Source organism: Paenibacillus sp. JT22N15, from assembly GCF_059383755.1.
The window spans coordinates 1-57671 of sequence record NZ_JBXENV010000011.1 but is presented as its reverse complement, the minus strand read 5'-3'; the positions used below and the strand labels follow the sequence as shown (position 1 = coordinate 57671).

Below are 57671 nucleotides of genomic sequence, written 5' to 3'. Positions count from 1 at the left end.
ATATCGAATACACCGGAAATGATGTTTTGCAGCCGGACGCTTTCCTTATTCAAATGAATATCTCGATCCTTTAGACGCGTCACATCAAGCAAATCATTAAGCAGCAGCGACATGCGGCGTCCTACGGTAATGAGCAGCATTAAATTGTTTTTGCTTGCTTCACTAATGGAATGGGTAGTACTAGCCAATACGGTCTGTGCCATATTAATCATGCCATGCAGCGGATTCCTCAGCTCGTGAGAAGTATTAGCGAGAAATTCATCTTTCGCTTTATCGGCTTTTTGCAGTTTGAAAGCAAGCTGCTCCAAATCGGTTCTTGTTTGCAGAAATTGTTTGAACCAGAAGGAGGCAAAGCAGATAAAAGCAAAAATTAAATCAAACGGATAATAAGGCAAATCCGAGGCTATTCTTAACTTGACCGAGCCCCAAAAAATGCTGGAAGCGACGCTCATAGCTGCGAATAAGAGAAAAATCATATGCTCTTCGCCCTTAAGGGCCAGGCGCAGAATCATTATAAGAATAAAGAGAGACGGTACGGTAACCGCAGCAGCCATATATGGTGAAAGAGTAATCGCATAATTGAATGGCAATATCGCAATGGCAAGCGTATAAAGGAAGCATAGAAATAAATAGACCCGTACCGCTTTGCCTTTCTGATAAACAGCGAAGAAGTTTGCAGAAAACGTTAATAGCAACGTGGATGCGCCAATCATAGCAATCATTAGCCCTTTTATAGTCCAATGTAAAGAGATTGGAAGCCACATCGTAAGCAAGCGGTTGTCATCAAGAAGCGTGCCTGTCATCATGCAGAAAACCACAATGGCAAAATAAAAAAGCTCTTTCTTCCGAACTCCAAGCAAAGGCAGCAGACCAACATAAATAAGATGAAGCAAATAGATGACTGCGACCATAAGCTGCATAGCAATTAAAAAATTATTTTCATATTGAACGGAAGCAAGCGTCCCGAACTTAATCGGTTTGGTAATGCCGCCCCCTTTAGGGAAATCATAATTGGACACATGCAGCACAATATTCATTTCATGTGTTCCTGTAATAGATGCGATAAGGGGATACATCTTTCCCACATGCTCTTGCTTATTTTCTGAAGGTTGACCGAGCTTGGATACAGAACGCCCGTTAACGAATAGCTCATAACTGCTGGATACAACCATCATTTCCATTCCATACTGGTCAACGTTATTGTCAGGCAGCAAAAGCCTGAGACGATAAGTGCCGAATCCAAAGCCAGAACGATTCGAATTTTTGTCCGAATAACTGCCCCATGCAGCAGGAACGGCAGCCCAGCTTTTGTCTGCAGGGATGGAATTAAATTGCTCAGGTGGGAGAAAAGCATCCGGATAAAACTCCCACTGTCCATTAAGCCGAATCGTTTCCCCATCTGTAAAATGCCAGTTACGCAAATCAAGTACACCTTGTTTAGCAACAGGATGGACAGGGGGCTTATGCGCTGCGTTCCAAGCGAAATGCAGTCCAGTTAGAATACTTGCGAATAGCAAGATATAAATGAAAAGTCTGATTTTTGGATAGTTTTTGAGTATCATATTAGTTATAATTCGACAGAAATAGACAAGTTCCTTTACAGGAAAAGTCTAGGGAAAACAGAAACCTGTTTTATGAAGTGATTACTTTTTCTTTGTGCTGAAAATGCGCCGGAATTCGTTCTAGCAGACTATCAGCATAGATGCTTCCAAGCTCCAGCTTTGGTATATGGATATAGCCGATATAGCATCCGCATTTCTTCATGCCACAAGGCCGCTCTGCGGATAAGCCTTCCAGTCCGTCTCGATAGAGCTGACCAATGATACGCCGATCTTTGTAGCAATGTTTGACAACACCGCTTCCTTGAACATAAAACACCGAGGAGCCAGCGGAGCAGCGTTGCCCGAAGCTATCATAATCTCTCGTATTCCATAGAAAATAAGGATCAACGGCTTCAAGCCGTACAATTTCCGCCTCTGTGTAATAATTGGGCTTATCTTTAAAAGCATTCACCCAAACGTATACATCCTCTGGCAGGCTGCTCCGAAGCTCTTCAATTTGCTCAAAGGCGCTCCGCAGCCCTACCGTTCCAACGCTAAAATTAAGCCCTTGTTGATACAATTGCATACACTGTGACAGCATCTGGCTAAGCGTCGTCTGACCAGGGTGGTAAGTAACCCAAAAAGCAGCTTTCTCCGGGTTTAGCCGGCTTGTCCAGTCCAGCTTCGTAGAGAGATTTGTCTGAACAGCTACTTTGGAAATATGGGACATATGCGACAGCTCAATCATAGCCTCGCGATACCAGCGATGGATCAGGGCTTCGCCATAGGGGTTGAAAAAAATAGACAATTCATGGCCGGCGCGACCTTGCTCCCGAACCCAATCCATGAACGTATGCAATTGCTCCTCGTCCTTGCGAAGCGTAGCGGCACTGTCTTTATTTTTGCTAAATGGGCAATAGGGACAGTCATAGTTGCAGGAAGAAAGCGATCCCCGATAATACAGCACGGCCTTCATGACAGCTCGTATCCTTCCATCAATTCTCTTATATCACCAGAAATAAATTCATCGCCGATTGCATCGGAATAAGCCATGCCAAGCTCCGTTAAACGAAGGGTTTGCCCGGCGTCCATTATTTGCGCAAAGCCGAGTTGAATCAGCTCAGCCAATTCGGAGTGATCGGCTAGTGCTTCACTGCCGAAACGTTCTGAATAGCTTGCAAGTAACAAGCCTTCGGCGTGAAGCAGCGCTTTTAAAACAAACCGCCGCTTCTGTTCAGCTACATTTAATATAAATCCGTAATTCGCGGATTGGAAATTTTCTGTGGAAACATAATCGGCAATGATGCTTCTTGTAGCCGCCGCACTTACGCCATAACGGGATGCATAATGCACTTCACGCGTATAAGAGCGCGCACCGCAGCCGAGTCCTGCCATGCCTTCCTCTTGACAGCTAAACGGTAAAATGTTTTTGTGCGTAAACGTTATTTCTTTAGCGAACCGCCGCATGGAAAATTGCTTATAGCCTGCCGCCTTAAGTCGTTCGCATGCAATATGATAGAGTTCCAGCCGTGCATCGGTGCCTTGGCGCTGAATTTGGTCTGGCTTTAGAATAGTATGCTCTCGCGTATACAGCGGGTAAATGAAAATTTCTCCTGGAGAGAAGCTAATTGCTTTCTCTAGCGAATAAATCCATGAATCGGTCGTTTGGCCCGGCAAACCATAAATCAGATCAATGTTCAGCAATGGAAAATCAAAAGCTTGCAGCATCGTAATAGCTTGTTCAGCAAGTTTAGGCTTCTGTGGGCGATAAATCGCCGAGGCCTCTTCATCGATAAAGCTTTGCACACCAATACTAACTCGGTCAGTTCGGCGGTCTTTTAAAATTTGCAGCCGCTCTTCACTTACTGTATCGGGAGAGGTCTCCACGGAAATAGAAGCCTGCGATGTATCCAGCCCCATAATATCTTCCGCAATTGTGAACAGCCGATTTAGCTGAGTAGCTTCAAGCAGCGTAGGCGTGCCGCCGCCAATGGCGAAGCGGGAAAAAGGCTTTCCTGTAATAATAGGAGCCCACTGCAAAGCTTGGCGTTCAAGTGCGTCTACATATTGCTCATGGACATGGGTACGGCGATCAGGCAGTGTAAACAAATTGCAGAATCCGCAGCGCACGCCACAAAAAGGGATATGCATATATAAAAAATAATAATCAGCCGGTTCGTGCTTCCAGAGCTCATCAAGGGGCAACGCCGGCGTTATTGGTCGATAAGCAGTCTTATGCGGATAAGAATAAAGATAGGAGCGGTAAGGGGAGGCGAACCAGCGCTTGCCCCATTCCGGCAAATCCGCTGGTCTCGTTAGTGATGTTGGCATAGACATCCGGCATCTCTCCTCTTTCATTATAAAATAAATTCACGGTACGGTACGTTCCATACAACCTCATGTGCCAGTCGATGTCCGTCATATCCGTCTTCGCCATAGGCAGTTCCATGATCGGAGAAGGCAAGGCAAAGGGTTTTGCCGCGGCTTCGCAGCGCATCGAACAATATGCCAAGCTGGCTGTCTACGTATCTCAGTGCTGCACGCTGTGACTCAATGGAGTCTTTTCGTGATCCGCCAGGGAGAAAATAATGATTCGGCCCATGAATAGCTGAGACGTTTAGGAACAGAAACAATCTTTCATGGGGATCAGCCTTTTCCAGCAGCTTTAGAGCATGATTAACTTGATGTTCAGTAGAACGAGGGTTGGTAACCCCAAAAGTCATACGCCAGTAGCTTTCTTGAAAATATCCGGGAAGTACTTTTGCCAGCTTGTTTTTCTTAGTGAAAAAGATGACGCCTCCAATACATATCGTTCGGTAACCTGCTTCGGCAAGGCCGCTTACAAGATCAGGTGCATCAAACTGCCACGTATGGGGATGTGTTTTTAAGCCTGTATTTTTGGTATGGAATAATCGCACATGCGATGCTTTATCTGTATTGGCGGGTGTAGGGAGAAAGCCGCCAAAAAAGGCGTGATGTGCAGCATATGTAAAGCTGCCAGGCGTATGCCGTTTCTCCCATGGTCCATCTGCACATAAGTTGCGGCAGTTGGCTTCTTCGAGCTTGGCTACATCATAACGCAGCGTATCGAGCGTAATCATTACAATATCATGGGAGCCCACGATCTGGTTCATATCAATCATCCTGAGCATCCTCTCTACGTAAGCTTTTACTACTTTAAACTAGACATTTGCCATTCGTAAGTATTCATTCCCTTATGCTCGGCATGATAAAGTAAATCGCCGAAGGGATTAACATCGCATATGTAGACCCGGCCCCGTTTTTTTTGTACAAGGACATCAATTCCCGCGACCGACGAACCAGTGAAAGCGGCAAGTGCGGATACTGCGGTAGCTTCAACCTGTTCTTTCAATTCAGTTGGCAGCGTGTCATCTGTTATTAAAAGCCGCTCATTGCGCAAATGCAAATTAGTAATTGGCGTGCGGCTTAGCCTTGCCAATGCATGGCAAGGGGAACCGTTAACGACAAGCTGCCTAATATCGTAGCTGCTGCCATTGATACTGTCTTTTTCAATCCAACGCTCAATTTGAGCACCTTCACGACATACCCAGTCAATAATTAAGCGGATCGTTGAATGATCGGTGTAACGCCGCAATTTACCAGAATTGTAGTAAAGCTGTTCGCCGTTATGTTGTTCTACACCAATCGTTGTAATTGCAATTTCTGAGCCGGTTGCAGGATGCCGCTGATAAGCGATAATGCCTGAGGCTGCAGAGCCATAAGCAAGCTTAATGAACAAGCGGTTCATACGGCTTGATTGAACAGCCGCCAGCAGCGATTCATAATCTTGAATAGAGCCAGCAGGAGCCGGCAGAGCAGGTGTGGGAACACCATTTTGTGAAAGCAGCTGCTGGCAGCGACGCTTGTCGAACATAACAGCAACATCCGCCGGATCGTTGACCCAGCGGATAGGAAAATCACTTTGCTGTGCAGCTTCACGGATCTCGGCCAGCAAGCGGCAGTAGCCAAGGTACCATTGCCCTGGAAAAAGGATTCTTCCATATTGTTCGGGAAGCCGCAATGACTCGGCCGCAGTAACGGATAAACCGCTGCTTAAATCTTTCCTGCTGCTCTCGAATTCTGCTCCCCAAGCAATTAATTCACGCTCCACAAGTGGATTTTCCCCGGGAGCATCCAGCCGGATAATAATAGGCTTGCCCTCAAGGGGTTGTGAGTTTGCTGCCATCTGCTGAATCAATTCACCTAAATGAATAGAACGTTTCAGCAAATCCGAATAAGGAAGCACGACAGCGGGGGGAAGCCCAAGCTTGTGTCTGGCAGCTTGTAGGCCAAGTGTACGTTTGTTGCCCGGGTTCCCAATTATCAAATAGGGCTGTACTGAAGCGGAAGCGGCCATTATTCCGTAATGCAGGGATAGCGCCAGTCATCCTCATCAGCATCTTGTTCATCGCTAAGATCAACAGAAAGACCAGTAGCTTTCCAGCGCTCAATCATTTTTTCGCTCATATAGTGGTAATTAAGATCTAAATGTTTAAGCTTCTTCACCCGCTCGCTCGTTATGAGAGCTTCTGCGCCTACGTCGGTTAGTGTACCGTAAGACAAATCAAGCGTGTCCAATTGGTCAACAATTGGGGAGTCAGCAATCGCAATGGCTATCTCATCCTGAATCTCGCTATTTTTCAAACCCAAATAGGTGAGCTTAGGAAATAGCTCTGGTTTTGCGACTGCCAAAACCTCTTGCAGCGATGCATCAAACCCATAATTATCTACACCGAGATAAAGCTCGAGTCTGCGAAGCTCAGGAAGCTGGGAGCCAGCAATTTGTTTAATTACACTTTTCGGCAATCCGCCGCAAATAATTTTCAGTTCCTGAAGCGCTGCATGCTGGAGGGGCTCAAAGCTTAAATTGGTGCTTCCTTTAACTGTCAGGGAACGGAGATTAGGGTAGGCCTCAAGTAGTGGAGCGATGTTTGTCTGATTAATCCAGGATACTTCGCATTCCTCTGATTCCATATCTCCAAGAAATACGCTGCTTAGTCCTGTGAAAATATGTTTGTGTTTAATGAGTGACTCGATGGCATCTTCAGGGCCGTTCTCATAGGCTTGTCCCCAATCGCCGATCGTAAGGACGGAAATATTAGCTGCGTTCGGTTTTTCAGTGAGCTGTTCAATAAGCTGGGAAATGCGAACACCATTTTCATATTCATCGTAATCAACGGATAAGCGAATCTCAATCATTCATAATCCCTCCAAAAGTTTCCATGTCAAAATTAAAAATAACACGCTCTGCTCAGCAGCGTCAATCCAGCTGCTTTCCTGAAAATGATAAAAAAACAATCGAGCATAAAGGCAAAGTTTCCAATAGAGGGTTATACCCAAACTAAGAGAGGCTCAAACATTCTTTTTTTAATGAATTAACAAATCCAAATAATCAAAAGCAGAAGGAAGACGCTGGAATTTTATTGACTAAGAACGTATGTTCCTGTAATATGAATTATAGAACCTATGTTCTCTTTTGGCAAGCCGTAAATATTAAAGGGCAATTAAATATACATGATATCGAAATATTAAAAGTTTATGCATCGTGTTCTCTAGCTGCGATATGTGTAAATAGTCTATGTCACGTATTTTTAAGTGTAATTGGTCCTAGCTGTTTAGAGAAAATTTCATTATTTCCTCCTAACGGCATGAAGGGCGTCCTTTCCTTATTATGGTACTATTATGGTAGTCAGGGAACATTATAAGTATCCGGAGGTAGTCAGTCATGATTGTGTACATAACGGTTAAGAGCCTTGGTAAGAAGAAAAGCTATTTAGATCGTCTCGAGTGGACATTTGCAAATAAACCGGATACGTTGAAAGCGCTAATTACGGACCTGATTACTGTAAATGTTCAGAAATTCAATCAGAAGGAGACGGACGTTCCGCTTGTGCCATATTTGACGCAAAGTGATGTAGAGCTGCAAGCCGAGACGGGAAAAGTCGGTTTTGGCTCTATATATAATGAGCAAAGGGCGAGCTTAGATGAAGCGCTTTGCACCGCATTGCTGGCGTTTGAAGATGGACTATACAAGGTATTCATTAATGGCGATGAAGTCGAACAAATGGATAGTCCTTTAAATATACAGGATGGAGACGATCTCGCATTGATTCGATTTACAATGTTGGCAGGTAGAATGTGGTAGCCAAATTGATTCATAATTCATTTTAGATATACAGGAGGCTGTTACAATATGGAGTTGGAAGCGGGTAAGGAATATTTTAAAGAGATGCTGGATAAAGCGGGTACCTTATATAAGGATGAATCTTATCGAAAGCTTGCCGTTCTAGTAATTGAATCTGCTAAAAATAGATATATGGACAGCGACATGAAGAAAGAATTGAAGCAGCTGTTGACGCAAATAGCAGCAGATGATAATAGCAGTTGGTTTGAGCCACTCGTTATTATTATGGACAAGCTGTTTGATGATCCTTATGCAGCCGTATTCTGTTATATTGTTAACTATTGCGTGGAGTATCCGCACAGCAATGGTTATTTGCGTCGTCCATTCCGCACGTCAAATTTAGAAATACATACAGAAAGAGTGATGGAGAAATGCATCTCACTCTTTTATATGCAGGCGGCGAAATTCAATGTAAAAGATTATTTAACAAAAGTGGATTATTCTTCTCTTTCGAATTACAACCATCTTATGCTTGCCGCAGCAGATATGATTGCCTATGAGATCGACAGAGGCAACGAAGAAACATTTGAATATTTAAGAGAAATTATATATGGGGACAATAACACCGCACTGCTTTCCCGTTCTATGATTTCCGGTATATTTTTGAGCCACAGTAAGCGGGCTTATCATATGATAGGCGAGCTTCTTGTTGCTGCCCGACTGCAAGAAGGCCTCAGACAAAGTATTGTCGAGCAAATGGACTCGGGTACGATTGAGGCTATGATATTTATGCTGAAAATTGTGGAGGACAATAATTTAATCCGCTTTAGTTCAGTTGTTCGTGCGCTGGACGTGTGGACAGGCATGAATTTGGAGGCTGCTAATGCGCGTGTAGCGAAGCAATGTCTAAGCTATGCAACCCAGTCTCTTAGTAATAAGGCACTATGTGAGCAGTGGCTGCAAAGCAGCAACGTAAATGAAGTATTTATGGCTTTGTGGGCGACAGCTGTTCATGAGGAAGATGATTTGAAAGACAAGATCGCGTATTTAATGGCAAGTCAAGAAACGTACCGTAAAGTGGTTGCCCAGTATGTTCTTGCACAGAGCACCAATACAGCGATGCGTTTTGCCATTGCTAGAAATTGGCTTGATGAGACAGATTTTGAACTACAGTATTGGCTTCTTGATAATTATGCCTATGGATACAGCTATGAATGGCATATGGATCGAGACAATACGTTGACCTATACAAGTACGCCTTTGCTTGAAGAGAAATCGGAGCGACAAAGTCATTTCCTGAAATTTTCCACGATGCTGTCCGGGATGAATGAAAAGGAAATTACGAGAAACTCCCGTGTATTTGATTGGAGAAGTTATACGCTACGTGCCGATGATATAGTAAGTAAAATGCTTTATCTTATTGCTTACGATATGGACAATGAAATGATTGCTGAAATGATAGCTATTAAAGATACATTGAGCCCTAGCATGCGGGGCGAGCTGTTAAAGTATTTCCTTCCCGATCTAAAAAATAGAGCACAGCGAGGCTTTTTGTTTGCAAGCCTTTCAGATAAAAGTACAAGCAATCGTGAAATCGCGATTAGTAAAGCTGCCAAGCTTCAACTTAATGAGGAGGAGCTGTCCTCCATTTCCGCTCTTCTAAAGCTTAAGAAGGGAGCGCTTCGCCAAGGTGCCATTGAGCTCCTTCTTAATCAGCCAGCGTCCAGTCTTAAGGCTGTAACAAAGGAACTGCTGCAAAGTAGGGTGGAGCTGCAGCGTCTGGCTGCGTTGGAATTGCTGACTGAGTTGAAGGAAGACGAGCAGCACGCAAAGCTGTTTGCGGAGCTACAGGATCAGGTAGAAGTCCTTACTGAGCCAACGGATAAGGAACGGCTATTACTAGCGAAGCTGAAGCAAGAGACCACCTATTCTTTAACAAATGGTTTCGGCTTGTACAACCTTCCGGAGAAAGTGGATCGGCTTTTGCAAATAGAACCATTGTCGTTGTCAGCGTTGGATGAAGTTAAGCAATATTTTACGTTGCCGGTGGACAAAATGCAGCGTTTTCTGGAAGGGTTATCTGAGCTTGTGCACGAGTATCGGGAGCATGAGTATGAAATTCAAGATTATTATGAGGCTAAACAGTCTGTACTACTCGGGACAAGGCTGTCCACCACTAGCTGGCGCTATGATCCCGAAGATCCAACACCCGTATTGGATCGGTACCCCCTTGCTGAAGTATGGAGAAGTTATTTGGATTCGAGCGGCTTTGGCCCGCTTGAGCTAATGCAGCTGGAGTTTTATCGTCTGGCCAATTTCTTGCATCGCTGCTGCACGGGAGAATTGAACAGCTGGGAAATGTACAGGTCCAACGTTAAGGTGATAGAGAACTGGGGCAAGGAACTGATTGAAGCCATTTATCCAATGAATAAGGTGGCGGAAATGCAAGCGATTTATAAGCAATTGAATTATGAGAATCAGGTCAATGAAATTATTGGCGCTTATATTTCAGATAGTGATAAGCGGGAGCGTTTTGACAAGTCGAATCATGCGCTGCGTTTAATTATTAGCTGCTTTCCGTATGACAAAGAGGATGAATACCAAGGCATTTTAAATGCATTGACGAGTTTCTGGCGAAGCTGGCAAAAGTCTGAATTGCATAGCGATGATGCATTCAAAACGTATTTTGAAGTTTATTACTGGTTATTTGCGCTTCAGGAATACGATGGTTATTTGCTTGGAATTGAGGATTTTGCAAGGGCGTACAGCTTGGAAATACTGACCGAACATGAACTTATTCGATTATTAATGTCCAGACCAAGAAGCGATAATTATATTAGGGAAATGACTAGCCCGAAAAATCATGTTTTAGACTCATATCCAGCAATTGAAGCTATTAAAAATCGGATTATCGAGCGGATTTTGGAAATTGAACTTAATCGCGGTGATCTTCCGACAGATGTCACCAAGCTCGCAACAAGCATTTCACATATTCAGGGGACTTCTTATTTCCTTCGTATTTTGACAGGATTGGATAAAGAATCATTCGTTCGGGGCTACATTTATAGCTATGGCAAAGATACGACGAAGAAAGAATCGTTCAGCCAAATGCTTAAAGTATGCCACCCTGCTGCGGGGGAAAACGAGGAGACATTGAAAGAGCTGCTTAAAGGTAGCAAAATAAGCGAGGTCAGACTGCTTGAAGCAGCGATGTATGCACCGCAATGGGTTGATATTATAGCAAAATATTTGGGCTGGGATGGTCTGCGAAGTGCAGCCTGGTATTTTCACGCTCATATTAATGAGACGTTTTCAGGGGAGAAAGAAACGATTGTAGCACATTATTCTCCGATTTTGCCGGAGGACTTCAACGATGGCGCATTCGATGTGAACTGGTTCCATTCGGCCTATAAAGAACTGGGAGAGACACGGTTTGATCAACTCTATCAGTCTGCAAAATACATTTCGGCTGGTTCCAATCACAGACGCTCTCAATTATTTGCCGATGCGGTTCTGGGCAAGCTTAAGATTGCAGATTTGAAAAAATCAGTAGCAGATAAGCGCAATAAAGATCATTTGCTGTGCTATAGCCTAGTTCCATTGGAGCAAGACAAGCAGCGTGATGTACTGGAGCGTTATGAATTTATTCAGCAATTTCTTAAAGAAAGCAAAACATTCGGAGCCCAGCGCCGAGCTACAGAGTCAAAAACAAGCTCTATTGCATTGGATAATTTAGCCCGAAATGCAGGGTATATAGATGTTGTTCGTTTAACCTGGGATATGGAAGGGCGGAAAATAGACGAGCTTCTGCATTACTTTGATCCAGTCGCTTTGGACGAGGATGTGACGGTACAGCTTATTATTGATGAAGAAGGAAAAGCAGAAATCCGTTTGCTCCGCAAAGACAAGGAGCTTAAGTCGGTTCCGGCCGCTTTTAAAAAGCATGAATACATGGAGACGTTAAAACAAATTAAATCGGAGCTTTCCGATCAATACAAGCGGGCGCGCAAGGAGCTTGAACGCTCCATGGAAACAGGAAGTCTCTTCACTAAGGAAGAGATTAACAAGCTCGCGAAAAATCCGGTTATTGCACCTTTAATTAGAACATTGGTATTTGGTGCCAATGGGAAGCTCGGTTATTTTGAAAATGGGGCGCTGCTGGGAGCAGATGAGGGGTCATATGAAGTTGGCGAAGGCGAGGAGCTGTTTATTGCCCATCCTCTGCATTTGCTAAATAGCGGGCAGTGGAGTTTGTACCAGAAGGATATGTTTGATAGGCAGTTGAAGCAGCCGTTCAAACAAGTATTCAGGGAGCTGTATATACCGAATGCTGATGAACTGGCTAGTGGTGCGATATCCCGCAGATATGATGGACACCAGGTACAGCCTCGTAAAACCGTTAGCTTGCTGAAAAGCCGTTTATGGACGGTAAGCTATGAGGAGGGGCTGCAGAAGGTTTATTACAAGGAAAATATCATTGCGAGCATTTATGCGCTTGCTGATTGGTTCTCGCCATCGGATGTCGAATGCCCGACGATCGAGACCGTCCGTTTCTTTGACCGCCATACGTATAAACCGATTGATATTGAAAATGTGCCGCCGCTCGTCTTCTCTGAAGTGATGCGTGATGTGGATTTAGTCGTCAGTGTGGCGCATGTGGGCGGAGTAGATCCTGAGGCCAGTCTAACAACGATTGAAATTCGCCAAGCTATCGTTCGTGAATCGTTGCGCTTGCTCAAAATTGACAATGTAAGATTGGAAGGCAATCATGCTTTAATTGCAGGTCAATTAGGTGAATACAGCGTTCATCTGGGCAGCGGTATCGTATATAAACAGGCTTCTGGTGCCATTGCCATTATTCCGGTTCATTCCCAGCATCGCGGCAAGCTGTTTCTGCCGTTTATAGATGAAGATCCAAAGACAGCAGAGATTTTATCCAAAATTGTTCTGCTTGCACAAGATACAAAAATTAAAGATCCGCAAATTCTTGAGCAGATTAAACGGTAAAAAAATCAGGCATTTTATAAAGGAAAAAGAGGAGCAGATTTTAAAATTCTGCTCCTCTTTTTTAAAAAAGTGGATTTACCTATTAGGACTAAAAAATAGCAGCTTATTGTTTAGCAACAAGCAGAACCCGGCTGATCGATTGCTCGCTAAGCTTGGATGCTGTTTTGCCATTGCTGCTCAGTTGGAATAACTGCCCGTAGCCAGCATCCTTAGAGTCGTCATTGATGTAGTAAATGCCATCAACGTCTTCACTAAGCTGCATATAGTCCCAGTTCAATCCAGGTATTTTTTGAACCGACAAATCCGAGTTCAGCAAATAGCTGGCATTGTCACCGAAAAAGATTGTAGAAGCGATTTTTCCGCCTGACATAATGTTGTATACGGAATGAAGCTTAGAAATGTTAAGATTTTTTTTGCTGGTAACTTTATTGTTTTTTATCGTGGCAACATAACCTTTGTCTGCTGAATCAATAAAAGCCACTTTGTCTGTGCCTACATTTGCAATATCATAGACGCCTGTGCTGTGCAGGGAGAAGGTTTTGCCGCTTGTGTTCAAGAGGTAGCCTTTACCGGTGTTATAGTTGAAATGCCCTTCGGAATCAAGGCGAATGCCTTTGTTGAAGAGGTAGTACGTATTTGTTGCCCAAATACCGGAATATGCAGCATTTGCATCAATTGGAGCATTTAAGTTAAGGGCTTTAGCTGCGCCGCCTTTTTTAGGAACGCTATAAAGCACGATGCAATCAAGCGAATACATTTGTTCTTCCGGCTTGGTATTGACAATAATATTGACGGAATTAGCAGTTGTTTGGATATGGTGATCCTGCTCAATCGCACCCGCTGCAATGTATTGCACTTGTCCTGTGCCTGTAACTGCTTTGGAGGCTACCCATGTGGAACGACCATTACGCACGGTATTGTAATAGATTTTTCCATCAATGATTTTGAATTCTTCAAAGTCTGTATCAGCTTTATCAGCGATTTGTTTTGCTTCCGATACAGCAGCAGCATTAGCAGGAACAGAATAGATTTTCCCAGCGCTTGTCATGTAGTAAAGCGTTCCATTTACAATGGAATAGTGCAGCACATCGTTATAAAATACTTCATCTTCGGTTGCTGTGCCGTCGATCGGCAAACGCAGCAGCGTAGTTGATCCGCTGTAGGACAAATAATACAAATAGTTGCCACCGCGATTCAGTGCAGTACCAGGAACGTCAAAATCCTCCATTATGAGAGCGGCACCAGTGCCATCTGTTTTAATACGGAACAGGTCTTGGTCAGATGTGTAATAAACATAACCGCTGGCGTTTGCTGCTGCCTCGGCTGTCGGTACTGTTACTGTGCCGAAGCTAGTAAACAGCAGGGTGAGAATAAAAAGCATGCAAACATTCTTTTTTGTAAAAAGGTGAAGCTTATTCATTACTTAATCTTCCTTTCTAGTGCTGTGGGATAGTATTTGCTGTAAACAACTCTCTTTTAGTGAAAAAAAGGAAGCTGCTTGAATACTTATCGGTTTATAGGGCGAAAAACATTATACTAATAATATAATTATTTATACAAATTTTATTGAATAAACATGGGAGATGCTGGTGCGAGTTGTGTTATTTGGCGGTTGATGAGGCAAGATTAGCGAGAAACTGCAGGACAGCAGCACTTAATTGTTCAAGTCCTGGCTGTTCAATCGGAAAATGTCCGGCTCCTTCCAGCAACACCAGCTTTTTCGGACAAGCCAATCTATTATAGAAGCTTTCACTAAAAGCATACGGGGTCATGGGATCGGCTTCTGGGTGAACCAGCAGTACAGGACAGGAATTAAAGTTTTCTGGCTGCACTTCCGGTGTCATGTTCAGAAAAGTTCTTAGCAATTTAAGAGGCACACGGGTTGCTGCTGCACGGGGATCCTCCATAATAAGCTGGGCTAATTCAGGATGGTTGGCTATTAGATTCATGCGCGATACTTTGGAAACAGGCAGCCGAAATGAATCTAGTAAAATTGGGCATGCATCCATTAGCCATTTGCCATACACCGCTACATATTTATTAGGGGCAAGCTGGAGGCGCATAGCAGCGTCACTAGTATCTACGAAGGTTGTAGCAATTAGACCTTGCACATATGGACTACGGGCAGCAACATGATAGGCGAGCATGCCCCCAATGCTGGCGCCGAGCAGTACGATAGGTTTGCCATCACGTTTATATTCGCTTTCCACTAAATCAACTAAAAGCTGAATCCAGTCTTCATAACGAATCGATTTGGAGGGAGGGCTTAATTGGCTGAGCCCATAGGGAGGAAGGTCCGGAGCAAGCATTTCATAGCCGTGCTTTTGCAGCAGCTTGCCATAAGGGGCGAATAAACGGCCATTGCCTCCAGCACCATGCACGAGTACAATTTTGAGCGGACTTTCGGGTGCGAGCAAACGATCTAAGTGAATTTCACCATTATTCCATTGCCACCATTCTTCAGTAGGCAGGTTGTTTTCTTTTAGCTGTATTTCTGCAGGGAAAAATCGTTGATAGCTCTCCCAGTAGCTGCTGTTATTATTGTAATTCCTTGGATTGTTCATCGTTGATCGCTCCTATTCTGCTATCTATTATGAATGGATGAATTCATAAATAGCAATGCAGGCTTATAGGTCGAAACGGCTAATTTGCGTAATCCGATGCCATTTTATTTCGGAGGCGACGACAGCAAGCAGCACGAGCGCAGCTCCGACATAGCCCTGCGGCGGCAAAATTTCATGAGCAAACCAAAAGCCTACGGCTGCCGCAAACACAGGCTCCAAGGCGAAAATAAGCCCCGTTCGCGTTGGTGTCGTGTATTTTTGGGCAATGGGCTGAATAATGAAGCCAAAGCCGCTGCATAAAAGGCTTAGCGCAAGCACAGCGCCCCAACTGGCAGGCGTTTGCGGCAAAGTCGGGGTCTCAAACAGCAGCATGCCGATTAAGCCAAAACCGCCCGCAAAGCCTAGCTGTAAAATGCCCAGATTCAGCGTGTTTGAAGCTTTCGCCGCCGAGTTCGTTAATATAATATAAAGGGCATAAAAAGCAGCTGACAGCATGCAAAGGATATCTCCACCCCCGATGCTGAATGGCAGTTTTAGCGTCAGCAGCGCGATGCCGGTAAGGGCCAGCACAACACTGAGCCGCATGGATGGAGCAAGCTTCTGCTTGAACAGCAGAACCGACAGCAGCGGAACGAAGATGACGGTCATGCTAACGAGGAAGCCGGCATTAGACGTCGTAGTCGTCTTAAGTCCGAACATGATGCAGGCAAAAACGGCGAATAGCAGGAAGCCGAGCATCGCACTATATTTAATCGTGCGCCAATCTACCTTGCGCAGCGATTTCCAGAAGAGAAGAGACGTCAGCAGAAAGGCGAGTCCGAAGCGCAGGGCAATTAAATTAAATGCAGCAATGGATTCAAGCCCTATTTTCATAAATAAGTAAGAACAGCCCCAAAATACGGTTGCGAGCACGATGAGTAATTCGGCGTTTCTAGATTTCATGAGATTTATCTTCTCCGACTTTAATAGAATAGGCTTATGGGCCGAAACCTAGTATACTGGGGTTTGATATATAAGTATAACGAGGATTTCTTATTTTAAGCATGAGAAATGCTCATGTAAATAGAGGAGACGCAGGATGAGCATTAATAAATATGAAATATTCGTACAGGTTGCGCGGCTTGGCAGTTTAACGAAGGCGGCGGAAACGCTCGGTTTTACCCAATCGGGCGTTAGCCACGCGATCAACAGCTTGGAGAGTGAAATCGGCTTTAGGCTGCTGCAGCGCAGCCGTGCGGGCATTCAATTGACAGCGGAAGGCGAGCGGCTGCTGCAGCCGATGCGCGAGGTGCTGCAAGCCAATGTTCGATTACAAGAAGAGATCGCTGCAATCAGGGGGCTGGAGGCTGGTACGATTCGTATCGGCACGTTCACAAGCGTATCCGTCCACTGGCTGCCGCGGATGGTGAAAGCTTTCCTGAACGATTATCCGCAAATTGAATTTAAGCTGATGGAGGGAGATTATCAGGAGGTTGAGGAATGGCTGGAGGAGGGGCAAATCGACTGCGGTTTCTTCTCTTTGCCCACGAGTGACAAGCTGGAGGTGTTCCCACTAAAAGAAGATCGGATGCTGTGCATATTGCCCCAGGATCATCCGATGTGCGGAGCCGCTTTTTTTCCGCTTGCACGGCTTGCAGAGGAACCCTTCATTATTCCTAAAGCGGGCTCGGATCATGACGTTCGGCGTGTGCTTAAGAAGGCGGCGATTACGCCAAACGTCAGATTTGAGGCGGGTGATGATGCGGCTATTATTGCCATGGTTGAACAGGGACTGGGCATTAGCATATTGCCCGAGCTCGTAATTGAAGGGCGCAAGCATCATGTCCACGTCATGGAGCTGGAAGAACCAAGCTTTCGGTCGCTTGGCATCGCCGTCCATTCTATGAAGTTTTGCTCGCCTGCTACGAGGCGATTCCTTGCCCATGTACAATCATGGCTGGACAAGCAGCAGCTATTGCAGGCCATTAACGCATAACTAAGGTGTGGAATCCATTAGCGCTGTGAAGTCTATCAAAAATTCAATTACAGGGTAAGATATTGGATAGGTGCAAGATTGATAAGATTGGCACAAAGTGGAATACTGGTACATAAGGAGCGTGAAGCAGATGGCAAAAAACCATGAGCAGATGGCGAATAAAAAGGTTGTTTTGAGCAGCATCAATCCAAAGGATAAAGGTTCCTTTAACCATAAGGAAGAGGTGGAGAAGGAAGCGCTGAAGCTGAAGGAGGAATTGGAGCAGCTTCAGGAGAAGCTCGCGGCTGCGAAGGAGCAGGCGGTGCTGTTCGTCATTCAAGGGATGGATTGCAGCGGGAAGGATGGCGTAACGAAGCATGTGTTTGCCGGGCTGAACCCGCAGGGCGTGTCCGCTCACAGCTTCAAGGCGCCGACGGATGTGGAGAAGCGGCATGATTTTATTTGGCGGGCGCACAACAACGTGCCGGAGCTGGGCCAAATCGCGATTTTCAACCGTTCTTATTATGAGGATGTTTTGATTACAAGGGTACATGGTGCAGTGTCCGACCAAGAGGCAAAGCGGCGCTTTAAGCATATTAACCATTTTGAGTCGCTGCTTGCGGATAGCGGGGTTAAGGTTGTCAAAATCTTTTTGCACATTTCCAAGGAGTTTCAGCTGGAGAAGCTGAAAAGCCGAATCGAGGATTCTTCGAAAAATTGGAAGTTTGACCCGTCGGACCTCCAGGAGCGGAAATACTGGGAACAATATCAGGGCTATTACGAGCAGCTGTTTGAAAAATGCAGCAAGCACGCGCCTTGGCATATCGTACCATCCGACCATCGCTGGTACCGCAATTATGCCGTGCTGCGCATTGCTGTGGACGCCTTGAGAAGCATGGAGCTACAGGACCCACCAGCGAATCCGGAGCTGAAAGCTTTTCTGAAGGAAATCAAGGAGCAGGAGCGGTCATAACGGATGCGTCTTTAGTGAATGCGTTCAGAATGAATAATAAACGAAAATAACCGGCTATGGTGCATCGCAAATCACAACGCGGTACATGGCCAGTTATTTTTTTACAAGCCGAATCAATCGCTAGCTAAAGAAAAAATCCAAATATTGCTGTCCATGCTCGCGTCCTATAATCGCCGGGGCAAGCTCCATTGCGCGTTCAATAAACTCGCTCTTTACTTCGGAATCCTCGTCTGTAGCATCGAGCTCAAATTCCTCTTCCTCGACCTTCATCAATGCAGTGGTCATGGCGAAAAAGTCGGACAGTGAGGCAGCGATTTGCGAATGCCGCTTCTGAATGCTGCCGTATACCGGCCCTTGCGGATCGGCCGAATCAACGATAAGCGCATCGCCATTGTAATCGGCGAAGACGATCCAGCCAGCTGGCCATTTTGGATCAGGAGCGAGTCCGGAAGCCGTCATAATCCAGCGCCAGCCCTGCTGCGCCCGTTCCAGCTCCGGCAAACGGAAAAATTGCACGGCCAGAACACCGCCAATCATCGGATGCTCCTGCAATTCTATACAGCTGTAAAAGGTTCGCAGCGCTTCTCCAAGTGGAAGCGGCTCCTGAACGGGCAGCGGCTCATCATGATAATAAACCTCGCCAAGGTCAATGTCATGCCTTCCAAATACGGAAGCGAATTGCTGTAGTTGCGTCATTAATGTACGGTTTACGCTCATGTAGCGTTCCCCCTCGTCGTCCATTTTTCCAAAATATCAATTAAATCTTCCTTTAATAAATCTACACGGTAGCTCAGCTTTTTCTTGCGCAGCTTCTCTTCCAGCAGGTCCACAATAACGAGCAGATCCGCTTTAAACAGCTGCTGCTGCTCCTGTAAAGGCAGCTCTCCCTCCGCTCTCGTAAAATGCCTGGTCACCTCTAGTTTAAGCTCGCCCTTGCGGGAAGCCAGCTTGCCGACAGCGAATTTCGGCTTTATGTAATACCCTTGCTCGAACCCGTCCGGAACATCGTTTTGCTCGTGAAAATATTCATACTGCAGCGTACGCTCGGCATCATCATGATGGCTAAAGAAGCAATAAATACCGATGTAGCTAAAAGAATCGCCGTAAAGCTGCTGACGCATATGTTCATCCAGTGCGCTCCGCAGCTCGCTCAGGCTGTTTATGAAAGGCTTGGCTGACAGCTGATAGTTGCCGGAGCGGACGAGGCGCAGCGGATTTTTCGGCAGCAGATTGCGCTGGGAAGCAAAGGCGGCAATGCCATAATCGTTGTTGTCGCTGCCTTCATGGATGACGAAGCTGTCTTGCCGCTTGCTCCAGCCTTTGCAGGAGCCTTCGATCTGCTTGAAGGTGCGGGTGCGCAGCTCGGTGTAGAAGGAGCCGTTGATCCATTTTTCCGCAACTGCCTCTACGGGTGTCAAAGAAGCTCCCCAGCCAGTAATAGCAAGCGCCTCGCATACACGTACAAGCTCATTCCACTGCTTGATGTTGGCATAATGAAAAAGCCGATGATATTCGGCAATGAGCAGCTCGCGAAGCTCGTCCATAACCGGAGCCGCTTGAATGACTTCGTTCAGCTGCTCTAGCGTTTCTGTTTCAAAGATGGATCTAAGCATCGTAAATTCCCCCTGTAGAAAAATAGTAATCAGAGGCACCAGGTTATCTCTTATTATGCCATACCATTCCTTGAATTTCCTGTTTAACGGATGTATGAAAAAACCTTCGAGGTCCGCAAGCAGCACAAGCGGAGTCGAAGGTTCATCTGTGCTGATATCAGCAAATTGAAATCAGTAAACGGAAATCAGCATACCGAAATTAGGTCGTAGCTTTCTGGAGCAGCGCTACTTCCAGCTCATAGTTGCAGCGCTCGATCGGCTCGTTGTTGATTAGGCGAATTAAATAGTTCATAGCGGTGCTGCCGAGCGTATAAATTTGCTGGGAAACGGTGGTCAGCTCAGGATATACCATATCCATTCGAACACCGTCGAAGCCAATTAGCTTCACTTGGGAGGGGACGGATACGCCGAGCTCATGCAGCGCCTTAAGCGCTCCCGCGGCCATAAGGTCATTGCCGGCGAATACGCCGTCCACATCGGGATGCTGGCGAAAAATATTTTTCATTGCCTCGTAGCCTCCTGCAACGCTGAAGTGGCCGAATGCGGTTAGGCTAGGCGTAAACCACGGCAGTTCAGAGCACATTTCCTCATAAGCAAGCGTCCGCTCACGTGCGGAATGCACATGCGATGGCCCGCATATATGGGCGATTTTGCCGCAGCCCGCGTCCAGCAAATGCTGTACGGCGAGCTGTCCGCCATAGCGGTTAGCTGCTGTAATCGTAACAATTGGATGGTCAGGAAAGCTTTTATCAATGACGACGATCGGAATCGACCGTTTTTGCAAGGCAATAATCTGCTCGGGTGAAATCGTATAAGAGGAAACGATAATGCCATCAATTTGTTTATTGATTAACGCTTCAATATACCTTTTTTCCTTGTCGGGATTATTGTCTGTATTGCAAAGGACGAGCGTATAGCCTTGGGATGCGGCTGCATCCTCAGCAGCACGGGCAATTTCCGGGAAAAAAGGGTTCAAAATGTCGGGTACCATTAAGGCGACTGCAGCTGTTTTTTTGCCCGCAAGGCTTCTGGCAATCGTATTAGGCTTGTAGTTCAGCTTCTCGGCAGCGGCTTGAATGGCGGCTTCCGCTTCCTTGCTTACATATCCGCTTTTATTGTACAGCCGAGAGACAGTGGCAACCGATACGCCAGCCAGCTTGCTGACATCTCTGATCGTGGTCATAGGGGCTAGATCCTTTCAATTGTGAGCTTTAGTGTGACGCTTGCTGGATGAAAGCTTCGACATCCTTGCGGAGCGGCATTCCGCTTTGGGCACCTAGCTTGGTGACGGATAGTGCGCTTGCGGCAACGGCGAACTGGACAGCTTCCTCTAGAGCGGCTCCTTCGCTTAGCTTCACAGCTAATGCACCGTTAAACGTATCGCCTGCACCAGTCGTATCTACAACTTCGACCTTATGTCCCGTTACATGTCCTTGCGTCCCATCCGCCGATTTGTAATAAGCGCCGTTGCTGCCTGCTGTCATTACGATTGGATGCGGATACTGCTCCAGTAAAGATTCCGGCGTAGTCTGGCGCTCTAAACCTGTCACAATAGCCAGCTCAGATTCATTTGGCGTAATGAGATGCAGCTGGGCTAGCAATTCCTCCGGCAATCTCACAGCAGGCGCCGGGTTCAAAATAACCGGTACGCCGAGTGAATGCGCGAGCTTAATGGAAGCTTCGACCGTTTCAAGCGGGATTTCATGCTGCAGCATGACCATATCTGAGGCAGCGATGACATCCTTCAGTGCAAGGACATCTTCTGGAAGCAAGCAGTGGTTTGCTCCTGGAATAACGATAATGCGATTGTCTCCTTCGGTGACGGTAATGGCAGCGATGCCGGTAGCTTGATGAGGAACCGTTTTCACATATTGCATATCGATCCCCTCAGCTCCAAGCGCGTCCCTTAGCTGCTGCGCCATCGTATCCTCGCCGACACAGCCGATCATTGTAACTGCAGCGCCAAGTCTTGCGCAGGCGACTGCCTGATTAGCACCTTTTCCGCCTGTAAAGCTGGAAAAAGCGTTGCCAATCAACGTCTCCCCTTGATTCGGCATCACATCCGTTTCTGTAACCATATCAATATTCAAACTGCCAATAACGGTAATTTTTGCTTGAGACATAGGAACACCTCTTGTTTTTGATTATGTGATGTGTAATCGGTTACACATGGTTGCTTCTCATTTTAAATAGCCCGTGTGCCATTGTCAACTATCAAACCTTACGATGAAGCTAGTTCTATTGGCATAGCTGAGGCAAATAATCAGTCGGCAGACTGATATTATCGGATTATAGCCGTATGATACAATTGTGAAATCATGTTTTTTGAGTTCAGGGGCATAATGGCCTTGGCTGGGAGGTGCTTTTATGGGGAATGCAGGACTTACATATAAGCTGATGACGGATCATGGGGATTTTAAGAAAGAAGAGATTAATATGTCGCTTATCACGGATATCATATATGGATTTGAACCGGATTATGAGGATTTTATCGTGCTCGAGCCGAGCTTGCCGCTGGACAACAGCATCTATTTGCAGGCCGCAACCGAAGGGAAAGGCATGAGCGGCTTCGTTGTGGAAATCCGGTTCGTATATGCCGATGATTCATTCAAACACTATGAATACAAAACGACGGATAAAGGCGAGATTGTTCGAATGTTTCTTGAATATTGGGGAGCACAGAAGCTGCCTGACCACTCGCAATGGAATGATGTTACAAGCATGTTCACGTAATTGTTACATAAGCTTAAGCGGAGGAGTAACATGCAGTACAAGCGTTTTATTCTTTTTTCAATCGTCATAATGGCCTTGCTTATTTTACTCGTTAATACGAGCTTGTTTCAGGAAAATGCGGCTAAGGCAGCTTCCCATTACTATGTTCGCTCACATTACGCGAGCAGCGAGTTTACTTTTCTAAAAATTGTTTATGATACTGGCCACGGTAATTACACGGTTACATATAAGGACAATACAGAGCAGCAGTTTAGCTTTACGATGGCTCCGCGCTATTTTCCTGTTTTTGTGCGTTATGATCCGCTGGAGAGTCGCCTCTAAATAACAAAAGTTCCGACCCCTATCAGTGGAGGTTCGGAACTTTTTTATTTAGTCATTTTTAATGAGCAGGCTCATATAGCCGATAATATGCAACTATGATGATAAGTTTCAACTTTACGTATATTAGGAAGATAGACCGTTCTGAAGCGCAAAGCAGTGGCTCGGGCTGTCTATTTTTGTTTAATGATTTAACATCATTTAGGTATAAAAATATATGTCTAACCTTAATGCTTAGATTGATCTCGGTTATTTTACAATAATTAAAATTGAATTTCAAAAAAATACTATACTAAAATATCTGTTTGGTGTAATATCATCCTGTTACTAAAACAAGGGAGATGACACAATGCGAGGTTTTAAACCTGTATTAATGAAATTTGTATTAGCATTGAGTTTAGTAGTATCATTTTTCACTTTTGAAGCAAGTACGTTTGCAGCGACTATCGGTAGTCAATTAACCGCACCGGAAGAGGGCTGGAAAAGATATAGCCATACTGAACCATTAATTAAATATACGGGCACTTGGAACGTTAGTGGAACTGCGAAATTTAATTCATCGGGTAATGGGACAGATAATATTTCTTTTAAATTTTACGGAACTAAGTTGAGAATTATATCTACAAATTGGACTAGTCCTTACTCTAACGATATTCAAATTAGTATTGATGGGGTGAAAGGAAGCTATTCTCAATTAGGGGATAAAAAAAATAATTTACTTCTATACGAAAAAACAGGTCTTAAAGATGGAATCCACTTTGTAGAAATAAAACGTATATCCGGCGGTAACTATTTCTCGCTGGAGGCTATAGATATTAATGATACAGGTTATTTGACCAATGATAATATACCTGATGCAGGCTGGAGAAGGTATGACAATGAATTTAATACGATTAAATATACCGGTCAATGGACTAATTCTTTTTCAAATGCAAATCATGCCACCACATCTAAGGGGAGCGAATCGGGTAACGGAACAGATAAAATTGAATTCCAATTTTATGGTTCTCAATTAAGAATATATGCTCACTCATGGAATAACGGTTATTCAGATAACATCGAAATTAAAATTGATGGGGAAAGCGAATATTATTCTCAGAAAGGAACTGGAACTAAAAATCAGGTACTTGTGTATGAAAAAACAGGTCTTGTATACGGTTATCATTCGGTCATTATCAAGCGTATATCAGGGGATAAGCAGTTTTCTCTTGATGCTGTAGATATTGATGAAACAGGCTATTTAACGGATGAAGAGGCTCCTGCACTTCCTGATGCTCCGACCAATCTGATGGCAGTGGCCAACAATACGAATAAGCAAATCGAACTTAATTGGGGTACCGTTACGGGATCTACATACTACAAAGTAGCGAGATCAGAGACATTAGGCGGCCCATACCTTGTAATTGGCTCAGTAGAGAAAGAGTCCTATATTGATAAAGAGGCTGCGCCGGGTATTAATTATTATTATGTGGTGAAGTCGGTAGCGGCAAATGGCGAAAGCGCAAATTCTAATGAGGTATCAGCAAAGCTCGATGTGCCAGCGACGCAATTAGATATTGCATCCCAATTTGATAAAGTTTATTTGAATGACATTTTCACCATCCAAGTCGATTTGAAAAATGCATCCAATATTTATGCGGAAGATTTCAGTGTCCAATATGATACAACTAGATTCCAGTTCGTGGGCATTGAAGAGGTTGGACATATAGCCGTTTTATCGAACACAAGCACTGCTAATGACACGATTAGATTGATTACTGTAAGCAAAGGTAAAGATTACGGTGTTAATGGCGATGCTACCCTTGTAAATCTGAAATTTAAAGCAATTGGGTTAGGTAAAGGCAAGGTAGATGCAACTAAAGGGAAAATTGCTGATAACGGGAATATGGAATTGACCCTTGCTGAGGATAAAGTTGGCGAGAAAATAATTGAGGTTATTGCTAGAACTGAATTTACTCTTAAAGATATTGGTTCGTTAGGCTATAACTATACAGACAGCAAATCTAATCTAAACAGCGATTTGAAAGGTCTTCTTGGGGAAACAGGAAATGTTGAAAAGGTAGATCTATTAACATTAGTAGATGCCGTTTTAGCAAATCCTAATTATGATTTTAATCATTAATCGTATACCATTTAGCCTGCCGAGTGGTTACAACACAAAATCCCGAACACTCCATATACATGGGATGCTCGGGATTTTTTTATAGCTTGCTGGCTCAACTATTTAATTAGAAGAACCGAGCTCCGCCACAACATCATCCATTTTCATGCTGCTTGCTAGAGGGCCGGAGCTAATCCAATGTCTTGCATTTACGAAAATGACATGGCCCGCTTTAACGGCCGGTACCGATTTCCACACGGCGGATTGCTCAATCGCGCTGAAGCTTTCCTTCGCCTGTTTAATTTCCTCGTCCGTGCTGCCGGCTCCACCGAGCGTAACGAATAAATAGTCAGCCTGCAATTCGGGCAGCATCTCCAGCGAAATCGTCGCATTTTGAAAATTAGGCTGCTCCTGATGCCACTTCTCAACGGTTGGATCCAGCTTTATTCCAAGCTCGTTATATAGAACGCCGGGATAGGTTGGCCATTCGATTTGCGTTTTTTCATCGATATAATTAGGGAAATAGACTCGGAAATCTTTGGCGGTCATGCGGATGAAAGCTGCACTTTTGCCTTCCGATAGAATAGGGTTCAGAGCTGTTCTCGCATCCGCAGCCTGCTTATCATAAGCGCTGATGACCGATTGTGCTTGATCCTCCATACCCAACGCTTGTCCAATAGCTGCAAGCGAATTTCTCCAATCCTCACGATCGTATACGATGGTTGGCGCGATTTTGGAAAGATTATCATAACCTTCTTGCATAATCGCGGTGCTCGCAATAATCAAATCCGGCTGAGCTGCAACGATCGCTTCGAGATTCAGGTTATCGCCCCAAATTTCCAAAGTGGCACCTTGCTCTTTAAGTTTGTCGTTTAAATAATAGCCTTCGCCAATCGACATTCCGAATACCATCGGTACATTTAAAGCGAGCAGCATATCCTCCAAATTAATGGAAGCAATCCGCTCAGGGCCCGCTGGAAGCTCAGTTGTGCCGAAGGGATGTGTAACCTTGAGCGGCTGTTGATCGGAAGAAGTCTCCGGTGAAGAAGCGGAAGGTGAAGCGGTCGAGACAGGGTTAGAAGCCGAACTAGACGGCTGCCCGCTTCCTGAGTTGTTCCCACACGCTGACAACAGCAAAATAGCGGCAGCAAGAGCAATATACAGGAAGGAATGACGGTACAAATACATGATGAAACCTCCGTTTTGACAATAATGGTCAGGCTTATAATGATCAAAACGTATTATACGCTCCCGCCGCTTTGCAAAACATGGACATTCGTGTTTAGTTCGTTCTAAATAATTCTTCTACCTGTTCTACCATTAGATTGTGGGCAAAAGGGGAGTAGTCCAGCCAGGGGCATTCCTGTATTTGCCGCACATTTCCCGCTTTTACAGCTTTAAGCTTTGTCCATACGCTGCTATGCTGAAGCTGCCGCCACATTTGCTGAGAGGCTTGGTCAGAATCAATAATAAGCAGCAGACGATCTCCCGTAAAAAGAGGCAGCTCCTGCTCCTTAATCTCACGTAAAATCGATATGTTTTCTAAGTCATAAGGGCAGTTTAATTTCAAATCCTCATATAAGACAGCCCCTCCGTTACGTCGTCCGTATACAACGATATGTCCCTGCATGAGATGAACAATTGAAATCGTATCCCCTTGAAAAAGCTTCCTGACCCGCTCCCCGGCATAAGCCGCCTTCTGATCATAATTCGCGAGCCAGCATGCAGCGTCCTCTCCTTTGCCAAGCAGGGCTGCAATTTGCCTAAACTGCTGCCGCCAGTCTAGCTCAAGCCAAGGAATGACGACGGTGCGGGCGATTTTGCCGATGGAGCCTATAATCTGTTCATTCACCATATCGTCGCATAAAATGAGCTCGGGCCTAGCCTGCTGAAGCGCACTGCGATTGTAGTCAACTAAATCCGGCTCCATTCGTTTGGATCGTCGAAGCGGATAGGGAATATGCTGAAAAAAAGCATGGCGGTGCACGTCCCTTTGCGGATCGACCTGTGCGGCACACGGAATAATGCCTAAAGCGAGCAAATGTCCGGCATAGGGAAATGAAAAGGAAGCAATTCGTGTATTCGTCCACGCTGCATATTGTTTTGGCGTTATGCCTGCCGCTTTCTTAAACTTACGGCTGAAATAAAATTCATCCTCAAAGCCGACCTTTTCGGCAATTTCCTTAATCCGCAAATTAGAATGCAGCAGCTGCTCCTTCGCTTTGTTGATCCGGATGCTGTTCAAATAATCAATGGGGCTTTGCCCGATCCAATGCTTGAATTGATGAGAGTAATGCCATAGGCTCATGCCTGCGATGGAGGACAGCTTCTGCCGGGTCATGCCTTCTGCATATTTTTCATTCATATAATGGATGGTTCGGTCGATCATGGCTTTCGCTTCCGAAGGCCAGTTTTCGTTTTCGCTCAAAGCAGCGGCCTGCTGCTCGAACTCTGCTTCGGTGGTCTGTTTCTTCCAATAACTGTAACCGCCGTCCGCTTGCAGGACGGAAGCTGGTTTTCTCATTTTCGCGTCCTCCTTTTTAAAGAAGCTTCTTCATTTATATTTTTCAACAGCTTAGCGCTAGCGTTCACTTTTCTGCTTGCTATTCATTTAATGAGAATTGTTATCAATTGTAGTTTATACGAAATCAATAGTCTGTACAACCTCTTTTCCCGTTTTACAACCGCATAGCTTGTCCCATTAGATTTAAATAATAGCTGGACATATATTATTTGTTTGGTAAGCTTGTTATAAGGCCTCTGACGCAGAGGCCTTATATTATTTTAGGAGGAGAACAGCATGGAAAAAGCGGTTTATTGTTTATGCAAAATCAGTAATGTACGCATAGGGAGTGAGGTCTACTATGAACCATAGTATCGGTTTGTCCTATGCCCAAGAACAGCTTGTGTCGCAGCTTGCCGTGTTAGGTGTCGAGAGGAAACGCTTCCTCGACGCCTATTTTGTTATGCCGGGGAAAGAGCGTATGGAGATGGAACAATTTCTATTCTTGTATACGGAGGCCGTGCAAGAGCTTCTCTCGGAAACGGACGTGCTAATGGAAGAAAAACTTCAATCCATGGTGCTTATTGGCAGCCATATTACGATTGAATATCCTGATTATGAAGCGTTGGATTCCTTTACCATCGTGCTGCCTGAGCAGGCCAATCCAGACGAAAACCTCATTTCCTTTCTGTCGCCTGTTGGCAGGCAATTGCTTTTGGCACGTCTAGGCGAGTCTATCACTGTAGCGACACCATCGGGCCCCATGCGTGTCATTCTCGCTTCAATTAAGTTCACTGCTAACCAATTATCCAGGGAAGGAGGAGCTGTAAGTGGATCTTAGAGAATCCGAATTGCCCGGTATTGGCCGAAAATACAGCCTGCGAACCCGCAACGGGGAGCAGCTGGTTATCGTCGTTCATAATGATGAACGAAGGGATATTTTTCATATGGACACAGATGAGCCTGATGAGATGCGGTCAATGGTCACACTTGATGACGAGGAAGCCAGAGTTGTATCGGCTATCATTGCAGGCATCACCTATAAGCCTAAATTTCTGGAAAATCAGGAAATAGCGCTAGATAGCTTAGTTATCGAATGGATTCGGCTGGAGCCTTTATCTAAATGCGTTGGCAAACGGATTGGGGAGCTGGATATCCGCAAAACGACGGGTGCGACCATTTTGGCCATAGTAGAGAAGGATAAGACGAAGCATATTAATCCTGGAGCGGAATACGCGTTTACGTCAGGCGTAACATTAGTCGTGGCAGGTGAACGCATTCAACTGAACCAATTAAAAAAACTTTTGCTGAATGGGGCACTTTAGCCCATGGAGACGCTCATATTTGAAGTCGGGATGGCACTGGCGCTCATTACGCTGACAGGCTTGCTTTCAGCGAAGCTTCGCTTCTCGGTTATTCCTTTTTATATTTTGATCGGGATGGCTGTGGGACCGCATGCGCCGCATTTTTGGATTATTGATTTGCGGTTTATTGAGAGCTCCTCCTTTATCGAATTTATGGGACGTTTAGGCATTTTATTTTTGCTGTTTTATTTAGGGCTGGAGTTTTCGGTAGCGCGGCTGTTGAAATCAGGTAAAGCGATAATCGTAGGCGGCTCCTTCTATGTCGCACTGAATTTTCTATCAGGGCTGCTGCTTGGCTGGATTACGGACTTGCCCATCAAAGAAACGCTAGTCGTTTGCGGCATTATGACCAGTTCCTCCACTGCTATTGTGGCAAAGGTGCTGGTCGACTTAAAGAGAACCGCCAACCCGGAAACAGAAATCATTATGGGTATGATCATGTTTGACGATTTGTTTATTGCGGTACACATATCGATTTTGACGGGGCTCATCTTGAGCGGCGCATCTTCCTTTTGGAGCGTTTTGCTAATCTCTTTGACTGCGCTTGCCTTTATCGTTGTATTTTTATTTGTGGGCAGGAAAATTATTAAATATATTGATTTTGCGCTTAATATTAAATCGTCAGAGCTGTTTCTGCTGATGATTATGACGCTGCTGTTTCTTGTTGCCGGCTTCTCGGAAACGCTTCATGTAGCAGAAGCAATCGGAGCGCTGATGATCGGGCTTGTACTTGGCGAATCCAGGCATGTGAAGCGGATCGAGCAGCAGGTGTTACCCTTCCGCGATTTTTTCGGGGCGCTGTTTTTCTTTAGCTTCGGTCTAACCATTGAGCCCGCCTCTTTGGGCGGCGCGGTAGGGATGACGCTGATCGCGGTACTGTTGACGCTGGTTGGCAATTTGGGAGCAGGCATGCTGGCGGGCCGTATTTCAGGCATTTCGCCAAAGGCATCGCTTAATGTAGGCTTTACGCTCGTTTCCCGAGGCGAGTTCTCCATCATTATGGCGAACATCGGCAAAGCGGGCGGTTTAATGGCCTCCATTCAATCCTTTGCGGTGCTGTACGTCTTAATTCTTGCTGTGCTCGGCCCTTTGCTTACGAAGGAGTCCAAGTGGATCTATCAAAGCTATGAGCAGTTGCGGAAGAGACTGAGGCGCTCAAGAGGATAACGGACGGTGTGCGAAAAAAAGAACAGGAGCTACTCAGAAAGCAGTATTGCTGCTAAATGAGTGGCTCCTGTTCTTATATTTCATCCTCGAAACGATAGCTTAGCCGCCAGAGGACGGCGACAGCCGTTTACGCTTAGCTGACGGATTTCTTCTGCAATAACCGTTGCAGCTCTTCCTCTACTCTTGCGCTTTGCTGCGCATTTTGCTCTGCATTTCCCGTTGGGGCACTATCCAGGCCATATGAAGCTTTGGACAATTCCTGCTGAGCTTCCCGTTCCATCAGCTTCTGTTCAATACGGTCAAAACCTCTGGAAGCGAAGCTTCCATGCAAGGAATCCGCTGATGAATAGCCAGCGGCTCCATCTGTTTTTTTCATGCGCAGCACGAGCTCCTTGCGTTTTTCATGCAGCCGAATTTTCTCTTCCTTCAGCGACTCCAGACGAAGACCGAGCTCAAACGCGCTCTGCTTGGCCAACTGAAGCAGCTTTGTAGTTTCTTCTTTCTGATCGGCATAAGCCAGTTTTGCTTCAAGTGCAGCACGGGCTTCTTCCTCGCGTTCACCTGCGACCGCTTGCTCTGCTTTGCTTTCATAGTAGTCGGCTTGTTGCTGCAGCTCCGAAAGCTTTGCCAGAAAAGCACGCTCTTGCGCCTGCTGATGCAAGCTCTCTCGTTCAGTATTTGCAATGTCCTCGTCCAGATCCCTCAAATACTGGTTAAGCATCGTCACCGGGTTTTCCATTTTATCTAACATTTCATTGGCCGCTGCCTTCGTCATACTAAATACACGTTGTAAAATTCCCATTCTATCATCTCTCCTCAAAATTAATTTTTAGTAGTTATCAGAAAATCCGAAATTGCCATGTGGAGCCTTTGGAACAACCAACGTCGCAATGAAGTAGGCAAGAATGACTGCACCGCAGCTGAAAAGGGAGGCAAAAACAACAAGCAATCTTATAATAGTAGGATCAATGCCGAGCCAGTGTCCAATTCCTCCGCAGAGACCGGTTAGCTTGCTATCCGTCGTTGATCGAAATAATTTTTTCATAACGTTCATCCTTTCCCGTGTTCGTCTATGTCCTTATTGTAATGCGCTCCGCGAGATTGCGTAACGGACCGCAGTCCGTTCAGCATACTAGCCTTTAGGCGGGCATCAACGCGACAAATGGCGGGGGAAACATAGATTGCTTTTCTCAGTGAGCTTGTCAAACTAGTCCGCATAAATGTCCAAGTTCCCTCATACACATGAATCAGATGGCAAAACATTGTGAAGAGGGGTTGATTTTAATGCGTCGCATGACATGGGCCGCGGCAATGATATTATGTTTTTCACTCGTATTGGCTGCCTGCGGGACGAAGGATGCCGAGTCCGTGGTGAAGGATCTGGACAAGGTAGTAAATGGGCTTGAGAGCTATCAAGGAAGCGGGACAATGACACTTCATACGGGCCAACAGCCGCTTACCTACAAGGTTGAAGTATCCTACCAGAAGCCGCAATATTACCGCATCAAGCTGACTAATGAAGAAAAAGACATTACTCAAATTGTACTGCGCAATGACGATGGCGTTTTCGTCCTGACGCCACGCCTCAATAAAGTGTTCCGTTTCCAAAGCGATTGGCCGCAAAATCAAGGTCAGGTTTATTTGTACCAGACGCTCGTGCAGAGCATTTTGCTGGATAACTCGCGCCAATTTGCTTCTGAAGAAAGTGCCTACGTCTTCGACGTTATGGCAAATTACAATAATGGATCTTTGGCGCGGCAAAAGATTTGGCTCGACAAGTCAAGCTATAAGCCAGTCCATGTTGAGGTCAGCGATGCCAATGCTGCGCTAATGGTCGAGGTGCAGTTCAATACATTCGAATTTGGCTCCAAATTTGATAAGAGTGTATTTGAAACAGAGGCTAATATGAAGTCGACCCCATCGAGCAGCGGCACAGGTGAGCAAGCAACTTCGGCAATTCCAGAGGATAATGTCAATATCAATGGCACGGACAATAATCAGGCATCTGGCTCAGACAATAATGCAGGCGGGCAGAACGAAGTGGACAGCAGTACAGGCATCTCTGGCAATGCCAATACAGATGGCAATTCGGAGCAAAACAATGGCACTGATCAAAATGCGAGTACAGATCAAAATACAGACGGCAGCTCGAATGCAAATGAGGAAGCCAATGAGACAAGCGCGCTGCCGGATGATGGCGTGTTCCTGACAATGGCTCCGACGTATTTGCCGGATGGTGTCGTTTGGAAAGACAGCAGTGATGTGGAGTTCGCTGGAAATCCTGGCCAACTGACTCGTTACACAGGCGTTTACGACTTCTCGCTCATTCAGACTCAGCCTCACGATCAAGCAGCCTCGCTTGTCCCAGGCACCTTGGTGGATCTTGGCTTTACGTGGGGAGAGCTCACCTCGGGAACCGAGCAGCAAACGCTCAGCTGGACTTATGAAGGCGATCAGTTCAGGCTGACAAGCGCCACGCTGCCAGAAACCGAAATGATCAAAATTGCCCAATCCGTGCAATCGGGCGTCGATAAATAGGAAGAACCCTGAATTTCCAAGACGTGCTAATCAAATCCGGCAGTCATTTCATTGACAGTCCTGACGGCAACGTATAACATTAATACTATTGATGTTTACTGGCCTTCGTGTATGGGGCTGCCGGATGAGGAGAAGGTGAACGACTTGGAGGGGTATTATCGCCCAACACGGGTAGAAATTTCTTTGGATGCGCTGCGCCGCAATTTGAGCGTGTTTCGAGCGCATATGGGCGAGGACGTACGCCTGATGGCTTCTGTGAAAGCCAATGCTTATGGCCATGGAGCGGTGGAAATCGCACGGGAAGCTGCGAGCTGCGGAGTAGATTATTTAGGGGTCGCTTTTCTGGATGAGGCATTGGAGCTGAGACGGGCAGGCATTTCCATCCCTATATTGGTGCTTGGCTATGTTGCTGCAGATGCGCTGTGGCTTGCAAGAAAACATGATATAACGATAGCCTTGTTTCGCGAGGATGTATTAGAGGCAGCGTCCAAGCTGCCAGCTCCGGATGAGGATCATTTTAATAATAAGCTAAAGGTTCATATTAAAGTAGATTCCGGCATGGGACGGCTTGGGCTCATTGGAGCGGATGCGGCTATCCCTTTTATTGAAAAGGCGCTTTCCGTTCCCCAGCTTGAGGTCGAAGGGTTATTTACCCACTACGCCCGTGCGGATGAGCATGACAAAAGCTATACGATTTTGCAGCATGAGCGTTTTCAGGAAGTCGTTCGTTATGTGTTGCAGCAGAAGCTGCCGATTCCGATCATTCATGCGGCTAACAGCGCTGCAGGCATGGATACGCCGGAGCTTGCGGGCAATATGCTGCGGCTTGGCATTAGTATGTATGGCCTTTACCCTTCGGATGAGGTGCGCCATGATGAGCTGCAGTTGGAGCCGGTATTGTCGCTTAAGACAGAGATCGTCATGGTGAAGAATGCACCTTCTGGCTGGGGCATCAGCTACGGCGCTCGTTATGTGACGCAGGGCGAGGAGCGGATTGGAACGCTCCCGATTGGCTATGCCGATGGCTTTAGCCGGATGCTGACAGGCAAAGCGCAAGCGCTTGTTCGTGGCGTAAAGGTTCCTGTCCGCGGGACGATCTGTATGGATCAGTGCATGATTGCGCTTGATGCGGCGGCGACGGAAGCTGGAGAACCCGTTGAGCAAGGCGAAGAGGTTGTACTCATTGGCGATCAGGGCAATGCGCGGATTTCTGCAGAAGAGGTTGCGAAGCAGCTCGATACGATTAATTATGAGGTCACCTGCATGCTGGCCGCTCGTGTACCGCGTGTCTATTTTAAGGATGGAAAGGCGCTATCCGTCGTAAATCCTTTAATTTGACAGCATGAGCGTTCGGGAAAAATTTCAAATGCCATTTTTACGCAAAAAAAGAGGGATTTCACCATTTGTCTCGAATTAATGCTAGGTCGGGTTTAAAGACGCTAAAGTACGTCATGTTCGTACAGCATATTTGATATATCGCTGACATAGATATGTTGAAGTATAGAGGGGCCTTATTATTGCAATAATGTGTATTAAAGGTTGTGGAAAAGTTTTGGAGGTGCTTGTTCGGTGGCCAATGTGCAGAACACCAAGAGGATCATGATTAGCTTGCCGGATCATTTACTGGAGGAGGTTGACGGTATCGTAGCTAAGGAGAACTCTAACCGCAGTGAATTTATTAGGCAGGCTATGAAGCTGTACCTTGTGGAAAGAAAGAAACGGCAAATCCGCGAGTCCATGCAGCGTGGGTATCTGGAGATGGCGAAAATCAACTTGAACATGGCCTCGGAAGCTTTTCAAGCGGAGGTAGAGGCTGATCACACGCTCGGCCGTCTTGTAAGCGGGGTGTAGAGCTTGATCGTAAAACGTGGAGACGTGTTCTTTGCTGATCTGTCACCTGTCGTCGGATCGGAGCAGGGAGGAGTGCGGCCTGTTCTTGTCATTCAGAATGATATCGGCAACCGGTTTAGTCCGACCGTCATTGTGGCGGCCATTACCGCGCAGATTCAGAAGGCGAAGCTCCCTACACATGTAGAAATGAACGCGGCTGCACATGGCTTTGACCGGGATTCCGTCGTTCTGCTTGAGCAGATTCGAACGATCGACAAACAGCGGCTGACCGACAAAATTACGCATTTGGACGATGAAACGATGCGTAAGGTCGATGACGCGCTATTGATTAGTGTGGGCCTGATTGATTTTTAAAAATATAAGCATTTATAAGTTTCACACTTATAATGGGCTTATATTTCTCGGGATGAAACGCGCCGCGCCGCCAGAGGATGGCGACAGCCGTTTCACCTTAACGGGCTAAATCCTGTGTAAATGCGCTTTTTTATAGCATCCGTTGATGCTGTAGGGGAGCGCATTTGTGCATGAACGGCGTTTGAAAATTTATTATAAAAAAAGATGGACAAGAAATGTTTCCTTTGCTATTATGTGGTTAATCAAGAAACACACCAATTACATATGAGCAATATTTAGCGAAGAACGCTAGTAGTTAAGCCTTTTACAGGCTGCTGCTGCGTTCTTTTTTTGTTGTCTGCTAATGGCTCGGAAGGGGGAAGGAATGAATAGAAAAAGGAATATTTGGATCAGTGTGCTGGCTGCGCTGTTGTCGGGTGCGCTTGTATACGGTCTGTTCCAGATTCAGCAGCTGCAATTGCAGCGTCAAGAAATGGTTGCTGTCGTCGTGCCCAAGCGTTTTATTATGGCTGGCGCAACTTTGATGGCAGAGGATCTCGCCTACCGGTATGTACCGAAAGCCGCTTACGACAATGGAATGTTGCTGGATGCTGCGACTGCTGCCGGAATGGAGACGATTGTACCGCTCGGCAAGCAGGAACCGATTCTCGGTTGGAAAATCGACCGCTTTCACCTGCTGCCGGGCAGCGGCGAATCGACCTTCCAAATTCCGCGCGATTATGTACGCTCCATCTCTAACGGCATTCGCGCCGGGGATAAGGTGGTGCTGTATTTATCCGGTGAAGGAGAAGGTACCGGGCGCCTGTTTGATCAGGCAATTACAGTAGCGTCAGTCAAATCCTCAGGCAATGTTGAAATCGATAATATGGACGATCCGAATCTGCTCTCCTTAGCGGATGGGGATAAGGAAAAGATGTATGCCTCCCGGCGTGAGGCCAATGGCATGATCGATTACATAAACCTCAATCTGACCGAGAGGCAGTGGCTTGCAATCGATGGCTATTGCAAGGATGGAAGCTATAAGCTTGTCGTTGCTTTCAGCCCCGAATCGCTAAATGTTGTGGATGAGATGAAGGAGGAGCAGCCTTGATGGAGCAGCGAATACCGCTCATTGCCTTTGTGGGAACGACGCCTAATATTGGGACGACGACAGCGGCTTTTGCGGCGGCATACCGAATGGCCGAAGCCAGCGGCCTGCATGTCGGCTATTTATGCCTGCATCTTAAGAGCGCGAAGCTCCATCGCTACCTTGGCATCAAGGAGCCGCAAAGCACGCTCGACAAGCTGCGGCCTGAGCTGCAATCAGGCTCGCTGACACCGGGAAAATTGATTAGTGCTATGCATGTGGTTGAAGGAAGAGAGAATTTGCGAGTGCTGTTCGGCAATGTTGTGCGTGATCAGGCCGAATTTTTTACCCCTGAGGAGGCCGAGCATTTGATCCATATTGCGGGGCAAACCTTTGAGGTGCTTTTTATGGATGTCAGCGCTTATTGGGATAATGCAGCTACCGTGTGTGCATTGCGGCTGGCGAGTACGCGAATTGTAGTCACGACCGGTGCGCTTTCCCATTTTCAGGAGGATGGAAGACGCTGGATCACACAAATTTCTCCGTTATTCGGCCTGACAGCTGATCAATACAATACCGTTATTATAGAGCCCCCATGGGGCAGAGGAGGCTATCGAATGAAAGATATTTGCAAGGAAATGGGTACGGTGAAGCTAGGTGTAATGCAAATGACGAAGGATACATTTATCCATTTGGACAGCGGCAAGCTTGGTCAATGGCTGGGGGAAGATCAGGCGGGCAGGACAGCAATGAAAAAACCATCGCAGCAGTTAATGGAGCGATATGGCATTCGGACTATAGCTCCTGCTTTTAAGCTGCAGCCTTGGTATCGCAAGCTGCTCTCGCATCGCAATGAGGCCCGCTCTTGAAGGCGGGAGACAGCCGATTTTCTCCTTTTGATTATTCAGCCCAGTTGAGAGTCGGGGCGACTGGAAGCAAGGAAGGAGAGGGCGGAGACGTGCACCTGCCAGATCCGTCACATGAAGCGGATTTTGACAGGCTCGCTGATGAGATGAAAGCTTTTTTGGCAGCGCCGCGTGGGCTGAATGATGAGGAGCGAAGGCAGTACAATGAGACGCTGAACCGTGCTGTACTTGGGTTTATGCCAGAGCGGGAACAGATTTATGCAGTTATTAATGATCGGTTGCGGCGACTGCGCATTCATAATCAAGATGGTAATCATCATCCCTATCAAACGCTTGCTGAGGCCTTGTTCGCCGAGGTTATTGGGCTGAATGTGCTTGAACTCGTTTTGCAGCATAAAGATGGGCTGGAGGAGGTGCAGGTCGTAGGCACGCAAATTTATGAGGTTCGCAGTGGCGAGGCTGTTATGTCGAAGCATCAATTTGCAAGTGTTCGCGATGTTGAGCGTATTCAGAGCAACTTGGTGCTGTATAACAATGATCGGTTTACCCCGCGCAAGCGCTGGGCGGAGGTGATGCTGAGCGACGGCTCGCGCGTCACGATGACAGGATTCGGCTTCACCTCGAAGCCGACGCTGACAATTCGCTTTTTTACAGTTAAAAGCTTTGGCCTGCCTGTACTTAGCGAGCCGGAATACGCAACGATAAGTCATGCGATGCTTGCCATGCTGCAAGCTGTGCTGCATGCGAGATTCAATCTTATTATTATTGGGCCGACGAATTCCGGCAAAACCCATTTCATGAAGGCGCTAATTGCAAGCCTGCCTGATGAGGAGCGGATCATTACCATTGAAGGGCGCTTCGAAATGATGCTCGGAAGAGATTTTCCAGCAAAAAATATCGTCGAATATGAAGCCGACGAGGACGATCCCCAGCACCAGGCTAGCCGGGCGTTTAAATTGGCCCTTAGGCAATCTCCTCAGCGCATCGTGCATGCGGAGATTCGGGACAGCGATGCTAACATTTATGTGAGAGCCTGCACTAGAGGGCATTCCGGCAGCATGACAACCGTGCATGCGAATGCGCTGGAGGATGTGCCAGAGACGATCACCGATATGTGTATGCTGGATGGGCGCGGCATGAACCCGGAACGACTGACGAAACGGATAGCCGAATATGTGGTGGAGATTGGAATTGAAATGCGCAACATCAGAGGGCGGCGCGTCGTATCGCGCCTTGCTGAAATAGGCTGGGCGGACAACGAGGTGAAAGTACGGGATTGGGCCGTTTATGATGAAGCGCTGGAGCAGTGGCAATATCCGCAGCGGCCTTCGCAGCGAGCTATGAAGAAGCTGGCGAGGGGAGGTTTGTTTTTTGACTAGGCTGTATGTGCTTGGAGGCGGTGCACTGCTATTTTTGTTCCTGTTTATTATGGTTGCTGCTTTGCTTATCTTGTGGATGGAGAGGCATGAGCGGTTAGCTAGACTAGCCTATCGGCAGCGAGGGCGCTTCCGCCACCTTCTGGAGCAGCGACTGCAGCGGATGGACAAGCTCTATCGTCCGCTTGCCGATTTATTAGAGGCGCTCCAGATCAAGCTGCAGCCATTGGCATTTTTATGCTTATCGGGCCTGCTGCTGCTGATTGGGCTGGCCGCTGGCGGATTGTTTTTTCAGACGATAAAAGGCACCCTGCTGTTCGGGGTTGTACTGGGCTGTTTGCCATATACGGTGCTGCGGGCGCTGCTCGTCCAGCGTCAAATGCAGACACAGGTCGAATTTTTACCTGCCATTGAGCTGTTTTATCAGTGTTATTTAGTGAACGGCGGGGTACAGGTGAGGGCAGCGCTGCAGCGAACGGTTGATGAAAGAAGGCTGCTCGGCCCGATGAAAGCCGTTTTTGATCAACTATATCGCAATTTGTCTGTCCGTGGTGATGATGAAGCAAGTTTGCGGATTTTTGCTGCTTCGCTTGGGCATACGTGGGCGGATTACTTCGCTAATATTTTGCGCGTTGCGCTTGCTGAAGGCGTGCCGATGGCAGATGGCCTCAAAGATTTGCTGACGGATATGCGCAAAGCGCGGAGAGCGAATGAGCAGGAGCGGAATCGGCTGCTGGAAATCCGCATTGCCAATTTTACGCCGGTGTTGTTTTTGGCTTTATTTATTGGCATCAATTTGCATTATAACGAGCAGAATGCCTACTACTATTACGTTCTGGACGCGAAGGGCAGAGATATGCTTTTAAATGCGCTGCTGCTCATTTTTGGCTCCTTTTTAATGGGACTATGGCTATCTCGAAAAAAAATGTAAGCTGCTGTGCATAGCGTATATGTAAGCAGAAAAGGAGGCAAGGCTGCGATGCATCATTGGGTCGAAACCGGCGTGCGAATTGGAGCAATTGCGGCCCAGTTTATATTTGGATTTATTGCAGTGGCCGCAATACTTAGGCTGCTGCCGCAGAAGAAGCCGCGCTGGCTGCATCTCACCGGAATCAAATGGCGGTCAAGAAAAATACCGGATGGATGGCTTAGCAAGCTTGAGCTTTCAAGGGAACAACAGTCATATGTCGACCGGGAAATGCTGCTCGCCGGATGCGGAGTGGAAGCAGACCCCGGTTGGTACGTAGCTGCTCGCAAATTGCTGCTCATTGTATGGCTAATAGGCATTTCCATCTGTGTACCTGTAAGTGCGGGTCAGGGTCAGGGCAGCATAATGGCCTATTTAACCGCATTGCTCGTTTTTTGCTGGATTATGCTGCTGTGGGATTTGCCATGGCTGCGCATGCTGCGCAAGCTTCGATCTGAACGCATGACTAAGGAAATTTATGTAATGAGTAATCAATTGCTTTATTTGGCTGATTCGTCACTGCATATTCATACGAAGCTGACACGCTGCATCCCGTATACGAGAACGCTTCGCGGCGATTTGGAGCGGCTGCTCGGAGAATGGTATCACGATGCCGAACAGGCATTGCGCCAATTCAAGCTCAGAATGGGAACGGATGACGGCATGAGCTTTGTAGAGACCATTGATTCGCTTCGCATTGATGACAGCCAGGAGTATTATATGCTTTTGCGTGACCGTATTCAGGAGTACAAGGAGAAGCTGGAGCTTGCCAAAGACAGCCGCAAGGAGACAGCGTCGTATTTGCTCTTTATGCTTGCGGGAGTTCCTATTTTATATACGTTTCAAGTTTTTATTTATCCATGGGTGATGGAGGGACAGAAGCTGTTTGCATCATTGGGCTGAGGAGGATGAAACGCCCGCATAACAAGGAGGTGAATTCGCAATGCGCAATATTTTAATGACCGTCATGCTGTTAGTTGTCGTTATTTTGCTTTTCAACGGCATTATTGCTAAGGACACGACTGGCACCAGCAGCCAAATCCAATCGCAAGGAGACGCTGCCAATGAAAAAATCAGCAAGCTGCTGCAGTAGGGTTTATGGCCAGCGTTAGCGGCAAGGAGAGGGGGAAGGCGATGAGGAGCCTGCTGGCAGCCATTTTGCTGCTTGTGACGATTGTTATGATTTACTCTGGAGCTGCAGAAGGGGATCAAGGAATGAAAAAACAGCTCGAACGCTCCGGTGATGCCACAAGCAGCTATATAAGGACGATGAGCCCATGAAGAGCATTTTGGTATTTGTGCTATTCTCAACGATTTTATGCTGGCTGATGTTCTCGCCTATTTATAAACATGTGCTGATTGTACGCCAGGCTGTACTGCAGCAGGAGGTTGATTATTTGCTGGAAATCGGGGCGAGCGGCAAGTATGGCTACATCAGTACAGAGATGCTTGAGCAGTCGCGGCAGCGTCTGGCGAAGTTCGGAATGAAGCCGGAAGCGCTGATTTTTGAGGTGGCGGCTGATAATGGGGAGCAGGCAACCAATTCGGCTATGCCCTTGCTTCGAGGAACTGGATTGATCGTTCTGCTTAGCTATCCCTATGAGGGGCTGTTTCAATTGGATCGTTTAATCGGCGTGGAGCCGCCTCATGAAAATGGCAGGCTTCGCGCTACAGGCATCAAAATGAGCGAATATGTACCTTGAAAAACGTCAATTACAGCTTTATTAGGGCGCTTCTAAAGCTTAATGACTAAATGAGTGAACAGGCGACAGGGAGTTATGCTATGTATAAGCTGACAATCATTGTGCTGATGATGACAATCTGGCTCATGCTGCATGTTATGCAGACAGATGAGGAAATTGCGATGAAGACGCTTTTCCAGGGCAAGCATGCGTTAAACCGCGCCGTTCATGCGGCCGCACAGCAGGTCGATAAAACTGCATTAGGAGACGGTGTCGTCCGCATAGATCCAGTGGCAGCCGAAGCGGCAGCAAGCCGTTATTTGCAAGGCAACCTGCAGCTTGATGCAGCAGGGAAGCCGCTCGGCAGCTCCTTCCTGCACGAGCCGGTTAAAGTTGTAGTTTTCGAGGTCATTAATGGTGAGCATATTTTTCCTTATCAATACGTAAATTCGCAATACAGCTATGAAGCTACGCTGCGCCGACCAGGTGTTGTCATGATCATTAAGGTTGTGAACCCAAGGATGTTCACAGTGCTTGAGCCAATTGAATGGACGATTAAAAGCGTGTCCGAGCTGACTTTTGATTTTTAACCGTATAAAGGAGATGTTGATCATAAAAATGCTTGCGGCAGCTGCCTTGCAGTTGACTGCCATTTGTAAAATTGTTCTAATGAAGGGGAGGGATAAATGATTTCGGGAGTTGAGCACAACGATGGATAAGACGACGATAACGAGAGACATACCGGATGACTTGGTTCAGGAGCGGATAAGCAAGCTTCAGCTGGAGATGGGCAAGAAGGCGATTGACGGCATGCTGCTCACACAAAATATAGATTTGTATTATTACACAGGCTCGATGCAAAATGGTTACGCTTTTGTTCCAGCCGAAGGCGCGCCCGTATTTTTCGTCAAACGCAGCCTGGAGCGTGCAAGACTGGAGACGCTGTTTGCTGTAGAGCCATTAGGCTCATTCCGCCAATTCGGACAAACGCTTGCGGAGCGGTTTCCGCAATTGTTTAAGGCGGGCGCTTCTGCTGCTGTGGCTGTGGATCTTGATGTACTTCCAGCACAAACCTATATAAAGCTTAACCAGCTGCTGCAATCGGCTGGGGCAGGCGAACTAGTGGATGGTTCTGCCCTTATTAGAGGACAGAGGATGATTAAATCGCCTTGGGAAATCAAGCGAATAGAAGCTGCGGCGCAGGCTGTAGATGAGGCATTAGGCGAAGCTTTGAATGTATTGAAAGAGGGCATTACAGAGCTAGCCTGGATAGCCAGAGTGGAATATGAGCTTCGGCTCCGCGGGCATATCGGCTTGATGCGCATGCGCGGCTACAATCAGGAGGTAGCGACAGGGATGGTGACGTCAGGAGCTGCTGCAGCGGTACCTACTTATTTTGACGGTCCGGCAGGCGGTCTTGGTTTAGGGGCTGCTTCTCCGCAAAGCGTCAGCCGCAAAGTCATCGGACGCAATGAGCCGATACTTATTGATGTGGGCTGCTGTATTGACGGCTACATTATTGATCAGACGCGTACTGCGGTTATTGGAGAGCTTTCAGAGCAGCTTGCTCATGCTTACCGAACGTCGGAGGAAATGATGCGCGCAGCGGAAAAAGGGATGGTTTCCGGGACGCCATGCTCAGGGCTTTATATCGCTTCGCTTGATCAAGCGGCCGCTGCGGGGCTTTCTGCGCATTATATGGGTTATGGCCTTGATCAAGCAAAGTTTCTTGGACATGGCATTGGCCTTGAAATAGATGAATGGCCTGTGCTGGCCCGCGGCTTCGATCTGCCGCTCGCTCCCGGAATGGTGCTTGCAGTTGAGCCGAAATTTACTTTTCCCGGCCAGGGAGTTGTTGGAGTAGAGAACAGCTATGTCATTACAGATGGAGCTCCTCGCCAGCTTACACGAACGAAAGAACAGCTAATTGTATTGCCATAGGGGGACTAGAAATGAATCGGGCTTTAACGCAGAGGGTCGATAAGGATTACGTAAAATTAATCCGGATTGAGGCGGCAATTGCAGCGGCAATTGGTTTCTTAATCGTATTTGGTTATGGGATATTGGCTCTATCGAAAGAGTGGACGCTTATTCCGTTATGGATCGGACTTGGGGTCGTTACGGTTTATAGCGTGTTGGATATTTGGGTAGTGCCAAGCCTTCGCTACCGTCGATTCCAATACGAACTGTTTGCGGAAGAGCTTGAGCTGCAATACGGGCTAATCATTATTAAAAATGTGCTCGTTCCCATGGTTCGTGTCCAGCATGTAGAGCTTGAAAGCGGACCGCTTATGCGAAAGTTTAAGCTGGCGAGCGTAGCAGTTGTAACGGCAGCCACGATTCATCGCATTAAAGGGCTCAAGCTGGAGAAAGCCGAGGAGTTGAAACGCAAAATCGGACAGCTTGCGAAAGTGGATGATCAGCATGAATAATCCGCGAAGACTGCACAAAGTATTTGTTATTTTTACGCTGTTCCAGTTTGTTAAAGGACTATTGCCGCTTATTATTATTACGCTGCTTAGAAAATCGGGATTTCTTGGGCTGGAGTGGTATTGGTATGCAGGAGCCGTGGGATTGATTGTCCTCGCTTTGTTTTTTGGCTTTCTAGAATGGCGAACCTTCACCTACACACCAGAAGCAGACCGCATTGTCATTCGAAAAGGCGTATTATTCAAGGATGAGAAGACGATTTATTATGCACGCATACACTCGGTCAATGTGGAGCAGCCATTCCTGCAGAGGATTCTTGGTGTTGCGGAGCTCAAAATTGAAACGCCAGGTGGAGGAAAAAAAGCAGATGGCATATTGCCAGCGCTCACTGTACGAGATGCAGAGCAGCTTCGCCAGCAACTGCTGTCCCGTCAGCACGAAACGGTAGAAAGGGCTGCTCATCAGGCAGACGATAGCAAGCGCATAATCAGGCTGGATAAAGACGTCGACACCTCGAAGCATGGAGCTAGCGCAGTTCCGATAGAAGGTGCCCATGGCGTTTCAGCCAATAGCGAGTTAGGCGGCTTGAACTATAGCGCAAACGGCCTTTCGGAACTAGAAACGGGAGCAAGGCAAGCTTTTAACCATCATTCCAGCTCTGGCAAGCAATCATCTAAATCGGGAGATAGCGCGTATTTTCGCCTGACTATCGGACAGCTGCTGCTGGCAGCAGCCACTTCTATGAATTTAGGTCTTGCGCTCGCTTTTATTGCGGGTATTTATTCTTTTGCTGATGATTTTCTGGAGAAATTTGCTCCTATGCGAATATTTGAAATGCTGTATGCGGAATCGAAAAGCTTAGTGCCCGGCTATGTCATCATCGGCATTGCTGTCGCCGCAATTTGCGCATTGGCAGCGGCTTGGGCGCTATCAATTATTTTGTACATTATTAAATACAGCGGATTCGCCGTTCATCGTGAAGGTAAGCGAATATCGGTATCATACGGTATGCTGGACAAAAAAGCTTATCTATTTGATCCGAACAAGGTACAATCCGTCCTCATTGAGGAGGGCATCTTCCGGCAAATGATAGGTTATGCCCAAATTAAGCTTCAAGTTGTCTCGTCTGACAAAAACGAACAGCTCATGCTTCATCCTTTTGTGCCAGTAAAGGAGCTGGAGCATGTGATTAGCCATTTTGTGCCCCAGATGAAGCTAATGGAGATAAACGCACACGCCCCTAAGCGGGCCTTGCTTTATTATATGCGCATCGAGCTTGCGGTCGCTCTTCTCCTCTGCGGCGCGGCATTCGGATTCTGGGGTACAGCCGCTCTGTGGTCGTTGATCCTTATCCCGATTGTTTACTTATGGAGACGGGCCTGCCATAAAGCTGCAGGAGTAAGACTGGAAAACGGCCAATTAACACTGCGCCGGCGTAATTTGGCAAGAATCACCTACCTGGTACGCCGACCGCAAATTGTCGCCATGAAGGTGAAACGCAGCTGGGGGCAGCAGCGAAAAGGTTTAGTAACTTTAGGTGTGCGCACGATGGGAAATGCGAGTGATTACAGTGTAGCTGTTCTTGACCATAACGATGTAGAGCCCGTATGGAACTGGTTCAGCAGGGGAAAACGACAATAATTTGGTGGCAATTAAGTCTATCATGGCAATGATTCTGGCTTAATATGTCCGCTCAGATTCGCTGTCCTTTTTGATAAAACATGCAATAGACAGGCAAATGACCGATTTGTAATTTCTGGCTTAATGCAAAGGCAAAACGGCGATATAAATTTACATTATCGACGTTTTCTGTATCCAAAGCTACGCCATGCGAATAATCGTCCGCGAGCGCTGTTTCTAATACATGCAGCAGCAGAGCTTTCCCAATTCCTGTACCTTGAGCATCGGGCTTTACGCCAATCATAATAAGGTAGTGATGCGGCAGGGCTGGTGCAGCGGTGCGGGTGACTCGCATATAGGCATTAAGCTGGCCCAGCGATTTACGGGATATACGTGTGAATAAAGGAAGCAGCCTTCCTAACAGCAGCAATCCGCCATTTTTTTGTTGAAGCTTGCTTTTGTGCGGCGTCTCAATGACGTATGCGCCAAGCAAGCTTTCTTTTTTGTATATACCCCATATTTCTTCATTTAGAAGGAAGCTTTTATCAAATATAAAAGACAAGAAGGCCTGTATGCTTTTATTTGCTCGATTATCGAGCTTTGGATCACCAAATATATAGATAAATAATGGGTCTTCTGCAAAGGCGCTGCCCATGACAGAAAGGAAGGATTCCTTATCTGACTTGGCAAGTCTGACAACATGGTAGGAATGACTCATGATTAGCTACCCGAATGCTGTAAGGCTTTGCCATAATGGTCGACAGCGAAGCTAAACAGCACCTTCAGCATGAATAGCAAAAAAATAATGAGCATATAGGGCTCTAAGTGTGGCAGCATAGGCATAACGCCCATCCCTATAGATAAAAGCAGGCCTGCAACGAACAGCTGTGTATGCTTGCCAATTAGAGCATTTACAATGAATGCGCCTACGATTGTGTAGAGCCAAACGCTGACAGCATAAACGACTGCCGTGTCCAGCAACAGCGAAACTGCCACAATATGAACATGGATGGCTATAAATACAGCTCGATTGATTTTCCGCTTTGCATAAAAATTGCTTGTTGAAGCGGTGAAATTAGCAAGACAGCCTGAAAAAATATCGAAAACCAACAATAAAGCCAAAACACTGCGCCAAAATGGCAAGCCTGCTGTAAGCTCAGGAAAACTTACATATAACGCAGCAGTCAACAAACCTCCGAACAGCAAAATGCTTAAAATCGCGATTAAGCTCTGTTTCTCACCCAATACATCATGCAGAAATGAAGGGATTTTTAATGGTCTCAATGTCGCTCCTCCTAATTATGTAGTGTTTGAATTATATTACTACAAAATTATTATAACTGTGAAAAGAACAATCTTCAATAGATTTATACTCATTTTATTGATTTACTCTAAAACTTCTACTAAACTAAATAATGAGGTGGAGAAGATGAACGGCTTCGAACGAAGGAAACAGCAAAAACTTGAGCAAATATACAGCGCAGCGTTCCAACTTTTTTTTAGTTATGGCTTCCAGAAGGTTAGCGTGAATGAAATTGCAGAAAAGGCAAAAGTGTCGCCAGCTACAATTTATAATTATTTTAAAACCAAAGAGCAGCTCTATTTCGATATGCTTATGGACTGGATGGATAAGCAGCTGGAACAATATGAGCGAATTTTGGGTTCAGATATTCCTTTCCCTGAGAAGACGAAAGAAATAATGTTATGCGAGGCCAAAAATTTAAAGCTGCTATCCGAAGATTCCCATCAGGCGGCATTTTCTGGGCAAGCTGAATTCGTAAGTTTAATGGACCGGTATAATGAACGGAAGGTCGTGCCTTTTTTTAAGCGTTTTGTTGCGATGGGCAAGCAGGAGGGCTATATTCATTCTGATATTAGCGAAGAGATGATGATGCTTTATTTTACAATGTTTAAAAATGAGCTCAGTCGGCATTGGGAAGCCTCGGATCAAGTAGGTGGAAACATGCTGAGCCTGGAGCAGCTCGTGGAATTTTTTTTCTACGGACTATCCAGACAAGGGCAAACACCGTAATCACCGTAATTTGAATCGAAATGAGTGACGCTTCTTCACTCGCTGTTTTTGTTGGCTCGCAGCTGGCAAAGGGACACTTTCAATCCCTATTGGACACCGCTACTATTTTTTAGTAGGATAATAGTTATAGGTTAGCGTCCGATAGACAGGAGTGAAGACGATGCTTAGTTTGGGAGCTAAGGTAATTATTATATCTGATCATTTTGAGCAAAATCTTCCCGTAGGGGAATATGGTTATATAATTGCTTACGATCGCAATGCAGACAACGTATTTGACTACGTGGTGCGCGTTCCGGCCGCCAATCGCAATTTTTTGCTGCCGGATGAAGATGTAGAGCTGGAGGAAGTTTTGCTTCAGGAAGAGGTTGACCGCATTGAACGCGAATCGCTGATCGACTTTGCGCTGGCTACTCATAATGAAGAGCTGTTTATGCGTATAATGAGAGGCGAGGAGTCTGCCCCGGAAGCGGAGCCAGCTGCCGCTGAAGGCCAAAGCCAGAAGGATTTTATAAGGCAGGTTAATTTGAAAGCGTGGATCTAATAAGCTTCTGCGAGATGACCCTTCCGCCAGGTGCGGGAGGGTCGTCTGCTGTTAATGGGCATTGCAGAACAGAAGCGCGCAAGCCCTCGTTTGTGCACTTTGTCAAAATGTGATTCTAGGCTATAATAGAAAGAATGATTGCAGGCTTAAGAAGGGGGAGGAACATTCATGAGCATTACGATTAAAGATGTCGAGCATGTTGCGAATTTGGCTCGCCTTGAGCTGTCTGACGAGGAGAAGGATAAATTCACCGAACAGCTTAATGCGATTTTAAAATATGCAGAAAAGCTGAACTCGCTTGATACGGAAAACGTCGAGCCGACCAGCCATGTGCTGCCGATTACGAATGTGACGCGCGAGGATGTAACGTATGAATCGCTGCCGATCGAGAAGGTGCTGCTCAACGCGCCTGATGAAGAAGACGGCCAAATTAAAGTGCCAGCTGTATTGGAATAGTCCGCATGATCTAGCGCGATAGCCATAAATGCTTGCTGCGCTTTTATATTGAAGGGAGGAACATGTTTTGTCACTGTTTGATTTGCGTCTTCAGGATGTACATAACAAGCTGAGCCAAAAGGAGCTTTCCGTCACTGAACTGGTTGATGAATCCTTTGCTCGTATTAAAGCAACAGAAGCTTCCATTCAAGCGTTCCTTACGCTAAATGAAGAGGGAGCCCGCCAGCATGCGGCGGAGCTAGACAAGCAGCTTCAAGCAGGAGCTGAACGCGGCTTGCTTTTCGGCCTTCCGGCTGGAATTAAAGATAATATCGTTACCGAAGGCTTGCGCACAACATGTGCCAGCCAGTTTCTTGACAACTACAATCCGATTTATGATGGAACGGTTGTCAGCAAGCTGAAATCGGCGCAATCCGTCACGATCGGCAAGCTGAACATGGATGAGTTCGCGATGGGCGGCTCCAATGAAAATTCCAGCTATTATCCGACTCGCAATCCATGGAATGCGGAATATGTGCCGGGCGGCTCCAGCGGTGCTTCCGCAGCTTCCGTTGCGGCAGGCCAAGTCTATTTCTCGCTTGGCTCCGATACGGGCGGTTCGATCCGTCAGCCAGCAGCTTATTGCGGCATTGTCGGTCTTAAACCAACGTATGGCCTTGTTTCCCGTTTTGGCCTTGTCGCTTTCGCTTCATCGCTTGACCAGATCGGTCCTTTGACTAAAAATGTTGAGGATTCCGCATTTGTGCTGCAAGCCATTGCTGGCTATGATGCAAAAGACTCTACTTCCGCGAACGTAAGCATTCCTGACTATTCGTCTGCCTTGACCGGAGATGTCAAAGGTTTGCGCATTGCGGTACCGAAGGAATATTTGGGAGAAGGCGTTGATCCAAAGGTTAAGGAAGCGGTTTTGAATGCATTGAAAGTGTATGAGAGTCTTGGCGCAACATGGGAAGAGGTTTCGCTGCCGCATACCGAATATGCCATTGCTGCTTATTATTTGCTTGCGTCTTCTGAAGCTTCATCCAACCTGGCTCGTTTCGACGGCGTTCGTTACGGCGTCCGTGCAGACAACCCGGCGAACCTGATTGATTTGTACCGCAAATCGCGCAGCGAAGGCTTCGGTCCAGAAGTTAAGCGCCGTATTATGCTGGGAACGTATGCGCTTAGCTCCGGCTACTATGATGCGTATTATTTGAAAGCGCAAAAAGTGCGCACGCTCATTAAACAGGATTTTGACCAAGTATTTGAAAAATACGATGTCGTCATTGGACCAACTGCCCCAACAGCAGCGTTCAAGCTCGGCGAGCAGGTCGGCGACCCGCTGACGATGTATTTGAACGATATTTGCACGATTCCGGTCAGCCTTGCAGGCGTTCCGGCGATCAGCATTCCTTGCGGCCAAGCGGAAGGCTTGCCAATCGGATTGCAAATTATCGGCAAAGCTTTCGACGAGTCGACGGTTCTGCGCGCGGCCCATGCCTTCGAGCAAAATACCGAATTCCATAAGCTGCGTCCGCAGCTCTAATATATTCAACCTTGCGACGCGATATTTACTTTTTTGCTGTCATAGAAGCTAGATGAAAAAGGCAAGCGGAGTGAAAAGGTTGAACTGTAGAAGCGCAAGCGTTCGTCTTTGCCCAATCATATTATTACCGCTGAGCGGGATTGATCAAGCGTAAACGGCTGTCGCCGTCCTCTGGCGGCAAAGCTACCGTTTCGAGGGTGGAATATAGAGAAAGGATGGAAAAATAATATCCTTTCCTATATTTTTAAAAAAAGATGGGGCAACAGCGATCGAAAGTCAACCTTTTCACACAGCGCAGCATCTTTTTCATTATGCTTTATGCCACCAAAGTAACCTCGCCCAGCAAAATTCTAAGGAGGATTAACGATGTCTGAAGCGACTCAATATGAAACGGTAGTCGGGCTGGAGGTGCACGTTGAGCTGCACACCAACAGCAAGATTTTTTGCGGCTGCTCCACCGCTTTCGGAGCTCCGCCTAATACGCATACCTGCCCGGTCTGCCTCGGTCATCCCGGCGTGCTGCCGGTGCTGAACAAGCAGGCGGTTGAATACGCAATGAAGGCGGCGATGGCGCTCAATTGCACAATTGCTGATGTCAGCAAATTTGACCGTAAAAACTATTTTTATCCCGATTCACCTAAAGCTTATCAGATTTCCCAATTTGATCAGCCTATCGGCGAGCACGGCTGGATTGATATTGAAGTAAACGGCGTTACGAAACGAATTGGCATTACCCGTCTGCACTTGGAAGAGGATGCAGGCAAGCTGACTCACGTTGATGGAGGTTATGCCTCGCTCGTTGACTTTAACCGTGTCGGCACGCCGCTCGTTGAAATTGTTTCCGAGCCAGACATTCGTACACCTGAGGAAGCGAAAGCTTATTTAGAGAAGCTGAAAGCGATTATGCTTTACTGCGAAGTATCGGATGTGAAAATGGAAGAGGGCAGCTTGCGCTGCGACGCAAACATCAGCCTTCGTCCTTATGGACAAGAGAAGCTTGGCACGCGCGCTGAGCTGAAAAACATGAACTCCTTCCGCGGTGTTCAGCGTGGTCTTGAATATGAGCAATGGCGTCAGGCCGAGGTGCTGGACGGCGGCAATAAGGTTGTTCAAGAAACTCGCCGCTGGGATGAGGCGCAGGGCAAAACGATTTCAATGCGCGGCAAGGAAGAGTCGCATGACTATCGTTATTTCCCGGATCCTGACTTGGTTCGCCTCTATATCGACGAAGAGTGGAAAGAACGCGTCAAAGCGTCGATTCCTGAGCTTCCGGATGCACGTAAAGCCCGCTATACAAGCGATTACGGCTTGCCTTCCTATGATGCTGATGTTATTACGGCATCTAAGAAAATGGCAGACTTTTTCGAAGCAAGCTTATCCTATACGAAGGATGCGAAAGCTGTATCCAACTGGATTATGGGCGATTTGCTCGGGTATTTGAACTCGAACAGCCTGGAGCTGTCCGATGTGAAAATGACCGGACAAGGGCTTGGAGAAATGATCGGGTTGCTGGAGAAAGGCACGATCAGCAGTAAAATCGCCAAAACCGTCTTTAAGGAAATGCTGGAATCCGGCAAGCTGCCGCAGCAAATCGTAGAAGAGCAGGGCCTTGTACAAATTAGCGATGAGGGGGCAATCATTGCCATCGTCGATAAAGTTATTGAATCGAACCCGCAATCGGTCGAGGATTTCCGTGCAGGCAAGGAGAAGGCGATCGGCTTCCTGGTCGGCCAAATTATGAAAGAGACAAAAGGCAAGGCGAATCCGGCAATGGTTAACAAAATGCTGCTGGAGCGTCTGCAGCAAGCTTAAATAAGCATAATCAACATGGAAGTTGATTGATGCCAACCAAGTAAGAGCTGTCCACAAGCTGGACGGCTCTTTTTTTACATTTTCAAGCAAAAGTCTTGTCAGGCGGGCATCTATGGTACAATAATAAGCAATAAACTTGCACATACGGAGGACATGTTTTGCAGGAGCAAGGGATGAAAACGGGACGTAGGAAAAGTCGACTGCTTACGGTGCTGCTGGCCTTTCTATGGCCGGGAGCGGGACATCTATATACAGGAGAATATACGAGAGGGCTGCTGCTAGCCGCTGGTATTTTGCTTGATGGCGGGACCATTGTCCGTCTGGCGGATGCCGATGGCGCGAAGCATTTACTGCTTATTGTTTACTTAGGGCTTGCGCTGCCTGTATTTTATTTTATTAGCGTCTACGATGCACTGCAAAGTTTGGATCGGCGAACGGAAACGCAGCCCGGTTTAAAGCTTAGGGATGGCATACTCATTATGGTGGCAGGCATTTTGCTTATGCTGCTGCTGATGCTTAGGCAGCCGACCACGCTGTTCACTTGGTTTGACGAAGCGGCGAATTATGCGGTAGGCCCTGTTCTAGGTCTGCTTGCGGTAGGCTTAGTTTTGCGTCAACGGCTGGCAGCGGTGTTTCGGCTAGGAAGCTTCACCGCTGCATTATTTATTGCAGCTGCAGGTGGATTGCTGTTGTGGGATGAAATACACAGCAGCAATGTTTTTGCGCTCATGCGTTATTGGTGGCCTGCGCTGTTTATATGTCTGGGAGGAGAGCTCGTTGCCTACAGCCTATTGCAGCGGCGGACGCGAAAGCAATTGCGGCTTGATTTTATCGGAAGCATGGCAGCGGTTGTCATTGCGGGCTTTGGTTTCTTGGTAACGCAATATGCAGATTTGCCTTTTCGCTGGATTGATCAATATGTCGATCTGAATGGCGCACAGGATTACGGCGAGGAAAAAGGCTTTCATTATCAGAAAGAAGTGCTGGTCGTTCCGATGGAAGAAAAGACGACAGCTATTCAGATTTACAATGTGAATGGAACAGTGACGCTTCAAAGCGGGAATAATGATTATATCAGTATAGATACCGAGGTATGGGTTGATATCGATGATCAAGCTGAGGCTGATAAAATGGCCGACAAAGCGAAGATTGAGGCGTCATCAAGTGGTGAGAAAATTACCTTGCAGGCCAAAAGCAGCAGCTACGGCGACAATGGAACGCGCAAACCGCGTATCAATATTACCGTAACCGTGCCGCGTTTGCCGAATGTTCAAGTAGAGGAAATTGCCGAGCCTGATCTCGATCTTGAGTCGGACGATCCAGCTGCACAGGAGAGCAGTACGCCAGATCCAAGCTCGTCTAATTCGTCTAATAACGTGGAGCAAGTCTCTGCTTCAAACACGACATCAATAACTCCTACTCCCGAGCAGTCGCCAGAACAAGTGGAGGAGCAGAAGGATGAACAGCCGATGAGACAGCTTTCTGTACTCGTGCATACCGATAATGGGCCGATTAAAATTAAAAACCTCGATGCTCCCGGAGGTGTGGAGCTCTCCAGCGATACAGGAGAAATTTTAGCAGAAGGAATAAATGGCAGCATTCAGGCAAAAGCAAATAATGGTACGATTACGCTTCGTCATATAACGGGTGATGCGAGTATAACCTTATTAAATGGGGCTGTTACCGCAGCATCTATTACAGGTAATGTTTTTGCAGAAGCGACCAATGGGGCTTTGAAGATGACAAGCATTTCAGGAGATATAGAAGCCGATACGAAAAATGGGAAAATCAACATTAATGAAGCGAGCGGCTCCGTTAAGGCTGCAACCTTAAATGGCGGCATCGAGCTGGCGAGCTCGGTAGTCGGGGGTGACTGGGATGTCGATAGCTCCGTAGGGGAAATTAAGCTGACTGTCCCGCAGTATGGCAGCTACACGGTGTATGGATCAGTCACTTTTGGCGCGATTACGACGAATTTGCCGCTCGAAGTGAGCAAAAAAACAGTACGGGGTAAGGTTGGAGACGGGCAATACCGTTTACAAATTAATGCTAATAACAGTATTGCCATACAGTATGCCGGTGCGGAGCAATAACCACATTCATTGACAAATCATTTTGATAACACGTACAATAGCTTTAACTACTAACGAAAGGCGTGAGGGGAATGGGAGCCGTTAATGCAGCATTGCAGCAATTAAAAATGAATGGTGTCCGTATGACCCCGCAGCGTCATGCCATTTTAAGCTTTTTAATGGAATCGATGACTCATCCGACAGCCGATGAAATTTATAAATCACTGTCGCCTAATTTTCCAAGCATGAGCGTGGCGACCATATATAATAACCTACGGTTATTTGTAGAAGCGGGGCTTGTTAAGGAATTGACATACGGGGATGACTCCAGCCGCTTTGATGCGGATACATCGGAGCATTATCATGCCATATGCAATGACTGTGGCCAAATTGTTGATTTTGAATACCCGCCGTTGCTTGAGGTGGAGCGTGTCGCATCGCAGGAGACCGGTTTTATCGTGCAAGGGCATCGAATGGAAATTTACGGTTCCTGCTCTACCTGTGCGGCAGCTAAGAAATAAGAACGAACAATCAAGAATGAATGAAACCTAACAAAATGATGGCGTGCAGGGAAGCGTTCAACCGCGGATATGCACGCTTTCGTCTTTTATAAAGGAGCGAGATACGCTTGGAAACTATGCTTCGCCGAACTCCTCGTCGCCGCAAGAGCAGTGGGGCTCGGAATATGCTTCTCTTTTTTATCATTATATTGGCAGCAGGTGGGGGTTGGTTTGTATACGATCGCTACATTCCTAATTTTAAACAAATGGATCCCGATTATGGGGTGAAAAATCCAATCGTTGTTCATGGCGAAGTAATGAAGCAAGGTGCTATTATTGAAAATAACGAGGTGAAGCTGCCGCTTCCTGTGCTTCAGCAGGTGCTTGGAGCAGACCAGCCTATACGCTATGAAGCGGATAGCGGATCGATTATTTTGACAACAGCGAATAAGGTGCTGCGTTTGCAGACAAATTCCTTGACAGCGACCGTGAACCGCAAGCCGTTTGACTTGACGATTACAGCTGAGGTGCAGGATGATGTCGTTTATATTCCAATAACGCCGATTGAGGAGCTTTATGGCCTGCAGACGGAGTATGTTGCAGATTCAGGCGTTGTCACCTTGCTTCAGTCGGGTGAGGCTATTCAACTGGCGGAAGCGAAGCGGGAAAAAGGGGCGGCCATACGGACAGAGCCTACGATTCGGGCGCCGATTGTGGAGAAGGTTCCACTCGCGGGCAAGCTCAGAGTTTGGGGGGAAAGCGATGGCTGGCTGCTCGTGCAGGGACCGGATGGGCATCCTGGGTATATGGCTAAGGATAATACGGCTCTCGCCAGCATGGAGCAAATTGCGCCTAGCGATAATGAAACGGATTTTGTCGCATGGAAAGTTACGGGCAGCAAAATCAATCTTACATGGGAGGCTGTATATCAACGCAAGCCAGATCCAGCCACCATTCCGGAAATGCAAGGCGTCAATGTCGTCAGTCCAACCTGGTTTGAGCTTCAGGATGAGGATGGCACAATTAAAGGCAAAGCTGATCCCGTGTATGTAAAATGGGCCAAAGAGCAGAAGATGCAAGTGTGGGCGCTTTTCAGCAACGGGTTTGAGCCTGATCGGACGAGCGCGGCGCTTGCGACTGTAGAGACGCGTTTTCATATGATCCAGCAGCTGCTTGCATTTGCAGAGCTTTATCATTTGCAGGGCATTAATGTAGACTTTGAAAATGTTTATACGAAAGATAAGGAAAACTTGGTCCAGTTCGTCCGCGAGCTGACGCCGCTGCTTCATGAAGCGGGTCTAGTCGTATCTATTGATGTGACGCCTAAGTCGAACAGCGAGATGTGGTCTGTTTTTCTAGATCGTAAAGCGCTTGGCAAAGTGGTAGACTATATGATGGTTATGGCTTATGACGAGCATTGGGCGACAAGCCCGGTTGCGGGTTCGGTAGCTTCGCTGCCTTGGACGGAGCAAGCTTTGAAGAGAATATTGGACGAAGATGGTGTTCCTGCGAGCAAGCTTATATTGAGCATGCCGCTATATACCCGTATTTGGACGGAGACCGAAGAGAATGGCGAAACCAAGGTTAGCTCTAAAGCGCTTGGCATGGATAAAGTGAAAGAAATCATTACGCAATACAAGCTGAAGCCTGTGCTCGATAGGGATGCTGGACAGCATTATGTGGAGTATAAGGAAGAGGAAGCACTGAAACGCATCTGGATTGAGGACGAGCTGTCGATCAAAGCTAGAGTTGCGTTGGTTAAAAAGTACGGGTTAGCTGGAGTGGCAACCTGGCAGCGCACTTTTCAAACGAACGCGATCTGGAAAACGATTGATACCGCATTGAATAAAAAACCGTAAACTGCAATGATAATTCTAAAATTTTATTAAAAAGAAGGCTATCGCTGAACACGCGATGGCCTTCTTCTATTCATATATATAGATTTATAGATATCTTCTTCTAGAGCAGCTGCTATTTTAGTGCCAAAAAAGGGCGCTGCCCCTCTTTGGCGGCAACGCCCTTTTAAGCTTATGTAACTTATTTTTAAGAGCAGCGTACTATTCGGAAGGAGCATGTGTGGCTTGCGCCGGATCGAGTGTCAAAATCGTTTTGCAGAACATGCAGCGGTCCGTTTTGCCGAGCATTTTCGTCGGGCGATTACATTCGGGACATGTTAGCATCGTTGCACTGGTTGACATCATGCCTGCCCAGAAATAAACGGCAACGCTGACGAGCAAGGAAATCATCCCAATAACCATAAAAATTGCGGCAACGATTTTACCAGCTTGTCCCCAAAGCACGATTCCGGCTGTACCGAGAATCATAACACCCATGCCGACAAGTGTGAAAATCAGCCCCCACAGACGAAATTCGTTTATTTTCGCTGATTTGAAAAAAAACTTATTCACTTTGTCCATCCTCTCCATGGTATTCTTATTAAAATCAGACGGTTTTTCCATCCATGTAAGCAGGAAACTGTCTCGGGTTTGTCGAAATAACAAACACCGTAGATTATTATATCTTAATCATATTGGATTAGCTATACGGAGGCCCAAGTGAAACATATAAAAGAACATTTCATTCAAACACATCAATCACAGCCAGAGCTGCTTGGTCTTATCGCAATCGAGAACTCTTATGCTTACAGTCCGTTGACTGAAGGATTGGATTTGCTTCTGCTTGCAATTGTGGAGCAGACTGCTGTTCAAAGTATTGAGCATGTACGCATTGAAGGCCAGCATGTGCTGATTCGAAGTGTGAGTGTAGGCCAGCTGGAGCAGTGGATGGCAAGTGGGGAGAACAAAAGTATTATTCAATGGATAGTTCGGGGGGAGATACTGTTGGAGCGCGACAGCCGTATAAGCGATATTCGTGAGCGCATTATACAATTTCCGGACGTCATGAGAGAGCAAAAGCGGTTTGTAGAGTTCTCCGGCTTTCTGAGAAGTTACCTGCAGGCAAAGCATGATTACGAAGAGCGCAATATTCTGGATGCTTACAGCAATATATTAACTGCACTGCATCACTGGGCGCACATTGTATTAATTGAAGAAGGGCAGCATCCAGAGCTAACCGTGTGGCGTCAAATGCGCCGGGTACATCCTGGGGTGTATAAGCTGTATGAAGAATTAACCGTCAGCCCTGAAACGCTGGAGCAGCGCGTTCAACTGGTTATGCTCGCTTGTGAGTTTACGGTAATCAACAAAATGAAGGACTGCTGTTCCTTGCTCTTTAGCATCATGATGAGCCGGGAGGAGCCATGGAGCATCAGCGAGCTGCAGGAGCATGAGCGAATAAAGACCCTTCATGTCGATTTATCCTTGCTGCTGCAACGTTTGGTCAAACGCTCGCTTATTCGTGAAGTTGCGGTGATGGCAGCAAGCGGAGATACTGAGGCGTTGGAGCTTCGATATATGACGCTGGCTGTATAAAATAGAACGGCAAAAGATACCCAAATCGCTTGCTACAAGCGTAGGGTATCTTTTTTTAAATAGGGCTTGACTATATTTTGCGAGCTGTGATATATTAATACACGCCGCTTTTGAAGCAAGGAAATAACTTGAATCGACAAACGAAAAAAAATGTCGAAGAAAAGAAAAAAAGTACTTGCAATTGAGTAGGCAGTCATGGTATATTATAAAAGTCGCCGCTGAGAGAAAACGCGGTTGACACAAAAAGAATTAGTTAGAGAAATTGTTCTTTGAAAACTGAACAACGAGTGAAACTGCCACATTAACTTCGGTTAATGTAAAGCGATACAAAAAAAAGTAATGAGCAAGTCAAACAATACCTAAATGGAGAGTTTGATCCTGGCTCAGGACGAACGCTGGCGGCGTGCCTAATACATGCAAGTCGAGCGGAGTTGATGGAGTGCTTGCACTCCTGATGCTTAGCGGCGGACGGGTGAGTAACACGTAGGTAACCTGCCCGTAAGACTGGGATAACATTCGGAAACGAATGCTAATACCGGATACACAACTTGGTCGCATGATCGGAGTTG

Annotated in this window: 55 protein-coding genes and 1 rRNA gene (1 of these 56 running past the window's edge); 36 read left to right on the top strand and 20 right to left on the bottom strand. The window is 46.6% G+C overall.

Features of this window, described 5'->3' with window-relative positions; genetic code table 11:
- The 6 genes from AC50X8_RS21570 to AC50X8_RS21545 all read right to left on the bottom strand — a co-directional run.
- Window positions 1-1421: the 5' end (the start) of a hybrid sensor histidine kinase/response regulator gene (locus tag AC50X8_RS21570; protein WP_162241958.1), read on the bottom strand. The gene continues 1555 nt to the left of window position 1, outside the view; 1421 of the gene's 2976 nt are visible here — the first part of the coding sequence; it begins with the start codon at window positions 1419-1421; its stop codon lies off the left edge, out of view.
- Between the two features lie 211 nt (window positions 1422-1632).
- Entirely contained in the window at window positions 1633-2517 is an 885-nt protein-coding gene (locus AC50X8_RS21565) for an STM4011 family radical SAM protein (RefSeq protein WP_494881388.1), read from the bottom strand.
- Window positions 2514-3872: an STM4012 family radical SAM protein gene (locus AC50X8_RS21560; RefSeq protein ID WP_235533363.1), complete on the bottom strand. Its 1359-nt coding sequence runs from the start codon at window positions 3870-3872 to the stop codon at window positions 2514-2516. Before AC50X8_RS21560 ends, AC50X8_RS21565 begins: the two co-directional genes overlap by 4 nt.
- Window positions 3873-3898: 26 nt before the next feature.
- Window positions 3899-4684, bottom strand: coding sequence for an STM4013/SEN3800 family hydrolase (locus AC50X8_RS21555; RefSeq protein WP_056043862.1), 786 nt, complete (start codon window positions 4682-4684; stop codon window positions 3899-3901).
- Window positions 4685-4713: 29 nt separating this feature from the next.
- The gene (locus AC50X8_RS21550) at window positions 4714-5889 is read right to left on the bottom strand and encodes an STM4014 family protein (protein WP_235533356.1); all 1176 of its coding nucleotides are present in this window, start codon (window positions 5887-5889) and stop codon (window positions 4714-4716) included.
- A 29-nt stretch (window positions 5890-5918) separates the two neighbouring features.
- Window positions 5919-6761 (bottom strand): STM4015 family protein, encoded by an 843-nt coding sequence (locus AC50X8_RS21545; RefSeq protein ID WP_494864248.1) that lies wholly within the window; start codon window positions 6759-6761, stop codon window positions 5919-5921.
- A 526-nt stretch (window positions 6762-7287) separates the two neighbouring features.
- Between AC50X8_RS21545 and AC50X8_RS21540 the strand changes: the two genes are divergently transcribed.
- On the top strand, window positions 7288-7707 hold the full coding sequence (locus AC50X8_RS21540) for a hypothetical protein (RefSeq protein WP_056043869.1): 420 nt from the start codon (window positions 7288-7290) through the stop codon (window positions 7705-7707).
- A 48-nt stretch (window positions 7708-7755) separates the two neighbouring features.
- Complete coding sequence (locus AC50X8_RS21535) at window positions 7756-12693, top strand: DUF4132 domain-containing protein (protein ID WP_494881385.1); 4938 nt, start codon at window positions 7756-7758, stop codon at window positions 12691-12693.
- A gap of 103 nt (window positions 12694-12796) precedes the next feature.
- On the opposite strand, the gene AC50X8_RS21530 is transcribed toward AC50X8_RS21535, so the two are convergent.
- The 3 genes from AC50X8_RS21530 to AC50X8_RS21520 all read right to left on the bottom strand — a co-directional run bounded on the left by AC50X8_RS21530 (window position 12797) and on the right by AC50X8_RS21520 (window position 16199).
- Window positions 12797-14074 carry a DUF5050 domain-containing protein gene (locus AC50X8_RS21530; protein WP_494881382.1) on the bottom strand — a complete coding sequence of 426 codons (1278 nt, stop codon included), beginning with the start codon at window positions 14072-14074 and terminating at the stop codon, window positions 12797-12799.
- Window positions 14075-14294: 220 nt separating this feature from the next.
- On the bottom strand, window positions 14295-15257 hold the full coding sequence (locus tag AC50X8_RS21525) for an alpha/beta hydrolase (protein WP_494881380.1): 963 nt from the start codon (window positions 15255-15257) through the stop codon (window positions 14295-14297).
- Window positions 15258-15320: 63 nt separating this feature from the next.
- Window positions 15321-16199 carry a DMT family transporter gene (locus AC50X8_RS21520; protein ID WP_494881378.1) on the bottom strand — a complete coding sequence of 293 codons (879 nt, stop codon included), beginning with the start codon at window positions 16197-16199 and terminating at the stop codon, window positions 15321-15323.
- 136 nt (window positions 16200-16335) lie between these two features.
- On the opposite strand from AC50X8_RS21520, the gene AC50X8_RS21515 reads away from it, so the two are divergent.
- Together AC50X8_RS21515 and AC50X8_RS21510 are read left to right on the top strand one after the other, a co-directional pair.
- Window positions 16336-17232: a LysR family transcriptional regulator gene (locus tag AC50X8_RS21515; protein ID WP_494864250.1), complete on the top strand. Its 897-nt coding sequence runs from the start codon at window positions 16336-16338 to the stop codon at window positions 17230-17232.
- Between the two features lie 130 nt (window positions 17233-17362).
- Window positions 17363-18184, top strand: coding sequence for a PPK2 family polyphosphate kinase (locus tag AC50X8_RS21510; protein ID WP_056043884.1), 822 nt, complete (start codon window positions 17363-17365; stop codon window positions 18182-18184).
- 120 nt (window positions 18185-18304) lie between these two features.
- On the opposite strand, the gene AC50X8_RS21505 is transcribed toward AC50X8_RS21510, so the two are convergent.
- The 4 genes from AC50X8_RS21505 to rbsK form a co-directional block, all read right to left on the bottom strand.
- A complete protein-coding gene (locus AC50X8_RS21505) occupies window positions 18305-18901 on the bottom strand; it encodes a hypothetical protein (protein WP_494881376.1) in 597 nt (198 codons plus the stop codon).
- The gene (locus tag AC50X8_RS21500) at window positions 18898-19797 is read right to left on the bottom strand and encodes a hypothetical protein (protein ID WP_056043890.1); all 900 of its coding nucleotides are present in this window, start codon (window positions 19795-19797) and stop codon (window positions 18898-18900) included. Before AC50X8_RS21500 ends, AC50X8_RS21505 begins: the two co-directional genes overlap by 4 nt.
- A gap of 199 nt (window positions 19798-19996) precedes the next feature.
- Window positions 19997-20980 carry a LacI family DNA-binding transcriptional regulator gene (locus tag AC50X8_RS21495; RefSeq protein ID WP_494881372.1) on the bottom strand — a complete coding sequence of 328 codons (984 nt, stop codon included), beginning with the start codon at window positions 20978-20980 and terminating at the stop codon, window positions 19997-19999.
- A 28-nt stretch (window positions 20981-21008) separates the two neighbouring features.
- On the bottom strand, window positions 21009-21920 hold the full coding sequence (gene rbsK, locus AC50X8_RS21490; protein ID WP_494881370.1) for a ribokinase: 912 nt from the start codon (window positions 21918-21920) through the stop codon (window positions 21009-21011).
- A 244-nt stretch (window positions 21921-22164) separates the two neighbouring features.
- Here rbsK and AC50X8_RS21485 point away from each other — a divergent pair, with 244 nt between their 5' ends.
- From AC50X8_RS21485 to AC50X8_RS21475, 3 genes are all read left to right on the top strand, one after another.
- A complete protein-coding gene (locus AC50X8_RS21485) occupies window positions 22165-22530 on the top strand; it encodes a hypothetical protein (protein ID WP_494881367.1) in 366 nt (121 codons plus the stop codon).
- A 30-nt stretch (window positions 22531-22560) separates the two neighbouring features.
- Window positions 22561-22851, top strand: a complete 291-nt coding sequence (locus AC50X8_RS21480; RefSeq protein ID WP_494881365.1) for a hypothetical protein — start codon at window positions 22561-22563, stop codon at window positions 22849-22851.
- A gap of 346 nt (window positions 22852-23197) precedes the next feature.
- Complete coding sequence (locus AC50X8_RS21475; RefSeq protein ID WP_494881364.1) at window positions 23198-24970, top strand: cohesin domain-containing protein; 1773 nt, start codon at window positions 23198-23200, stop codon at window positions 24968-24970.
- Window positions 24971-25072: 102 nt separating this feature from the next.
- On the opposite strand, the gene AC50X8_RS21470 is transcribed toward AC50X8_RS21475, so the two are convergent.
- Both AC50X8_RS21470 and AC50X8_RS21465 read right to left on the bottom strand, forming a co-directional pair.
- On the bottom strand, window positions 25073-26137 hold the full coding sequence (locus AC50X8_RS21470) for an ABC transporter substrate-binding protein (protein WP_494881362.1): 1065 nt from the start codon (window positions 26135-26137) through the stop codon (window positions 25073-25075).
- Between the two features lie 94 nt (window positions 26138-26231).
- A complete protein-coding gene (locus AC50X8_RS21465; RefSeq protein ID WP_494881360.1) occupies window positions 26232-27473 on the bottom strand; it encodes a helix-turn-helix domain-containing protein in 1242 nt (413 codons plus the stop codon).
- Between the two features lie 340 nt (window positions 27474-27813).
- Between AC50X8_RS21465 and AC50X8_RS21460 the strand changes: the two genes are divergently transcribed.
- Genes AC50X8_RS21460 through AC50X8_RS21450 form a run of 3 tightly spaced genes read left to right on the top strand, consistent with a single transcriptional unit; the run spans window position 27814 to window position 29983 of the window.
- A complete protein-coding gene (locus tag AC50X8_RS21460) occupies window positions 27814-28293 on the top strand; it encodes a GreA/GreB family elongation factor (RefSeq protein WP_056043913.1) in 480 nt (159 codons plus the stop codon).
- The gene (locus tag AC50X8_RS21455; protein ID WP_494881359.1) at window positions 28283-28777 is read left to right on the top strand and encodes a cation:proton antiporter regulatory subunit; all 495 of its coding nucleotides are present in this window, start codon (window positions 28283-28285) and stop codon (window positions 28775-28777) included. The genes AC50X8_RS21460 and AC50X8_RS21455 overlap by 11 nt, the downstream gene beginning before the upstream one ends.
- Window positions 28778-28780: 3 nt before the next feature.
- Window positions 28781-29983 (top strand): cation:proton antiporter, encoded by a 1203-nt coding sequence (locus AC50X8_RS21450; protein WP_494864258.1) that lies wholly within the window; start codon window positions 28781-28783, stop codon window positions 29981-29983.
- 133 nt (window positions 29984-30116) lie between these two features.
- On the opposite strand, the gene AC50X8_RS21445 is transcribed toward AC50X8_RS21450, so the two are convergent.
- Complete coding sequence (locus AC50X8_RS21445) at window positions 30117-30785, bottom strand: PspA/IM30 family protein (RefSeq protein WP_494864260.1); 669 nt, start codon at window positions 30783-30785, stop codon at window positions 30117-30119.
- Window positions 30786-30812: 27 nt separating this feature from the next.
- Complete coding sequence (locus AC50X8_RS21440; RefSeq protein ID WP_494864262.1) at window positions 30813-31028, bottom strand: PspC domain-containing protein; 216 nt, start codon at window positions 31026-31028, stop codon at window positions 30813-30815.
- A 239-nt stretch (window positions 31029-31267) separates the two neighbouring features.
- Here AC50X8_RS21440 and AC50X8_RS21435 point away from each other — a divergent pair, with 239 nt between their 5' ends.
- From AC50X8_RS21435 to AC50X8_RS21360, 16 genes are all read left to right on the top strand, one after another.
- A complete protein-coding gene (locus AC50X8_RS21435) occupies window positions 31268-32521 on the top strand; it encodes a LolA family protein (protein ID WP_494881358.1) in 1254 nt (417 codons plus the stop codon).
- 144 nt (window positions 32522-32665) lie between these two features.
- On the top strand, window positions 32666-33859 hold the full coding sequence (alr, locus tag AC50X8_RS21430) for an alanine racemase (RefSeq protein ID WP_056043931.1): 1194 nt from the start codon (window positions 32666-32668) through the stop codon (window positions 33857-33859).
- A 231-nt stretch (window positions 33860-34090) separates the two neighbouring features.
- Window positions 34091-34372 (top strand): CopG family ribbon-helix-helix protein, encoded by a 282-nt coding sequence (locus AC50X8_RS21425; RefSeq protein WP_046233825.1) that lies wholly within the window; start codon window positions 34091-34093, stop codon window positions 34370-34372.
- A gap of 3 nt (window positions 34373-34375) precedes the next feature.
- The gene (locus AC50X8_RS21420) at window positions 34376-34726 is read left to right on the top strand and encodes a type II toxin-antitoxin system PemK/MazF family toxin (protein ID WP_046233824.1); all 351 of its coding nucleotides are present in this window, start codon (window positions 34376-34378) and stop codon (window positions 34724-34726) included.
- A gap of 364 nt (window positions 34727-35090) precedes the next feature.
- A complete protein-coding gene (locus AC50X8_RS21415; protein ID WP_056043934.1) occupies window positions 35091-35816 on the top strand; it encodes a CpaB family protein in 726 nt (241 codons plus the stop codon).
- Window positions 35816-36661, top strand: coding sequence for a CpaE/TadZ family protein (locus tag AC50X8_RS21410; protein ID WP_494881356.1), 846 nt, complete (start codon window positions 35816-35818; stop codon window positions 36659-36661). The genes AC50X8_RS21415 and AC50X8_RS21410 overlap by 1 nt, the downstream gene beginning before the upstream one ends.
- Window positions 36658-38037, top strand: a complete 1380-nt coding sequence (locus AC50X8_RS21405; protein WP_494881354.1) for an ATPase, T2SS/T4P/T4SS family — start codon at window positions 36658-36660, stop codon at window positions 38035-38037. The genes AC50X8_RS21410 and AC50X8_RS21405 overlap by 4 nt, the downstream gene beginning before the upstream one ends.
- Entirely contained in the window at window positions 38030-38965 is a 936-nt protein-coding gene (locus AC50X8_RS21400) for a type II secretion system F family protein (protein ID WP_494881352.1), read from the top strand. The genes AC50X8_RS21405 and AC50X8_RS21400 overlap by 8 nt, the downstream gene beginning before the upstream one ends.
- 48 nt (window positions 38966-39013) lie before the next feature.
- A complete protein-coding gene (locus AC50X8_RS21395) occupies window positions 39014-39904 on the top strand; it encodes a hypothetical protein (RefSeq protein ID WP_494881351.1) in 891 nt (296 codons plus the stop codon).
- 40 nt (window positions 39905-39944) lie between these two features.
- The gene (locus tag AC50X8_RS21390; protein ID WP_200931697.1) at window positions 39945-40094 is read left to right on the top strand and encodes a hypothetical protein; all 150 of its coding nucleotides are present in this window, start codon (window positions 39945-39947) and stop codon (window positions 40092-40094) included.
- A 5-nt stretch (window positions 40095-40099) separates the two neighbouring features.
- A complete protein-coding gene (locus tag AC50X8_RS21385; RefSeq protein WP_494881347.1) occupies window positions 40100-40282 on the top strand; it encodes a hypothetical protein in 183 nt (60 codons plus the stop codon).
- The gene (locus tag AC50X8_RS21380; RefSeq protein ID WP_494864270.1) at window positions 40279-40704 is read left to right on the top strand and encodes a hypothetical protein; all 426 of its coding nucleotides are present in this window, start codon (window positions 40279-40281) and stop codon (window positions 40702-40704) included. The genes AC50X8_RS21385 and AC50X8_RS21380 overlap by 4 nt, the downstream gene beginning before the upstream one ends.
- 80 nt (window positions 40705-40784) lie before the next feature.
- Window positions 40785-41273: a hypothetical protein gene (locus AC50X8_RS21375; RefSeq protein ID WP_494864272.1), complete on the top strand. Its 489-nt coding sequence runs from the start codon at window positions 40785-40787 to the stop codon at window positions 41271-41273.
- Window positions 41274-41394: 121 nt separating this feature from the next.
- Window positions 41395-42624, top strand: coding sequence for a M24 family metallopeptidase (locus AC50X8_RS21370; protein WP_494881341.1), 1230 nt, complete (start codon window positions 41395-41397; stop codon window positions 42622-42624).
- A gap of 11 nt (window positions 42625-42635) precedes the next feature.
- Window positions 42636-43115: a PH domain-containing protein gene (locus tag AC50X8_RS21365; RefSeq protein WP_494881339.1), complete on the top strand. Its 480-nt coding sequence runs from the start codon at window positions 42636-42638 to the stop codon at window positions 43113-43115.
- On the top strand, window positions 43099-44754 hold the full coding sequence (locus tag AC50X8_RS21360) for a PH domain-containing protein (protein WP_056043956.1): 1656 nt from the start codon (window positions 43099-43101) through the stop codon (window positions 44752-44754). The genes AC50X8_RS21365 and AC50X8_RS21360 overlap by 17 nt, the downstream gene beginning before the upstream one ends.
- A gap of 52 nt (window positions 44755-44806) precedes the next feature.
- On the opposite strand, the gene AC50X8_RS21355 is transcribed toward AC50X8_RS21360, so the two are convergent.
- Window positions 44807-45451: a GNAT family N-acetyltransferase gene (locus AC50X8_RS21355; RefSeq protein ID WP_056043960.1), complete on the bottom strand. Its 645-nt coding sequence runs from the start codon at window positions 45449-45451 to the stop codon at window positions 44807-44809.
- Between the two features lie 2 nt (window positions 45452-45453).
- Complete coding sequence (locus AC50X8_RS21350) at window positions 45454-46017, bottom strand: hypothetical protein (protein WP_494881336.1); 564 nt, start codon at window positions 46015-46017, stop codon at window positions 45454-45456.
- A gap of 145 nt (window positions 46018-46162) precedes the next feature.
- Between AC50X8_RS21350 and AC50X8_RS21345 the strand changes: the two genes are divergently transcribed.
- From AC50X8_RS21345 to AC50X8_RS21310, 8 genes are all read left to right on the top strand, one after another.
- A complete protein-coding gene (locus AC50X8_RS21345) occupies window positions 46163-46765 on the top strand; it encodes a TetR/AcrR family transcriptional regulator (protein WP_494881334.1) in 603 nt (200 codons plus the stop codon).
- Between the two features lie 160 nt (window positions 46766-46925).
- Window positions 46926-47306 carry an ATPase gene (locus AC50X8_RS21340; RefSeq protein WP_494881332.1) on the top strand — a complete coding sequence of 127 codons (381 nt, stop codon included), beginning with the start codon at window positions 46926-46928 and terminating at the stop codon, window positions 47304-47306.
- Between the two features lie 168 nt (window positions 47307-47474).
- The gene (gatC, locus tag AC50X8_RS21335) at window positions 47475-47762 is read left to right on the top strand and encodes an Asp-tRNA(Asn)/Glu-tRNA(Gln) amidotransferase subunit GatC (protein WP_494881330.1); all 288 of its coding nucleotides are present in this window, start codon (window positions 47475-47477) and stop codon (window positions 47760-47762) included.
- Between the two features lie 67 nt (window positions 47763-47829).
- On the top strand, window positions 47830-49287 hold the full coding sequence (gatA, locus tag AC50X8_RS21330) for an Asp-tRNA(Asn)/Glu-tRNA(Gln) amidotransferase subunit GatA (protein WP_494881328.1): 1458 nt from the start codon (window positions 47830-47832) through the stop codon (window positions 49285-49287).
- Window positions 49288-49653: 366 nt separating this feature from the next.
- The gene (gene gatB / locus AC50X8_RS21325) at window positions 49654-51099 is read left to right on the top strand and encodes an Asp-tRNA(Asn)/Glu-tRNA(Gln) amidotransferase subunit GatB (RefSeq protein ID WP_494864297.1); all 1446 of its coding nucleotides are present in this window, start codon (window positions 49654-49656) and stop codon (window positions 51097-51099) included.
- Window positions 51100-51272: 173 nt separating this feature from the next.
- Window positions 51273-53192, top strand: a complete 1920-nt coding sequence (locus tag AC50X8_RS21320; RefSeq protein ID WP_494881326.1) for a DUF4097 family beta strand repeat-containing protein — start codon at window positions 51273-51275, stop codon at window positions 53190-53192.
- Between the two features lie 71 nt (window positions 53193-53263).
- Entirely contained in the window at window positions 53264-53692 is a 429-nt protein-coding gene (gene perR / locus AC50X8_RS21315) for a peroxide-responsive transcriptional repressor PerR (protein WP_056043983.1), read from the top strand.
- A gap of 164 nt (window positions 53693-53856) precedes the next feature.
- Window positions 53857-55530, top strand: coding sequence for a glycosyl hydrolase family 18 protein (locus AC50X8_RS21310; RefSeq protein ID WP_494864301.1), 1674 nt, complete (start codon window positions 53857-53859; stop codon window positions 55528-55530).
- Between the two features lie 198 nt (window positions 55531-55728).
- On the opposite strand, the gene AC50X8_RS21305 is transcribed toward AC50X8_RS21310, so the two are convergent.
- Window positions 55729-56079 carry a YgzB family protein gene (locus tag AC50X8_RS21305; protein WP_231594383.1) on the bottom strand — a complete coding sequence of 117 codons (351 nt, stop codon included), beginning with the start codon at window positions 56077-56079 and terminating at the stop codon, window positions 55729-55731.
- A 147-nt stretch (window positions 56080-56226) separates the two neighbouring features.
- Here AC50X8_RS21305 and AC50X8_RS21300 point away from each other — a divergent pair, with 147 nt between their 5' ends.
- Both AC50X8_RS21300 and AC50X8_RS21295 read left to right on the top strand, forming a co-directional pair.
- Window positions 56227-57102 (top strand): nucleotidyltransferase-like protein, encoded by an 876-nt coding sequence (locus AC50X8_RS21300; RefSeq protein ID WP_056043992.1) that lies wholly within the window; start codon window positions 56227-56229, stop codon window positions 57100-57102.
- Window positions 57103-57462: 360 nt separating this feature from the next.
- Window positions 57463-57671 (top strand): 16S ribosomal RNA (locus AC50X8_RS21295); the annotation flags it as partial.

Excerpts from the sequence above, each read along its gene's own strand:
- AC50X8_RS21480 (WP_494881365.1), top strand. The coding sequence starts at position 22,561 with ATGCAGTACAAGCGTTTTATTCTTTTTTCAATCGTCATAATGGCCTTG.
- gatB (WP_494864297.1), top strand. The coding sequence starts at position 49,654 with ATGTCTGAAGCGACTCAATATGAAACGGTAGTCGGGCTGGAGGTGCAC.
- AC50X8_RS21410 (WP_494881356.1), top strand. The coding sequence starts at position 35,816 with ATGGAGCAGCGAATACCGCTCATTGCCTTTGTGGGAACGACGCCTAAT.
- AC50X8_RS21520 (WP_494881378.1), bottom strand. The coding sequence starts at position 16,199 with ATGAAATCTAGAAACGCCGAATTACTCATCGTGCTCGCAACCGTATTT.
- AC50X8_RS21540 (WP_056043869.1), top strand. The coding sequence starts at position 7,288 with ATGATTGTGTACATAACGGTTAAGAGCCTTGGTAAGAAGAAAAGCTAT.
- AC50X8_RS21415 (WP_056043934.1), top strand. The coding sequence starts at position 35,091 with ATGAATAGAAAAAGGAATATTTGGATCAGTGTGCTGGCTGCGCTGTTG.
- AC50X8_RS21505 (WP_494881376.1), bottom strand. The coding sequence starts at position 18,901 with ATGAGCGTAAACCGTACATTAATGACGCAACTACAGCAATTCGCTTCC.
- AC50X8_RS21375 (WP_494864272.1), top strand. The coding sequence starts at position 40,785 with ATGTATAAGCTGACAATCATTGTGCTGATGATGACAATCTGGCTCATG.
- AC50X8_RS21535 (WP_494881385.1), top strand. The coding sequence starts at position 7,756 with ATGGAGTTGGAAGCGGGTAAGGAATATTTTAAAGAGATGCTGGATAAA.
- AC50X8_RS21565 (WP_494881388.1), bottom strand. The coding sequence starts at position 2,517 with ATGAAGGCCGTGCTGTATTATCGGGGATCGCTTTCTTCCTGCAACTAT.
- AC50X8_RS21465 (WP_494881360.1), bottom strand. The coding sequence starts at position 27,473 with ATGAGAAAACCAGCTTCCGTCCTGCAAGCGGACGGCGGTTACAGTTAT.
- AC50X8_RS21445 (WP_494864260.1), bottom strand. The coding sequence starts at position 30,785 with ATGGGAATTTTACAACGTGTATTTAGTATGACGAAGGCAGCGGCCAAT.
- AC50X8_RS21475 (WP_494881364.1), top strand. The coding sequence starts at position 23,198 with ATGCGAGGTTTTAAACCTGTATTAATGAAATTTGTATTAGCATTGAGT.
- AC50X8_RS21390 (WP_200931697.1), top strand. The coding sequence starts at position 39,945 with ATGCGCAATATTTTAATGACCGTCATGCTGTTAGTTGTCGTTATTTTG.
- AC50X8_RS21525 (WP_494881380.1), bottom strand. The coding sequence starts at position 15,257 with ATGAACAATCCAAGGAATTACAATAATAACAGCAGCTACTGGGAGAGC.
- AC50X8_RS21310 (WP_494864301.1), top strand. The coding sequence starts at position 53,857 with ATGCTTCTCTTTTTTATCATTATATTGGCAGCAGGTGGGGGTTGGTTT.
- AC50X8_RS21560 (WP_235533363.1), bottom strand. The coding sequence starts at position 3,872 with ATGCCAACATCACTAACGAGACCAGCGGATTTGCCGGAATGGGGCAAG.
- AC50X8_RS21320 (WP_494881326.1), top strand. The coding sequence starts at position 51,273 with ATGAAAACGGGACGTAGGAAAAGTCGACTGCTTACGGTGCTGCTGGCC.
- AC50X8_RS21380 (WP_494864270.1), top strand. The coding sequence starts at position 40,279 with ATGAAGAGCATTTTGGTATTTGTGCTATTCTCAACGATTTTATGCTGG.
- AC50X8_RS21460 (WP_056043913.1), top strand. The coding sequence starts at position 27,814 with ATGAACCATAGTATCGGTTTGTCCTATGCCCAAGAACAGCTTGTGTCG.
- AC50X8_RS21365 (WP_494881339.1), top strand. The coding sequence starts at position 42,636 with ATGAATCGGGCTTTAACGCAGAGGGTCGATAAGGATTACGTAAAATTA.
- perR (WP_056043983.1), top strand. The coding sequence starts at position 53,264 with ATGGGAGCCGTTAATGCAGCATTGCAGCAATTAAAAATGAATGGTGTC.
- AC50X8_RS21495 (WP_494881372.1), bottom strand. The coding sequence starts at position 20,980 with ATGACCACGATCAGAGATGTCAGCAAGCTGGCTGGCGTATCGGTTGCC.
- AC50X8_RS21530 (WP_494881382.1), bottom strand. The coding sequence starts at position 14,074 with ATGCTTTTTATTCTCACCCTGCTGTTTACTAGCTTCGGCACAGTAACA.
- AC50X8_RS21355 (WP_056043960.1), bottom strand. The coding sequence starts at position 45,451 with ATGAGTCATTCCTACCATGTTGTCAGACTTGCCAAGTCAGATAAGGAA.
- AC50X8_RS21450 (WP_494864258.1), top strand. The coding sequence starts at position 28,781 with ATGGAGACGCTCATATTTGAAGTCGGGATGGCACTGGCGCTCATTACG.
- AC50X8_RS21440 (WP_494864262.1), bottom strand. The coding sequence starts at position 31,028 with ATGAAAAAATTATTTCGATCAACGACGGATAGCAAGCTAACCGGTCTC.
- AC50X8_RS21545 (WP_494864248.1), bottom strand. The coding sequence starts at position 6,761 with ATGATTGAGATTCGCTTATCCGTTGATTACGATGAATATGAAAATGGT.
- AC50X8_RS21515 (WP_494864250.1), top strand. The coding sequence starts at position 16,336 with ATGAGCATTAATAAATATGAAATATTCGTACAGGTTGCGCGGCTTGGC.
- AC50X8_RS21340 (WP_494881332.1), top strand. The coding sequence starts at position 46,926 with ATGCTTAGTTTGGGAGCTAAGGTAATTATTATATCTGATCATTTTGAG.
- AC50X8_RS21470 (WP_494881362.1), bottom strand. The coding sequence starts at position 26,137 with ATGTATTTGTACCGTCATTCCTTCCTGTATATTGCTCTTGCTGCCGCT.
- AC50X8_RS21485 (WP_494881367.1), top strand. The coding sequence starts at position 22,165 with ATGGGGAATGCAGGACTTACATATAAGCTGATGACGGATCATGGGGAT.
- AC50X8_RS21345 (WP_494881334.1), top strand. The coding sequence starts at position 46,163 with ATGAACGGCTTCGAACGAAGGAAACAGCAAAAACTTGAGCAAATATAC.
- AC50X8_RS21435 (WP_494881358.1), top strand. The coding sequence starts at position 31,268 with ATGCGTCGCATGACATGGGCCGCGGCAATGATATTATGTTTTTCACTC.
- rbsK (WP_494881370.1), bottom strand. The coding sequence starts at position 21,920 with ATGTCTCAAGCAAAAATTACCGTTATTGGCAGTTTGAATATTGATATG.
- AC50X8_RS21500 (WP_056043890.1), bottom strand. The coding sequence starts at position 19,797 with ATGCTTAGATCCATCTTTGAAACAGAAACGCTAGAGCAGCTGAACGAA.
- gatC (WP_494881330.1), top strand. The coding sequence starts at position 47,475 with ATGAGCATTACGATTAAAGATGTCGAGCATGTTGCGAATTTGGCTCGC.
- AC50X8_RS21555 (WP_056043862.1), bottom strand. The coding sequence starts at position 4,684 with ATGATTGATATGAACCAGATCGTGGGCTCCCATGATATTGTAATGATT.
- AC50X8_RS21395 (WP_494881351.1), top strand. The coding sequence starts at position 39,014 with ATGCATCATTGGGTCGAAACCGGCGTGCGAATTGGAGCAATTGCGGCC.
- AC50X8_RS21360 (WP_056043956.1), top strand. The coding sequence starts at position 43,099 with ATGATCAGCATGAATAATCCGCGAAGACTGCACAAAGTATTTGTTATT.
- AC50X8_RS21370 (WP_494881341.1), top strand. The coding sequence starts at position 41,395 with ATGGATAAGACGACGATAACGAGAGACATACCGGATGACTTGGTTCAG.
- AC50X8_RS21385 (WP_494881347.1), top strand. The coding sequence starts at position 40,100 with ATGGCCAGCGTTAGCGGCAAGGAGAGGGGGAAGGCGATGAGGAGCCTG.
- AC50X8_RS21510 (WP_056043884.1), top strand. The coding sequence starts at position 17,363 with ATGGCAAAAAACCATGAGCAGATGGCGAATAAAAAGGTTGTTTTGAGC.